This window comes from Kribbella sp. NPDC050820, from assembly GCF_040653975.1.
GTDB lineage: Bacteria > Actinomycetota > Actinomycetes > Propionibacteriales > Kribbellaceae > Kribbella.
The window spans coordinates 1-50224 of the sequence record NZ_JBFAHB010000068.1 but is presented as its reverse complement, the minus strand read 5'-3'; the positions used below and the strand labels follow the sequence as shown (position 1 = coordinate 50224).

Genomic DNA, 50224 nt, shown 5'->3' with positions numbered 1-50224 from the left:
GGACTTGTGATGCCCGGCGCCTTCCGCAAGCAGTCGCTACAGCACATGCAGGACTTCAAGGCGTTCGCCGAGCACGGAACGGACGTCCGCGAAGCGACGAACTGATCCGCCCTGACCGGTCAGGCGTCTGACGGCGTGGCGTGTCGATCTTGCCTCCGTTCGTAGATGACCGTTGGGGCAAGCTCCACCAGGGCTGTCTGGAGAAACCGTTGCAATCAAATAGGTTCAGTTGACTGGCAGTTTCACTGACGGTGAGCGCCTCGCGAGGACATCCACGTCGCGCAGTTGATCATCCCCCGCGGGATCGGCGGCGGCGAGCCTGACCACGAACCCACTGCCCTCTCCGATCGCATCTGGTCCATGCACCGCGACCGTGCCGCTTACCGGACCCCCGTAGGCGAAGACATTGCATGACCGTCCCGGCCCGCATCGTCAACGCCCGGCCGGAAGGGGCAGCCGTAGTCGCGCATTCCGATCATCGGGTCGACTGACGGCGTCGGCCGACGCTGATGGCCGCCGTCGCCTGGCGGTTGCCGGACGTGCTTTCGCATGCGGTCGATCCCGGCTGGGTGCCTACGAAGTTGGGCGGACTCTCCGCCAGCAGACCGAGAAGGCCCAAACCGCCGCGTACGGCCCCCGGTTCCGGGACGACCTGCTCGCATCTGTCCACCGCCACACGGCGTCTACCCGCCGGGCACCTGACCCGTCTGACCCTGATGACTCGAGACGAAGGAGCCACTCCGATGACCGTCACCAACGACTCACTGGGAAGACCGCATTCGTCACCGGCGGCAGTGCCGGCTCGCCGACGAGCTCATCGTTCAAGGACTCAAGGCGCTGGCCCTGCGACGTCTCCGACGAGGACCAGGTGATGTACGCCGTGACCCGCACCGTCGAGGAGTTCGGCAGCCTCGACATGGCGTTCAACAACGCCGGGATCATGCTACCGCCGGCCGACTCCGCCGACGAGACCGGAGAGGCGTTCGACCGGCTCGTCGCGGTCAACCTCCGCGGCGTGTGGGCGTCGATGAAGCACGAGTTGAAGCAGATACGCGAACAGGGTCCGGCGCGATCGTGAACTGCTCCTCGCTCGCCGGCCTCGGCACGATCCGTCTCAAGAAGTGCTGTCCGTGCTCTGTGCTGCTGCCGAAGAAGCGGTGTCGACGATCGACTGGTCGATCAACGCGGCCATCGCGGTGTGCGCGGCGCGGGGACGCTTGTTGCGGATGGCAAGCAGTACCTTGGCGTGGAGATCGACTGCTTTGTCGTCGAGGGTGCCGTGTGTGTAGCGGTCGCGTAGCCGCATGCCGGTCTCGATAACCGTCGCCATTCTGGTGAGCAGTTCGTTGTGCGCGGCGTCCAGGAGTGCGGCATGGAACGCGAAGTCCGCCTCGACCTGGGCGGTGGCGTCCGGGCCTATGGATGCGCGCAGGAGCTGCTGGATGGCTGTCGTCGACGTGGATCACAGGGGGCTTGATGCTTCGGGGTCTGGGTGGTGGTCGTGGTTATCTGCCGCTGTCCATCATGCGGATTTCCGGAGGAGCGATGCTTGTTCAGCGGGTGCTGTCGCCTGCCACGCGGTTGGAGTCATGGACGGTTCTGGGCGATGACGGCCCGGTGGTGTCGGTCGAGCGGTATCTGACCGACATCGACCGGTCCCCGAACACGGTGAAGGCCTCGAGTCCACCGACCGGGTCACGGCGTCCGCCCGGGCCTTCAACGAGACGGAGTTCGACTGGTGCGCCTCCTTCCCGCTCGATCTCTTCCCTGACGCCGAGGATGGCGACGACGCCGAGGACGTGGAGGACGAACCCGTGGGTGGCGAGACCTTGTCGGTCCTCGGGCGTTGCGACTTCCGAATCACCGACGAGGTCGCGGTGCTTGCGGCCAGACGCGCGGCGTACCTGCGCGCTTGGCCCGACGACACCAGGAAGACGCAGAGATCAGGGTTCAGCAGGTAGGTGACTCGGGCCGCCGAGTTGGAACACGCCGACGGTCTGACCGCATTGGACAACGCAGCGGGTCTGAAGTTCCAGCGAGACGTCATCGGCTTCGTTGTTCACGAGGCCGAGGATGAAGAGACCTTCGACAACGATCCGTTTGGGATCACTCGAGACTAGGCGACCCAAGCTGGGACTGGCGCACCGTCATAGCGGTTCGCGCAGAGCCGCACCGTCGAGCGAGCAGCCACCTGAGATGAACCCGCCTCGGTGGCGGCCGCGCAATCTGCTGGCGGCCCGGTGCGTGGATCTCTAGTCTCTGTTCATGGGCGACGGTCGGATTTTGCTGCGTGACATCGTCATCGATCTCGGTGATGGGTCGCGCTGGCGCGAAGAGCTTGAGGCGCTGGCTCCGCTGATTGCAACCGCCCTGGGGATGGGCGAACGGGAGACGCTGTCCTATGGATACAGCCTGGGCAATGACCGCGGCCAGCTTACAAGCGTGCGCTACCACCGCGCGTTCTCCGGAGTGCCGCTCCTATGGGGTGATGTGTTCATCGAGGTTGGCAAGGGCGGCCGGATCGTCGAGGCCAGGCCCGCATCCGCCACGCCGATCGAGCTACCCACGGCTGTCCCGACACTGTCAGGTGAAGCCGCCGAGCGCATCGTGCGCGAGCGGTTCGCGGCCGGCGACCTGGCCGCGCTGGAGGACCAACTGTTGCACCACCCGTGGGTAATGGACCGGACTGCTCTTGAGGTCCTTGCGCCAGACGATCGGGCCTGGCTGGTGTGGAACTGCAGCCTGACGGTGCCCGTTCCTGGACTCGGAGCCCACGTCTTGATCGACGCGCACACCGGGGACGTGGTCACGAGTTGGTGGTTCGGGTGTTTCCACCCAGGGCCTTCGTTCAACGAAATGGTGCTGCCACCCAGGCAAGGCATCCCCGCCGACACACCTCCCAGCTGAGCCGGCCGACGGCGCCGCTGGACCGGTTCAACTACGGTCCCGCAACTCACGGAGAACCTCGGCTGGTCGATCGAACGCCCCTCATCGACATGCGCGCACCTCAGCAGGTTCGGGCGTCCCGTGAGTGGATCCCCAGCAGCAGCAAGCCCGGCCCAGGCGTCGCTCTTCGATAACGATCCGCCTGCTGGCACCGCCAACATGAGACCACGAATGCCCGTGTCGGACACCGTCCGCGACGAGAACGCCCAGGTCACGGCAGCGCCCGCAGCCACAACTCCAGATATGATCGATTCTCAACAGTCGTATTTCGCAACAGGATCGGCCCGATCAGCCTCGACGTCCAACGCGAGTACGGTTCGGTCGTCGTGTTGTACACGGGGACTCCGAAGCTGAGCCCACCGCCGGCCAGAAAGTCGCCGGCGTTGAAGGACTCGATGATGTCGCGTTCCCCAAATCTGGTGAGGATCGCGAGCTGACGGCCGACAGTGTCCCACTCGAGATCTTCGATGGTCTTACCCTCAACGAAGCCGAGGTCGGCCAGCGTGGCCGTTCCGCCATCGGGCGACAGGAACGCGACCACTCCGCGTGTATTCGCGGGCACGTACGCCAGCACGTTCCCCGTCGGAGACAACACAGCTCGCGTAGCCCCCTCGGAACCGTCGATGGTGGCGATCCGTGCCCCTTGTCCCGCCGCCTCGACCCGGGTCAGCGGCGCCTCGGCGAGGCTGCTGTCCTCGACGATCAGAGAGTGGTTGTCGCTGTGCCAGATCGGATGATCCAGGTTGCAGCCCACTCTGACCACCGCCGAGTCGGACAAGGTCAGGATGTCCACACAGGTCGACGAATCGCCGTCCGCCGTGCTGAAGGCGATCCGGGTGCCGTCCGGCGACCACGCCGGATGCGCAAGGCCGGCTCCGGACCGGACAAGCCTGTCGGCGCCCTGCTGACGAACCCATAGACCGCCGTCAAGAACGTACGCGATGTCGACACCGTTCGGCCCGCTCGTTACCTCGGTGGCCCCCGTCGGTGCGTTCTCGATCGGCACGATCTGTGTGGCCTTGGGCACTGCGAGACTCCCGAGCGCGGCCAGCTCGTTCGGCCGTCGGACGAGGGCGGTGACCTGCTCCCTCGCCTTCGCCGGTGACACGCGAGGGCTTTCCGGGCTCGGCTCGAACTCGTTGACGGCCCACATCTGGTACGTCACCGGACGCGAGGCCGCGGTCCACGGTTCGGTCCAGTGCGTCTGGTCCGGCGCGACATTGAATGTGGTGTCGATGCCGTCGACGGTCCGCCGTACGACGAACCCGACCGGCGTGGCGTTGCCCCATGATCCCGGCGTCCACGAAAGATCCACGCCGCTGTACGTCGCATCCACCGTGACCTTGCCAGGCGTGTCGGGCCGGTCATAAACGCTGGCACTGAACTGAACATGACGCACACCTCGCGAGGTGCCGTCGAGGATCTCGACGTCCTGCGCATACTCTCCGGCGGTGGTGGCGGTGAGGCTCATGTCGACAACACAGCTCGCCCCAGGCCGGACGATGCCACCGCACCCGGCATTGCCCAGAAGCCAGCCGAAACCACCCTTCAGCGGCTGCACAGAAAGTCTCAGGTCAGTCGTCCCCACGTTGGTCAGGGTTGCATGCCTACCCGGCCGTTGCGTACCGGCGAAGACCTTGCCGAAATCGACCCGCGGCGTGTCGACAGCGATGGCCGCGTACGGCTGGGTGACTCGGCAGGGCTGGAATAGTTCTGTATGTAAGGCAATCGCCGAGCTCAGGTGCGGTGGAATCGCCTCAGGTCCGTCAGTCGCGAGGGAAGGCGGGTCGATCCACTGTCTGTCGTGACTGTGCGCAAGGCCTCCTGGCCACCCGCTCGACGCGGGTGGCCAGCTGCTTGGCCCGGCTCGAACGTGTTGATGCTCGGCTGTCGAGAACCGCCAGGAGTCCGGGACCGGGTCAGGCGGGCACGAACTTCACGGCGCTGGTGCGGAGCCAGTTGGTGCCGGCTGCGTTGGTCAGTGTGACGTGGGCTGTGGTGCCGGCGGTGAGGGTGTAGCGGCCGAGGAGGATCCAGCGCATGCCGCCTGTGGTCTGGTCGATGGTGGTCGCGTCGGATCCGCCCGAGTGGGTGACGGTGTAACGGGCGGCGGTGGTGCTGTTGGGGTGGTTCGGGACCCAGGCGTAGACGTCGTACTCGCCGGAGGTCTCCAGGGTCGGTCGCCAGTCGGCGTTCGCCGTGGCGGAGTTGCTGGTTCGGGTCGGGGTGCCCTGCCAGCCTGGCACGCTCGACGCCGTCCAGGCCCCGGTCTCGCTGTAGCCGGCGTCGTTGATTCCGACGATCGCCATCGGCTTCGGTGTCACCGAAACGGTCGTCGGCTTCGACTCGTTGCCGCTCTGATCGACAACGGTGACCGCGAGGTTCTGTGCGACGTTGTTGGTGAGATCGCCGACGGGGAAGCCGAGGCCGCGCGACTGGGCGTCCGCCGGGTTGCCGGTCGGTACGTCGGTGATCCGGCGGCCGTCGGCGTACACGTGGTATCCGTGCAGATCGACCTCGGTGCTCTGCGGCCAGTACAGCACCGCACCACCGTTGGTCGCCTCGGCGGAGAGTTCCGTCGAGGGCGCCGGGGGCACCTTGTCCACCGGAACGTGGAGGATGAACGGCGTGGACGGCGCGGACTCCTTGCCGGCCCGGTCGACCGAGGTCACCGTCACCCGGTGCGTCTGCCCGGCGAGCAGTTCGTACATCCGGAACGAGGTGCCGCGGACCGGCTGCCAGGTGACCCGATTCCCGTCGAGATACACGTGGTACCCCACTGCGGCCGTCGGCTGCCAGCGCACCTGGAGGACCTGGTCGCCGTTCGACAGGTTCGGCTGAACGTAGGCGAACACAGCACTGGGTGCTGATGGCAACGGTGCCGAGGCGGGCGCCGGCAGGAATTTGATCGCATCGGCACGCGCGACTCCACCGGCCGCCCGGTTCAGCTCGACCGAGCCGTTGCTGCCCGCATCGAATGCGAAGTTGCCCAGCTTGACCCACCGGTCCGCCCCGAGGCTCAGATCCGCCCCGACCGTACTGACTCCACCGGCATGCGTGACGGTGTACGTCGGCGGCGTGGCCTGGTCGGCGCCGACGCGAACGAACCTGACCACGTTGGTCCGCAGGTACCCGCGTCCCGCGGCGTTGGCGATCGTGACTCGTCCAGCGGTGCCGGCGGTGAACTCGTACGTGCCCAGCGAGATCCACCGTTTCCCGCCGGTCGTCTGATCGACATCGACCGATGCCTGACCACCGGGGTGCTCGACGGTGTAGCGCGCGGCGGTGGTGCTGATCGCATCGTTCGGCACCCAGGCGGACACCTCGTACTGCCCCGCGATCGGCAGGTCTGGCCGCCACGCCGCCGTCGCCTTCGTGTCGTTCGTCGTCCGGGTGGCGGTTCCGTCCCAACCGGTCAGACTCGAGGCAGCCCAGGCGCCGGACTCCGTGTAGCCGGGATCGGTGACTCCGACCCGGGTCTCGGTGTCCTGCCGGCCGTCCGGGATCCATGCATAGACGTCGTACGTCGTGCTCCCGGGCAGCGTCGGCGCCCAGCGCGCGGTCGCGGCCGGATCACCGGACCATCGAGTGTCCTGCCCGCGCCAGCCCGTCACGGTGTTCGAGGACTGCCAGGTTCCTTGTTCGCTGTAGCCGGCCTGATCGTTGTCCACGACAACTGCCGGGACGAACTTGACCGCGTCGGTGCGCAGAGTGCCGCTTCCTGCCGGGTCCGATGTGACGCGCACGCCTTGACCGCGGCCGGCCGTCATCTGGTAGGCCCCGAGGCTCACCCATTGCTGGCCTGCGCTGTCCTGGTTCACGACGGCCGAGGTCTGCCCGCCGTCATGGCTCACCGTGTAGCGGGCGGCCTTATGACCGGTGCGCAGGTAATTCGGGTTCCAGACGAACACCTCGTACGACTGCTTGGCCGGCAGTTGTGGTTGCCAGGTGGCCGATGCGGCGGGGTCGTCGGTACGGCGTACGTCTTTGCCCTGGAAGCCGAAGGTCTGGTGGTGCCCGTCGGTGATGTCGTCGCTCCAGGTGCCGGTTTCGGAGTACCCGGGGTCGCCGTTGTCGACCACGACGGTGTCGGCGGTCACGTCGGCGCCCGGCTGGACCGGGGCGTAGTACCGGAAGTAGTCCCAGGCCGTTTCCCCTGGCAGGTTGGACTCGTCGACCGGTGCGGTGAACCCGAGGGTCGTGAGCCAGATGTTCTGCAGACCGTGTGGCCCGGGCTTCGGCAGGACGCGTGTCAGCTGTCCGTCGATGAAGTACCGCACCTGCGTCGGCGTCCACTCGAAACCGTAGACGTGGTAGCCGTCCGAGGAATCCGGACCCTTGTACAGGCCGCCCGGGTTGCCGATGTGTTGCGGCACGAACCAGTGCGAGACCTGGCTGTACAGGTCCGGCGCGTGCGAGTCGACCTCGAAGCCGTCGATCTCGTTCACCCGGTTGTTCGGGCCCTTGTACAACGGAGTGTCGGGCACGTAGTCGGACAGGCCGGTCGTCCACAGCGCCGAGTGGAAGCCCTTGTATCCCCACAGTTTGGCGCGCGTCTCGTAGTACCCGTAACCGAAGGTCTTGCGGCTGATCACCCCACCGCACGTGTACGGCTTTCCGTTGCGGTCCTCGCGCTTGAGCGCGATGCGCATCGAGCCGTCGGAGACGGTGACGTTGCCGGGGTTGTTGGAGCAGATCGCCTTCTCGCCTTCGCGGTAGAACCACGAGCCGGTGTCGAGTCGCGTCCCGTCGAACTCGTCGGACCAGGCGAGCTGGTACCCCGGAACCGGCAGCGACGGTGTCGCGCCGGCGACGGAGGACGCAGGCGGCAGGGTCACCAGCCCCGCGGCGAGCAGAATGCCGGCGATGCCGGCGTGGACAGACTTGCGGACCTTCACGAACACAACCTCCTAGTTCGACCGGACGAGTTTGACCGAGTCGGCGCGGATGCAGCCCGCCCCGTCGCGATCGATACGCACGATGTACGGCGTACCGCCGGTCAGAGCGTGATTGCCGAGCGGAACCCAGCCGCTGGCCTGGGTCAGATCGATCCGGGACCGGATCAGTGCGGTACTGCCGTCCCAGACCGTCACAGGTGCGTCGACCTGTCCACCGGATCCGCCGACCCGGTAGAAGTAGATGTCGTACGACCCGGTGGCCGGGGGAGCAATCGTCCAGCGGCCCGCCGTTCCGCTGTCACACGAGTAGCGCGCCGTGAGGCCTGCGAAGCCGCGGACACCGGACGTCGCCCACCCCGTTCCGGTCTCGGTATAGGTGCCTCCGGTGGCGTCGTTGTCGGCGTACGCGTCGCGCTCGTAGTACCGGAAGTAGTCGAACTGCACCTTCCCTGGAAGCGCGCTCTCGTCCACCGGATTCTCGATCGGCTGGTAGGCGATCGCGGTCAGCCAGACGTTGAGGTAGTTGTGCACGTAGCTGTCGGCCGGGTACGTCGCCGGTACGGCACCGCGCGCGACGAGCGAGCCGTCGACGTAGAACTCGACCGTGTCTTCGAGCCATTCGAAGCCGTAGGTGTGAAAGGCCGCCGAGGTGTCGAAGCCGACGTCGTAGATGCCACTGGTCGGGGTGTAGCCCTGCCCCCAGGCGATCACGTTGTGCCGGATCCGTCCGGGCAGATTCGAGTCGACCTCGAAGCCGTCGATCTCGGTCTGCGGGCTGGCGCCGCCGTTCTCCGCCGCCCAAAAGGCCGAGTGCCACCCCGTGCCGACGTTCGTCCTGGCGCGAGTCTCGTAGTAGCCGTAGCGGGAGCTGCGTTTGCTGATCAGGCCGCCGCCGGTGTACCTGTCGTCGGAGTCCACCGCGAGCCCGCAGTTCTCACCGGCGGTGTTCTTCGGGCACAGGTAGATGGTCATCAGTCCATCGCCGACGACGACGTTCTCGGAGCGCTGCTGGCTGCCCTTGATGTCGGTCCGGAACGTCCACGCGGTGGTGTCGGTTGTGGTGCCGACGAATTCGTCGGCCCACTCCAGTTGGTATCCAGTCGGCGCTGCCTCCGCCGAAGTGGCCGGCGCGGGTGCCGTAGCGACGAGCAAGAGGGGTGCTGCGAGTACTGCGGTCAGTTTCATCTTGTTCCTCCAGAGCCGACGGACGGTGGCTCCTGCACAGGTGAAGATGACGGGACCGTAGCACTAGAGATCCACTATGTGAATATCTGATCCTATATATCGCTATCCAATCGCACACCGTGCCGGCGTGGTGGTTGCAGTAAGGGTTGTGGTGCCATCTACGATACGGATGACGGAACCAAACTTTTGCGGGTGAGAGGTGAGCTCGGTGGCGCGTGCGATGGGTCGTGAGGCCGGACCGGGGACGCAGAGCGTCGAGCGGGCGATGTCGCTGATGTCGGAGTTCACCGAGGCGCATCCGCAGCGTCGGGTGTCGGAGCTGGTGGAGGCGACGGGCCTCGGTCAATCGACGGTGTCGCGGCTGGTGGGGGCGTTGGTGGCGCTGGGATTCCTGGCGTACGACCAGCGCAGCGGGCTGTACGGCATCGGGCCGAAGGTGATCACCCTGGCAGGTATCGGGCTGAACGAGCTGCCGGTGCACCAGCAGTCCCGTCAGGTGGCGCAGAACCTGGCGGCAGACCTCAATCTGGGTGCGAACGTCGCCGAGCGCCGCGGGTCCGAGCTGTTTTACCTGTGCCACTTCGAAGGCCGCGCCGCGGGCCGGTCGTCCACCTTGGTCGGCAGGCGTGGCCCCCTGCATGCGACGGCGATGGGCAAGGCACTCATCAGCGAGCTCCCGAAGGCGGAGCTGAAGGCCCTGCTCGGCGACGATCTGGCGCGCTACACCCCGCACACCGTGACCGATCACGCCGCGCTGGACAAGCTCCTCCGCGGGGTGCGCGAGCGTGGGTACGCCCTCGAGGTGGAGGAGTTGGCGTTCGGTCGAGCCTGTCTCGCCGCGCCCATCCGGGACCGGACCGGCGTGATCGTCGCCGCTCTCTCGGTCTCCGGCCCGCTGTCGGCGATGGATCTCGGCACTCGGGAGGAGTCTCTCGCCCTGCTGGTCATCGAGCAGGCTGACCAAATCTCGTCGGGTCTGGGCTATCACGCGTCAGCCGCCGTGAGCTGACCAGCACAGCGGCTAGCGCCGCCGTCGCTGGACCGAACAGGAGCACGGCCGGTACGGCGTACCATGCGCCGACGCCGGCCGCGATCAGCCCGATGGCAGCGCCCGCGGGTACGGCGGGCCGGCGCCATACGACGTGGATCGTGAGCAGCCAGAGTTCCGTCGTACGCCGGGATTCGACGGCGGCCGCGACGGCCGGGAGCAGCCAGAGCGTGACCAGATAGCCCAGCAGAACCAGGGACAACGGCACGGCGATCACCGTCCCGCGTGCGACCACGAGATAGAACCCCAGCACCCACACCGTTGCCAAGGGCAACCCGAGCACGACCTGCCCGCGCACGATCCACGCACGCCACGCGGACCAGAACGTCGACCAGGCGTGCATCTCGGCCGAGTTCAGATACCCATGGATCACGCGGTGGACCGCCAGAGTCGAGGGCGCTACTCCCACCACGACAGCGCCCGCCGCGACGCCCAGGACCCATAGAACCGAGACGAGCGCCAGCCGAAGCGGCCAGTCGAGCCACCGGTAGAACGCCGCAGTCCGGCCCGTGAGCTCGACCTCCATCAGTCGGCCCGCAATCTGCCCTGGAGATCCGCCCGCCCGACCACGGCCGGCGACAAGACGGACAAGCCGCCGTCGACCGGCAGCACGACTCCGGTGATCGCGGACGCGCGCGGCCCGGCCAGGAACGCGACCGCATCCGCGACCTCCTCAGCCCGGATCGTCCGGCCGAGCGGATAGCCGGTCGATGCATCCGGCAACTTCTCACCGCCGACCATGCCCGGGGCGACCGCGTTCACGCGCACCCCGCGGTGCGCGTACTCGACGGCGAGCTGGCGAACGAGCGCGTCCACCCCACCCTTGGCTGCTGTGTACGCCGCAGCCCACGGTGCGGCCACCAGCGTGTTCACCGACGAGACCGCAACGATCGCGCCGGCACCGCTTGCCACCAGGTGCGGCAGCGCTGCCCGCACCGGGAAGAACACCGTGTCGAGCGTGTTCGACAATGCCTCGCGCCATTGCGAATCACTGGTCCGGTGCGCCGGGACCAACGGCATCCGCCCGGCGGCCGTCACCAGGACGTCGAGACCGCCGAACTCCGCTGCGACCCGATCGACCGCGGCGGTGGCCGCGGCGGGATCCGAGCAGTCCGCGCTCAGCCGGAGGTCGAGGCCTGCAACCCGATCGTCTTCCAGGGACACGCCCGCGACCCGGCAGCCGTCGGCCGCCAGTGCCGCGACGATCGCGGCCCCGATCGGTGTCGTCGCGCCGATCACGAGCCCCCGGCGAGTCACTTGATGCGCGCCGCGTGGACGGCGTCCTCGTCGACCTCCACGCCCAGCCCTGGCCCGGTCGGTACCGCGAACCCGAGATGACCCCGCTCGAGCGCAGTCGTCAGCACGACGTTCACCGGGTCGAAGAGCGTCGGATGGAACTCGTACGCGACCAGGTTCCCGATCGCCGCGGACGCGTGGATGCTCGCCGCCATGACCACCCCGAGCCCGGACGAGTGATGCGGCGCCAACGGCACGAACCACGTCTCGGCCACTGCCGCCAGGTCGACCGTCTCGGTGATCCCCGTCCGCCCGACATCGGGCTGCAGGATCGCCGCGGCCCGCTCTTCCAGCCACGGACGGAACTCCTGCCGGTGCCGCAAACTCTCCCCGACAGCGACCGGAGTGTCGATCCGGCGCGTGAGTTCGGCATGCCCGCGGACGTCTTCGAATCCGACAGGTGCCTCGAAGAACCATGCGCCCAGTCCGTCGAGTCCGCGGCCGAGGCGGATCGCCTGGGCCACGTCGTACACCCCGTGGACGTCGACGGCGATCTGCAGGTCGTCGTGTACCGCCCGCAGAGCCTCTACGGTGGCCAGATCCTCGCGGACGCCGTACCCGAGCCCGATCTTCACCCGCCGTACGCCCTGATCCACCCAGTCCTTGGCGTGGGCGATCCGCTCGCTGTCCTTGTTGCCCTGCAGCCCGGAGACGTACGTCGGCACGACGTCGCGCTGGGCGCCGCCGAGTAGTTGATGAACTGGTACGCCGGCGATCCGTCCGGCGAGATCCCACAACGCCACGTCGATCGCGGCGACCGCGTCGCCCTGATGCCCGCCCAGGTGACCGCGTTCGCGCATCAGGGCCCGAAGCGATGCCACCAGCGGTCGGACGCGGGTCGGATCGGCACCCAGCAGCGCGGGCTTGAGCAGGAGTTCGATGACCTTGGCGGGCACTTCCGGAGCGACTGGAGCCAGCGCCTCGCCCCAGCCGACCGACCCGTCGTCGGCGGTGAGCCGGACGAGCAACGCCTCGCGTGCGGAGCCGTAGATGCTCGGCCACGGCGGCTTGGTCCTGTAGGTGCGCGGTTGGGTCAGCGCCAGCGGAAAGACCTCAACATCGGTGATCGTAGGCATCAGTGGATCCCGGTCAACGAAGCGGATGCGGCAGGAAGGTCCAGCCGGTCGAGTATCGCGGTCAGACCCGCCTTCGCGCGAGCGTCCAGAGCGCGCGCCGGCACCCGGACCGTGGCGTCGTCGATCAGCCCGCGGCAGACCAGGACCTCTTTGTGCACGGCCCAGGCGATCCCGGACTGGAGACCGTACACAAGCAGCGGAAGCAGCAGGTCGAACCGGGTCCGAGCGTCGTCGTACCGGCCCGCGCGCCAGTCGTCGACCACCGGCGCCAGAAGATCCGGGATCTCGCACGCAGGCATCGTGCCGACCGCGCCGGCGGCGAGTTCGTCGAGCAGGAACTGCGCGTTCTGGCCGCCGAGGACCACGAAACCGGGCTCCTCGATCCGGTCGACGACCGCTGCGACCTTGGGTGCCGTCGGCGGCGCCTCGACCTTCACCGAGGTGACGCCCGGTACGGTGGAGAGTTCTGCGATCTGCGGCGGCGACATCGCCACACCAGTGACGCCCGGTGCGTCCTGCACCATCACCTCGATCCCGACCTCGGCCACCTCCGCATAGAACGCGGGCAACTGCGCCGGGCTCGGCGGCACCATGAACGGCGGTAGCACCATCACCGCGGACGCACCGGCAGCGGCCGCCTCGGCGGCCTGTTCGACAGCGGTCACGGTCGACGTCGCAGCTACGCCGACGACGAGCGGTGCCGCGTTGGCGACCACATCGACCACCTCGCGGGTGACAACGCGACGCTCGTCGGCGGTGAGCGCGAACGCCTCGCTGGCCATCCCGAGGACGGCAACGCCGTGCACTCCGCTCGCGAGCTGGAACTCGGTCAACCGGCGCAGACCGGGCAGATCCAGGCTGCCGTCGGGACCGAAGGGCGTGGCAAGAATCGGAACGAGTCCGGCGATGGTGGGTAGCTGCTCGGCGGTCAGCATTCGGCATCCGATAGGTGCTTGACGAGATCCATCATGTGCGTAAGGTTGCCACATGGTGGATGTCATCGTCCATCATTCGCCATCGAAACCCAGGAGAGCCTGTGGCGCCCGAGGCAGGGTCGAACCGAAGCGTCGAGCGCGCTGTGGCCGTACTGTGTGCCTTCGCGGTCACCGGGAGCCTGCGGGTCACGGAGGTCGCCAACCTCGCCGGCCTTCGCCAGTCCACCGCGTCGCGGCTGCTCAGCACCCTCGAGTCCGCCGCGTTCGTCGAGCGCGACGCCGACGGTCACTACCGTCTCGGCGCCGAGTTGATCACTCTGGCCGGCGTGGCCGTGAACGGTCATCCCGTGCACCACGCGGCCCGCCAGCCGGCCCAGTCCCTCGCCGCCACAACGGGCCTCGGCGCGAATGTCGCCGTTCGGCGCGGGCGCGAGGCGTACTACCTGTGCAATTTCGAGGGACGACTCGCGCCCCGGTCGTTCTCACTCACCGGGCGGCGGAACCCACTGCACGCCACGGCGCTCGGCAAATGCCTGCTGCTCGGCGTCGATGACCGTCGTGAGTTGCTGGGCGAGCTCGAGCGGTACACGCCACGCACCATCACCGACCACGCCTTGCTCGACGCGGCGATCGACTCGGTCGCGTGGCAGGGGCTACGCGACCGAGACCGAGGAGCTATCGCTCAGCCGGGCCTGCGTGGCCGCCCCGCTCCGCGACCGCTCCGGCGGAGTCGTCGGTGCGCTGTCCCTGTCCGGTCCGTCCAGCGCCGTCGACCTCGCCACCCGGGAGCACGAACTGTCCCGGCTGGTGGTCGAGACCGCTGACGCCATCAACTCGCACCTGGGCCATCACGGCCCCGCCGATCCACAGATCACGGCGCCTCCCGGGCGCCTCGACCAACGGAGCCGATCATGAAGATCCGCCCTGCCCTCACTGTGCTCACGTGCGCGGTGGCGCTTGCCCTGTCGGGCTGCAACCTCGTCGGCGGCAGCTCCGACTCGGGTGGCGCCGCGGACAAGGTCACCGTCACCGTGGCCCTCGTCCCGGACCCACCCGGCGCAAGCCAGTTCTACCGGCAGCAGTTCGACGAGTTCGAGAAAGCCAACCCCGGCATCGCGGTCAAGGTGGTGGAGAACCCGACCGACCAACAGCTGAACGCGGTCGAACTGATTTTCCAGCAGAACCGCGCACCAGATGTCTTCCGCGCCCAGGACGACGGCATGGACCGGATGGCGGCGCGCGGCTGGGTCGCGCCGCTGGACGAGTTCGTGACGCCCGAGTTCCTGAAGCGGTTCCCCGAGGGAAGCATGGATCCGGCCACCTCCGGCCTGCACCGCGACGGCAAACTGATGAGCCTGCCGCTGGTGTGGGGGCCGTGGTCGTCGCTGCGGGTCTTCCTCTACAACGAGGACCTGCTGAAGAAGTCCGGTTTCGACGGCCCGCCGAAGACCTGGACCGAGCTCGAGCAGATGGCCACCAAGATCACCGCCGACGGCCACGGCAAGTACTTCGGGTACGCGCCGACCGCCGCCAAGGCTCCCGCGGCCGAGATGCTGGCCGGCACCGCTGTTCCGTACTCCGTGGCCGCCGGCGGCATCGACTTCCGCACCGGGAAGCCGGCGACGTCGAGCCCCGGCCTCGTCGAGGCGGTCGAGCTGCATCGACGGATGCAGGCCGCCAAGGTGATGGTGCCGGGCTGGGAGAGCTGGGACGGCAGCCGCGCGTTCAAGGAGTTCGCGGCCGGCAAGTTCGCGATGTACCCGACCGCGCCCTGGCACGTCGCCGAAGTCCGGAAGCTGGCACCCGAGATCAAGCTCGGCGTCACCGGCCTGCCGGTGCCGGCCACGGGACGCGGCGCCTACCTGGCCCGGACCAAGTCGTTCAGCCCGCTGTGGTCGATGTCGTCACAATCGGCGCACAAGGCGGAGAGCTGGAAGGTGATGGACTTCCTCTCGTCGGAGTCCTTCCACCAGGCGTACTACCAGAAGTTCGGCACGCTGACCGCCCTCGAAGGGGCCTGGAAGGCCGAGGCGGAGAAGAACCCCGACCAGGCCGCGATCCTGAAGGTCGCCGAGGAGAGCCTGCGCCGGGCGCCGAACCCGGCGCTGGCGAGCAAGGGCGGCCAGGCGCTCATCCAGGCGCTCGCCGCTAAGCCCGACCTGAAGTACACCGACGCCGCGGTCAGTTCGATCGTGAAGAACCAGCCGTTCGCCCCGGCCGCCGCCCAGCTGGACAAGGACCTGCAGACCTTCCTGGACAAGACGACCGCCGACTTCGCCGCGAAGGGCCAGGAAGGGTCCGTCAAGGATCTGACCTTCGCGGGCTGGGACCCCCTGAAGGACTTCACGCCGGGAGGCTGACCGGATGACGACGACGATGGTGCGCGCCGTCCAGAAGGCCCCGGCCCGGGAACGCCCGGGCCGCGGGCCGGGGCGGCTGCGCAAGCACCTGTGGAGCTATGTGTTCCTGATTCCGCTGGTGCTGCTGTTCGGGGGTTTCACGATCTGGCCGATGATCGCGAGCTGGTGGTACGCGTTCTTCGACTGGGACGGCGTGGGCTCTCCGACGAACTGGGTCGGGCTGGACAACTTCCGCGAGGTACTCGCGTCAGACGCCTTCTGGCGGGCGTTCTGGCATTCGTTCGTGTTCTCGCTGGCCGCGATCTTCGTCGAGCTGCCGCTCGCGCTGGTCCTGGCGGTTCTGCTCAACAACACCTGGCTGCGGTTCCGGAACCTGTACCGGCTGGTGCTGTTCCTGCCGGTGGTGGCAACGACTGCCGTGATCGGCATCGTGATCGCGATCCTGCTGGACCCGGCTGGTGGTCTGGTCAACCGGATCCTGCTCGACGCCGGCCTGGTCGACGTGCCGGTCAACTTCCTCGGCAGTACGTCGATCGCGCTGCCGACCCTGCTGTCGATCGACGTGTGGAAAGGATTCGGGATCACCTTGATCTACTGGCTCGCCGCCCTGCAGACCGTCCCGAAGGACCTGCAGGAGGCGGCCGCGATCGACGGCGCCGGGTTCTGGCGGTCGCTGCGGTTCGTCACGCTGCCGGTCGTCACGCCGATCGCGATCGTGATCCTGCTGCTCGTGTTCCAGCGCAGCCTGAACACGTTCGACCTGGTCCGGGCTGTCACCGAAGGCGGGCCGGACTATGCGACGGACGTCGTACCGACGTACATCTACCGGTACGCGTTCGACCCGTCGTTGCAGGCGCCCCGGTATGGGTTCGCGTCGGCGGCGGGTGTGGTGTTCGGTCTGCTGACGCTGGTCGTGACGTTGCTGCAGGCACCTTTCCTGCGACGGCGGGTGGGCTCATGACCCGCTTCCTGCGCCGCAACGTGTGGCACCTGCTGCTCGTACCGCTGTGCCTGGTGTGGGTGTATCCGTTCGTGTGGATGATCTCGGCCGCGTTCAAGACGCCGAAGGAGATGCTGCTCGGCGGCCTCTCGCTCCTCCCGGACGACGCCACGCTGGACAACTTCCGGCGAGCCTGGACGACGGCGAAGTTCAGCACCTACACGGCCAACACCGTCACGTTCTCGATCGCGGTCGTCGTCCTGGTGCTGCTCGTCGCCTCGGCGGCCGGGTACGCGTTGTCGCGGCCTGGGCTGCCCGGGAAGAAGGTGCTGGTCGCGGTGCTCGTCGCGACGATGTTCATCCCGCACGGCTACACGATCATCCCGACGTTCGTGCTGGTGAACGGTCTCGGCCTCGGCAACGGGCTACTCGGTGCGGCGCTGGCCCAGGCCGGACCTGCGCTCGTCGTACCGGTGCTGCTGTTCATGGGCTTCTTCGGTGGCATCCCGAAGGAACTCGAGGAGGCCGCCCGGATGGATGGAGCCGGGTACCTGCGCACGTACTGGCGGGTGATGCTGCCGCTGGCCAAGCCCGTCATCGGCACCGTCGCGTTGATGAACTTCATCGGCGCCTGGAACGCGTTCTTCATCCCGCTCGTGTTCACGCTCGGCAACCCGGATCTGCGGACGCTCGGCGTCGGGATGTACGGGTTCTACGGCCAGGACACGACCGACTGGACCGGCCTGGCCGCGGCGGCCTGCATCAGCGTCATCCCGATCGTGGTGGTCTTCCTGTTCCTGCAACGCACCTTCGTCGAAGGGATCGCCGGTGCGGTCAAGAGCTGACCGGATCTCCTCGACCGCCTACATCCAAGGCGAATCACCCCGGCTCGATCCGCGGACCGGCGAGCTCATCTGGGTCGACATCCTGGCCGGCCGCGTTCACCGCGGCCGGCTCGTCGGGGGAGTGCTGACCGTACTCCGCGACTACGACATCGGCCGGCGCGTCGGTGTCGCCGTACCGCTGGCCGAGCCGGGTGGTGGCTGGGCACTGGCCGTGCGGGAAGGGTTCGCGCACCTGGCCGAGGACGGTACGGTCACGTCGCTGATGACCGGTCTGACCAGAGGGCAGGATCAGATGAACGACGGCGCCTGCCATCCGGACGGCAGCTTCTGGGCCGGTTCGCAGGCGCTCCCGCGAGCCCCGCGGGCGGCGCTGTTTCGTCTCGATCCGGACGGCTCGGTGAGTCGGATGCTGTCCGGCCTGACTGTTGCGAACGGCATCGACTTCGCTCCCGACGGCCGGACGTTGTACTTCATCGACACGCTGCCCTTTCGCCGGCTCGAGGCCATCGACCTGGTCGCGGGCCGCCCCGCGTCGCGCACGACGATCGTCGACGTCGGCGGCGGCAACCCGGACGGGCTGGTCCTGGACGACGAGGGCTGCGTCTGGGTGGCTGTCTGGGACGCGAGTGAGGTACGTCGCTACGCACCGACCGGCGAGCTGCTCGCCACTGTCGAGCTACCCGTCCCGCGACCCACCGCAGTCTGCTTCCAGGGCAGCACACTGGTGATCACCACGGCCTCGCTCGGCCTGGTTGACCCATCACGGGGAAGCGGCCACCTGTTCGCTGCCGACGTAGGCGTGACCGGTCCGCCGGCCCGAGTCTGGACCGGAGCAGCCCCGACAGCCTGACGCGCCGTCGGAGCTGCGCCTGTCAGACCGGTCGGAAAAGCGGACCGACCCCGCTCCGTTGCTCGTCGACACGTTCCTCGGTCCGAACGGCCGGGTCGCAGATCGCGCTGGAACCTGCATACCGACTTTGGAACCGGCGCCGGTAGACACAAGCGCAACGTTGGAGGGTTCGGCGGCCTGCCGTCGGTCGCGGACCTTAGGACGGTGCTCAGGCAGACAGGCTACCGCAACCTCCAGGTCATGCTCGAATCCCGGAGCGACGAGTTCCGTACCCCGGTCCCGTCCGGTAACCAGCTCCACAACGGCATGCACGGCTACATCGGCGGTGACATGGGCAATCCGATGATCTCGCCGTTCGACCCGATCTTCTACTTGCACCACTGCCACATCGACCGGCTATGGGCGAGGTGGCAGGCCGACGGCCACGCGACCCAGTACCCGTGCGCCTGCGCCAAGCCCGAACACGGTCCGGCCAGCCCGATGTATCCCTGCCTCGGACAGCGTGTGGCCGTCACCACTCGGTGATGAGTGGGGTGTCTGGCTCGTGTCGGCGCCAGGAGTTGGTGAGGCGGGTGAGGCGGGCCGGTGCCGCGATGCCGCGTACGGTCGCGATCTTTCCGTTGGTGAGGTCGAACGTGACGGCTCCGACGACCGTGTCGCCGACCACGAAGAGGATGGCGGGGCCGCCGTTGACGTCCGCGTAGTGCACCGCGGGTGTGCCGCCCGCGAAGCGCCGTTTCCACGTCGATGACCCTAGAAGCGGTCAGGCGATCTCAGCCGGTGTGTCCGGCGTGCGTACGGCGGTCAGCGCGCGGGGCTCGGCGGTGACTCGGTTCTTGCGCTTGGGCATGCCGAAGGTCGGGTGCGAGGTGGCCCACAGCGATGTCTTGACGACGCCGGTCTTGATCAACGCGGCGGTGCGGCCGCCGGTGTGCTTCGGTTTCGCGGCTCCTTCGTCGTCGACCATCTGTACGATTCCGTCCCGCCGTCCGAGGCTGATGTGGTTGCCGTAGTACAGCAGTTTGGTCCGGCGTACTTCGCGGCCGGTGAGCCGCGCGATGATCGCTTCGACGGCCTGCGTGCCGGTGTAACCGGCCGACGCGCAGGACATCGGCAGCGGTCGGCCGTTGTCGCCGATGGCGTAGGCGGCGTCGCCGATCGCGTAGATGCCTGGATGGGACACCGATTGCATGGTGCGGTCGACGACGATCCGGCCGTCGTCGGTGACGTCCACCCCGGCCTCGGCCGCGATCGGATCGACCGCGAACCCAGCCGTCCACACGGTGGCGTCGGAGGCCAGGACGGTTCCGTCGGTGCAGAGCACTCGTTCGGCTTCGACGGTTTCCACGCTGGTGTTTTCGAGCACGGCGACTTCCAGCCGGTCACAGACCCGGCGCAGGTGCTTGCGCGCGCCGGCGGAGAGTCTGGCGCCGAGTTCGCCGCGGGCGATCAGTGTCACCGACAGCCCGGGCCGGGACTCGGCGATCTCGGTGGCGCTCTCGATGCCGGTCAGCCCGTCGCCGATGATCAGGACGGTCCCGCCTCCGGTTCGCTGGTCCAGCTTCTCCAGGCGCTCGCGCAGGCGCAGTGCCGCGGGGCGGCTGGCGATGTCGAAGGCGTGCTCGGCGGCGCCGGGAAGGCCGCTGGTGTCGCCGTGGCTGCCGAGTGCGTAGACCAGCGTGTCGTATTCGAGTTCGCCGCCACCGTCGGCGTCGGCGACAGTGACGATCCGGCGCTCGGCGTCGACGGCGGTGACGCGGGCCGGCCGCAGTTGGATGCCGGTGCCGGCGAAGACGTCGGTGAGCTGCGGATTCTCGATCGCCTGCCCGGCCGCGAGTTGGTGGAGCCGCAGCCGCTGGACGAAGTCCGGCACAGCGTTGACGACGGTGATCTCGGTGTCTGTCCGAGACAGCCGGCGAGCCAACGTCCCGGCCACGAAGGCTCCTGCGTAGCCGGCGCCGAGGACGACGATTCGGTGCTTCATGTGTGTTGCTCCTGTCGGTTCGGTTGCTCTCGTGGGGTTGAGCGAGACAGCGCCCCGATTGCTGACAGGAACGGGTTATGGCCTGAGTCACAGCGCCGGCCGGGTGATCTGCTTCACACGTTGTCAGGATTTCCGAGGCTGTGACGTCTTGTGCTCGAGAACGCCCGGAGCGAAGGAGACGTCATGGTCGGGAAGAAGATCGCCGTCGTCGTGGTCGGTGGAGGGTACGCCGGTGTGATGGCGGCCAATCGTTTGACGCAGCGAGACGACGTGGCGGTGACGGTCGTCAATCCCCGTCCGGTCTTCGTACCGCGCCTGCGTCTGCACCAGCTGGTTGCGGGGACTCATGACGCGGTCGTCGACTACAAGGAAGTACTGGCCGACGATGTCCGGCTCGTTGTCGACACCGTGACTTGGATCGATGCGACCGGGCGCAGTGTGGCGCTGGCACAGGGCGGCAGCATCGACTACGACTACCTGGTGTACGCGGTGGGCAGCGAGAGCGCCGGTCTGCGGGTACCGGGCGTTGCCGAGTTCGCCTACCCGGTCGCGACCCTGGAGGCGGCGCAGCGGTTGCGTTCGGTGCTCCACGACGTACCCCAGTCCGCTGAGGTGACGGTCGTCGGTGGCGGCCCGACCGGCATCGAAACCGCGGCCGAGTTGGCCGAACAAAGACGTACGGTCACGCTGGTCTGCGGCGGTGTGCTCGGCCCCTATCTGCACTCGCGAGCGCGACGCACCGCGAGTAGATACCTCGCCAGGCTCGGGGTCCGCCTCATCGAGGGCTCGGGTACGACGGTCACCGCGGTGACGCGGGACACCGTGCAACTCACCGACGGCCGCACGGTGCCGAGCCGGGTCACGATCTGGACCGTGGGCTTCGACGTTCCCGATCTGGCCGAGCGCAGCAAACTGAGCGTCGATGCCGCCGGGCGGCTGCTGACCGACGAGACGTTGGCCAGTGTCGACAGTGACCGGATTGTCGCCGCGGGCGACTCGTCGGCGCCGTCGGATCTGCCCTTCCGGATGAGCGCCTACGCGGCAGGATGCCTCGGCGCCCATGCTGCCGACACCGTGCTGGACAGGATCGCGGGTGAACAGCCGAAGCCGATCGATCTGTCCTTCCCGGCCATGTGCGTCAGCTTCGGCCGGCGTACGGGGATCTTCCAGCTCGCCCGCAAGGACGACACAGCAGTTCCGCTCTACTTCACTGGGCTCGCGGGAAAGACGCTGAAGGAACTGTCCTGCGAGTCGAGTGTCAAGCACCTGGTGACCGAAGCGCACAAGCCCGGCTCGCACCACTGGCCGAAGGACGGCAAGCACCGGCCGGCTCTGCTCGCGGCTCGCGGTGACGACGCGCCGGCACCGGTTGCGTAGGGCACGGACGCGCGGTCCGCCGCACCGAACCGGACAACGGCACAGGACGACACGGGAGCAGAAACCATGGACGACACCACAGGTGAACCCGACGGCCGGCTGCGCCAGGGTTCTGCGGATCGCGACGGCGGCGACACCGCCGTCGTCGAGGCGACCGCGACCTTCATTGCCCATGGCAACCTGCTGTTCACGGTCGCGTACGAGATGCTCGGTTCGGCTGCCGATGCCGACGATGTCCTGCAGGAGACCTGGCTGCGCTGGGTGAACGTCGACGCGGCTCAGGTCGTCCACCCCCGTGCGTACCTGGTCCGGATCACCACGCGTCAGGCGCTGAACCGGCTGCGGTCGGTGCAGCGTCGCCGCGAGGCGTACTTCGGCGCCTGGCTGCCGGAGCCCCTCCTCACGGCTCCGGACGTTGCCGCCGACATCGAGCTCGCCGAGAGCGTGTCGATGGGACTGATGCTCGTGCTCGAGACGCTGACTCCGACGGAGCGGGCCGTCTTCGTGCTGCGGGAGGCTTTCGGGTTCGGGTACGACGAGATCGCGGTTGCGGTGGACAAGTCGCCGAGGGCCGTATACCAGATCGCCCACCGTGCCCGCCGTCACGTCGAGGCCCGCCGCCCGCGGCGCACGGTCACGCCCCGACAGGCCGAGGCGGCGGTCGCGGCGTTCCGGCGGGCGCTGGAGACACGGGACCTGCAAGGCCTGCTCGACGTGCTGGCGCCCGACGTCGTGGCGATCAGCGACGGCGGAGGCGTCAAGCAGGCGACGCCACGCCCGATTATGGGGGCCGACAAGGTGGCCCGGTTCATGGTCGGTGGCCTCACCAAACGAGACGTCGCGCTCACGGTCGAGGTGACCGCGGTCAACGGCGGGCCCGCGCTGGCCCTGTACGTCGACGCGGAACTCGACGGCGTACTCGCGATGCATGTCGACGACACCCGGATCACCGGCCTCTACTACGTCCGCAACCCGCAGAAGCTGACCTACATCGACTCCGAAATCCCGCTCACACTGCGGTGAGCACCGTTCAGGACCACACAGTTCGAGGAGCAGACATGACCCCGCGGACACCGCTCGCCAGCACTTCGCGTCCGTCACCATGGCCGAAGGTGGCCGGCACAGTAGTCCTTCTCACGGCGATCACCAGCATGTTGCTGATCGCGTTCGCCTGGCCGTCGGTCCGGTCCTCGCTGCACGATGTGCCGATCGCGATCGCCGGACCGGCCAGTGCTGCCGGACAGGTTCGGGCCGCGCTGGATCTGCGTGTGCCAGGTGGTTTCGACGTCACCGAGGTCGCCGATACCGCGGCCGCAGAGCAACTCATTCGCGATCGGGAGGTGTACGGCGCCATCGACCTGAGCGCCGGCACTCCGCAAGTGATCGTTTCCTCCGCCGGCAGCACGGCCGTGGCCCAGAGCCTGCAGAGCATGGCGGCCGGCCTGTCTCAGGCGGGGAAGCCCGCGGCGTCGTCCGGTGTGCGTGACATCGCCGCGCTGCCGGCAGACGACCCTCGCGGCGCCGGCCTGTCAGCAGGCGCGATGCCGTTGGTGATGGGCGGTCTGCTGGGCGCAGTACTGCTGACCAGGCTCGTTCGCGGAAGCGGCCGTCGCGTCACCGGAGCGCTCGGCTACGCGGTCTGCGGTGGTCTCGCGGTGGCAGCGATCCTGCAATTCTGGTTCGGGTCGCTGAGCGGGGACTATCTGGCCAACGCCGGCGCCGTCGCATTCACCATCGCGGCCACGTCTCTGACCATTCTCGGGCTGGAATCGCTGCTCGGCCTCGCCGGAATCGGCGTCGGTGCTGTCGTGATGATGCTCGTCGGCAATCCGCTGTCGGGTACGTCGACCGCACCCGAGATGCTGCCAGGCTGGTCCGGCGCGCTCGGGCAGCTCATGCCTCCGGGCGCCGGCGGCCGGCTGCTGCGCTCCACCGCCTTCTTCGAGGGTCGTGGCATCGCCCAAGCCGTCACCGTGCTGGCCGCCTGGGTCGCGCTCGGGGCAGCCCTGTGCCTGATCGGCGGCCTTCGCGCCCGCAGCACTCGCAGTACCGCGGAACTCACCTCAACCTCAAAGGAAGCAGTCGCAGCGTGACAGCGAAGCGGTGGAGGAGCAGGATGACGCATCCCTGCTCGTCTGGGCAGGCACCGCCTGCGCGTAGCTCGGAGGCTTCGCCGGCGAGCGATCTTATGGCGTGCGGGCGATGGCGCATGCCTGCGAGGTTGGCGCCGTCGGTACCCTTGACCCAAGCGCCGGAACTGTTGTCCATCGGAGAACCCATGGTCGCGCCGCTGATCGCCGAGGCGGATGCCGTCATGCGAGCCCGGACAGAGTTGCTGTACGGGGAGTTCATGAGGCGCGAACGACGCCGCGCCGAAGCCCGCCCGCACCTGCGATCGGCGTTGGCGACGTTCGAGAGCTTCAAGGCGCGGCCGTGGGCCGACCAGACGCGGGCGGAGCTGAGGGCGAGTGGAGAAACGGTTCGTCGCGGCGGCACGGCTCATGGACGATACCTGCCGCCACGGGAGCTCCAGATCGCCAGAATGGTCTCGACCGGCGCGTCATCCAAGGACTGGCGGCGAACTTGTTCCTTGTTCCCGCAGCTCGACTACCGCTTGCGCAAGATCTTCACCAAGGCCGGCATCACGTCACGGAACCAGTTGCGTGCGTTGGAGGTTGGGTGAGCCTCCGAGTCCGAATCGTCAACGCCTGCCAGCGTGCTGGGCAGGGCGGAAGCCCGACTGCGGTCGTCGACGAGGCGGTCCTGAGTGATGCCGAGCGCCGTGCGGTGCCGGTCGCAGCAGGCACATCGCATGTCGTGTTCGTCTCGACCGACGGATCCGCGCCCGGCAGCCCGGCCGTGTCACTGCGCTTCTTCACCGCCGCGGGAGAACTGCCCGCCTGCGGACACGGCACGGTGGCTGCACTCGCGGTACTCGCCGAGCTTGCCGGGGTGCCGGAGTACGAGGCTGTTCTGCGGTCCGGGGGCCGGACCTTCGCCGGTTGGGCCACGGGCGGTGGTGACCGGTACGAGGCTGTCTTCGATCCCGGACCCGTGGAGTTGCGCGCCCCAGCGGGGGGGCCGACCGGTCCTCGCCGCCTTGGGGGTCGATCCGGAGGCGGGGCTGGCTCGGTGTCGTATCGCCTCGGTCGGCCGACCCCGGATGCTGGTGGAGGTCTCGGACCACGTGGCCCTCATGAATCTCTCGCCCGACATGATCCGGCTTCGGGACGCCTGCGACGGGCTGGGATTGCTGGGTTGCTACGTCTACAGCGAGCCGTCTGAGCACGGGCGCGCCACCGCCCGCATGTTCGCTCCCTCGATCGGTGTTCCCGAGGACATCGCCAATGCCAACAGCACGGCCTGCCTGGCTGCCCACCTTGTCGATCGGGGCTTCCGCGCACTCAGCGTCGACATGGGTCACTCGCTCGGCGAACCCTCCACCATCATCGCCACCACCCGACCCGGTCCCCGAGGCCCGCTGGTCCGAGTCGGCGGCACCGCGACGATCTCCAAGGACGTCTACGTCAGCTGACCCTCCAAGGCCCGATCGCCCGTCCCCGGAGCCAACTCAGGAGAAGAACCTTGGCGTTCGGGACTGGCGACCTCACGGATGCGGCCAGCGATGCTCGTCGCGCATTCTGCAAGGTGTGCCGGACAAGACATCCTCTCGGTCCTCTCCTACTGTCGACTGCGGCAGCAGACGCGTGATCGCCGTGGCCGGTGCAACGGGCGCCGTCGGAGTGTTCGTAGTACGTGCGCTCGAAACGCGAGGTCTCGGCGTCGTGCCGATCTCCCGGGCGAACGGTGTCGACCTGCTGAACGTGCGCGGCCTGACCGAGGCGCTCAAAGAGGCTGACGCGGTGATCGACGTCAGCAGCGTGGTCACGGCCCGCCGCGGAGAGTCGGTCGAGTTCTTCAGCCACGCTACTCAGAACATCTTGACCGCCGAGCAGTTTGCAGGTGTCCGGCACCACGTGGCGCTTTCCATCGTGGGAGTCGACAGAGTCCGGTACGGATACTACGAGGGCAAGCATGTCCAGGAAGAGCTGGTCCGTTCATCTGCCATACCTCACACCGTGTTGCGGGCGACACAGTTCCACGAGTTCGCCGGTCAGATGCTGGACAGGATGCGGTTCGGACCGGTGTCCGCCATCCCGTCAATGCTGTGCCGGCCGGTAGCCGCCGCTGAGGTCGCGGACCTGCTGGTGGACATCGCCGACACCGGGCCGGATTGGTCCGACGGATCGTCGATGGCAGAGATGGCCGGACCGGAGGTCCTCACGCTGTACGCCATGGTGAGAAAGCTGCGGCGCGCCCGCGGCGACCACCATCCGGCGGTCCCGGTGACTGTTCCGGGGCGTGCGGGGAAAGTGATGCGTAACGGTGGGCTGCTCCCCATCGGGCCGTACCACCGAGGCGTTGTCACCTTCGATGCCTGGCTCTCGGATCCGCTGTCGGCCGCGGGCGGGTACGCGCGGCAATCTACCCGAACGCGGTCGGCCAAGGTCGGCGGGCGGCACTGAACCGTCGTACAAGATCTCATCACGGGACCCGCAGGCATTCCGCATCCGGATCACACGGCTCGGCATTGCGAAGCGGCGCTCCGCAGATCCATTTTCCTCTAAAGGACACAGCTCAGTTGGACCACAGCAACAGCAGCGTTCATCGGAGCGAGTGGAACAAGACAGGCGAAATCACCGATGCGACCGTCGCTCCAGCGCTGGAATTCTGATGCTGTGTCAACGATGGTGTCCTCCCTCTGAGGTGCGCGTCTCCTGGCGCCTGGACCACCTGGCGCGAACCGCACTGAAACCAGAAAGATCACAATCGCCTGCGCAGCACGCGTCGCGGGCCGGCCTAGCGGCACAGAGACGGGCTCGACACGCGCCCCCCAGGGCTCCGGTGGAGGAAGGATGTCCGGTGTGGCCAGTACAACTGCCACGATCAAGAGACCCGGCAGTACGAGACCGATCGCGATACTCACAGCGATGACGGCGGTTTGATCCGGAGCCTCCCAGAACCAATCCGGCTGCGCCATCATCCAACCCGCTGCCACCGGGCCGACGATGCCGTAGGCAAGAAGTCCACTGGTCGCAACCCTGAACGACCAGTGGCCGGTCGGAGTGGACCGAGTGTCGCGCCCTGTCTGCTGCCGATACCGTCGACCGTCGGTCAACAGATAGGCCAGCACGATGACGACGGCCGGCACTGTCCAGGCCTCGCTGCTGCAGTGTCGCACGTAAGGCTGCTCCCCGATCTTGTCCTCTCGTTAGACATGTGCTGTTATGACGTCTTATGGGAAGACAAGTGAGGATCACCTGCCGGGCTCGCCGGCGCACGACGGTGCGGGGCGGTGCTGGTGATCACGACCGACGACGGTGTGCCCGCCCTCAAGTCAGGCGACAACACGAACACCCTCACCACCAGCGGTTCATGGACGGTCTACGACGCGATCGGCGTCCGGCAACTCCCGTGAGTTGACCGCCAAACAAGTGATGTAGCTCCGACTAATCGCCTCATTCGCCCGCTCACGTTGAGGAAACACGATGAAGCTTCTACGGTCACTGTCCCGCGGCGTGCTCGCTGTGGTTGTCGGGCTGGCTGCCACCATGGTGGCGTCGAGCCCGGCGGCCGGACAGAGCATGTCGAATCCCAAGCCACTGACCATTCCGGCGCTGCAGGAGTGGTCCGGCGGCACCGGCTCGTTTACGTTCACTGGCGCCACCAGGATCGTTTGGTCCAGGACGTACGCGCCGACGTTGGCGTCGACGAGCCAGGTCTTCGCCGACGACTTGCTGGCGCTGACCGGTCGCCCGGTCACGCGGTTCGCCGGTACCGTGGCCGACCTGCGGCCCGGTGACATCTTCTTGACGCTCGGCTCGACCGACAGCGGACTCGGCGCCGAGGGGTACGCACTCTCGATCACCGACAAGATCACCATCACCGCCCGCGACGAGCGCGGCGCCTTCTACGGCACCCGTACCGTCCTGCAGTTGCTCAAGCAGAGCACTCGATCCCGCAGGGCGCCGCGCGGGACTGGCCGCTCAAGCCCGAGCGCGGACTGATGGTGGACAACGGCCGCAAGTACTTCACGCCGCAATGGCTGCGGGACCACGTGAAGGAACTGGCCTATCTCAAGATGAACTACTTCCACCTGCATCTGTCGGACAACAAAGGCTTCCGGATCGAGAGCACGTCGCACCCGGAGATCGTCTCGCCGGAGCACCTGACCAAACAGGAGGTCAGGGACCTCATCGCGCTCGCCGCGAAGTACAAGGTCACGATCGTGCCGGAGATCGACGCGCCGGGCCACATGACGCCCATCCTGGCCGCCCACCCCGAGCTGAAACTGATCAGCAACACCGGCGCGGTGCAGGGCTCGTACATCGACCTCAGCAAGCCCGCGGCCTACGCGCTGATCAAGGATCTGTACGACGAGTATCTGCCGCTGTTCCCCGGCCCGTACTTCCATATCGGCGCCGACGAGTACCACGTCGCCTACAACTCCTACCCACAGCTCGAGCAGTACGCCAAGGCGACGTACGGCGCCAACGCCATCGGCAAGGACGCCTACCTCGGCTTCATCAACTGGGCCAACGACATCATTCGCGCGGCCGGTAAGACCACCCGGGCCTGGAACGACGGCATCGGCGGCGGCAGTGCGGTCACGGTCGACACCAACGTCATCCTGGAGTTCTGGTACAACTACGGCAAATCGCCGCAGACGCACATCGACAACGGCCATCTGATCTCCAACGAAAGCTGGACGCCGACCTACTACGTGCTGCACGCCGGCGGTCCGGCTGGCCCGTCCAGTCAGTGGGGATACGACACCTGGAACCCCGACCTGTTCCAGGGCGGCCAGGCGATTACGGAAGCGTCGAAATCGAAGAACCTCGGCTCGAAGCTCCATGTGTGGTGCGACAACCCCGACGTGGCCACCGAGGCGCGGATCGCCTCCGACATCAAACAAGGGCTGCGGATGCTGGCCCAGCAGACCTGGGGCTCGCCGAAGCTGGTGACACCTTGGTCGAATTTCGTCTCGGCGATCAACACGATCGGCCGCAACCCGGCCTGGACGTCCAACGTCCAGCCAGGCAACCTCGCCGCGGACAAGCCGGTGACCGTCTCCAGCACCGAGACAGCGAGCTTCCCCGGCATGAACGCCGTGGACAGCGACTACTGGACCCGCTGGTCCAGCGGCTACACCAACAACGAGTGGATCACTGTCGACCTCGGATCAACGCAGCGGATCGGCCGGGTCAAGCTCCACTGGGAGAACGCATACGGCACGGGCTACCAGGTCCAGGTCTCCAACGATGCCACTACCTGGACCACGATCCACGCCACGACCACGGGTGATGGCGGCATTGACGACCTGGCAGGCCTGTTCGGCTCAGGCCGCTACGTCCGCATGCAGGGCACAGCGCGGGCGACGAAATGGGGCTTCTCGCTGTACGAGTTCGAGGTTTACGCGCCCACGATCCAGTAGCGGCCCACCCACCAAGGAGTTTGATCGTGAGACACAGAAGAATTGCCTGTCTACTAGCTGTCGCGGCGATGATCGGAACGTCATTGCTGCTCGGCCCACCCAGGACGAAGGCCTACGCACAGCAGGTGCCGGGAAGCGCTCCGTTCATCAACTCGTGGCTGGTGTCGGGTCCGTTCGACTCGCCGGTGGCCGACAAGGCCTACGAGTGTGAGGCCGGAGAGGCCGTGAACTACGCCGCGCGGGCGTCCGGAATCACGGCTTCGTCGTCGACTCTTGCGGTGAACCCCGTGTCCTATCTGGTCGACGGGACCACCAGCAAGCAGTGGGTCACCCAGAACGACTCCAGCCCGTGGGTGAAGTTCACCTGGAGCACTCCTATCCCCTTGAATGAGGTGCGCATCGCGCAGTGGGGCGACTCGCGGCATGTGAACAGCTGGTATCACATCACCTTCACCCTCGCCGACGGGAGTTCCGTGGAGTCGGGCAGGGTCGACAGCACGTCCGCCAGCCCAGCCGCGCCGACCGTGTACTCCGCGCAGCCCGGGCTGAAGAACGTCGTCGAGATGAGAATCGAGATCGACAAGGGACGAGCGCCGTACCCTTCGATCACTGGACTGTCCGAGGTCGAGGTGTACGACCGGCCGGAACCGGTCGACGGGAAGGTCAAGATCGCGCCGAAGCTCGGCGAGTCGCTCGGCTTCGGTGCCGAAAGCCGTGCCTGGGAGTACTTCGACGACCGGATCTACAACCGAAATTACGACGACTACCAGGACCTGTACGGGTACTACGCCGTCAAGAAGGGTGTCGACACCAGGAACAAGTACGTATACGCGAACACGTACGTCTACAGTCCGGTCGCCCAGGACGCCTACTTCAATGTCGGAGCGAGCGGGTCGTACCGAATCTACGTCAACGACCGCTGTATGACGCCCCCGAGCACGCCCGTGGAAGTGCAGAAGGATCTGACCAAGCAAGCGATTCACCTGCAGCAAGGGTGGAACAAGCTGATGCTCCAGATCAAGCACACCTTCACCGCGGACGTCAACTCGAACGGCGTTCCGATCGGCAAGGACCACAACGTCGCCTTCCTCGGGTTCTACGGACGAGTTGCAGACCAGTACGGCAACCAGCTCGGCGGCCTCGCGAATTCCGTCACCGGGCCGGCCTCGTCCTTGGAGATCGTTTCCCAGGGACTGTCGACGAACGACCCGCTCAAGGCGCCCTTCCCGAAGAACGACATGCCGACCGGATACAAGGAATGGCCGTACGTCTGGAACAAATCGATCACCACGGCGAAGCACGGCGTGGCGGCGTCCGCCTTCCAGTTCATGGCCGCCGGAGGCGAACCCGGCTACACCTGGAAGATCATCGACGGCCGGCTGCCCGACGGACTGGAACTCAACGCCGACGGCACGATCGCGGACGGCCTGGTCGGCGGGAACGCCGACCTGAACAGCACCAAGGGCATCATCAGCCGCGCCGCCGCAACCGGTGACTACCACTTCACCGTTCAGGTGACCGACCGCGCGGGACAGACCGCCACAAAGCCGTTCACCACCACGGTGAAGGAGCGCCCGAACAAGTGGTTCGAGGAAGGCCGGGTCGGTGCGCTGACGCACGCCACCCCGACGTACAACTACTTCGTGGATCCGAACTACTCGGTCGACCGATGGGCAGCGCGAGCCAAGCGTCAAGGGCACTCGCTCGTCTCGATCGAGTCCCTGCAGCAGAACTACTTCTGGCCCTCCAAGTTCGCCGATCCACAACACATCAGGCAGCTCTACCTCCCCAAGGACAGCAGCGGCAAGGTAGTCGACGGGCTGAAGCAGTACGAGCAGGCCGTCAAGCGCCACGGGATGAAATTCGGTCTGTACTACGCCACCGAGGGCGGTGGCCTGCAGCACTTCTCCACCGACGTCTTCGTGCAGAACGTGGAAGACCTCATCCGGCGATACGACCCGACGTACCTCTACTTCGATGGTCCACAGGCGATGCCCAACGCCAACTACGACGTGATGTACAGCGCCGTGCGCGACCACAGCCCCGACATCATCATCGACTCGAACGCCTGGGGCGCAGAGTACGGCGACCCAGACCTGCGGACCGGCGAAGCCTCCGGCATCTTCGCGAACGCGGGCAAGAACCACCTGGTCAAGCGCGCGCCGATGGAACCCTGGAAGATGATTCACACGAAGTATCAGGCATCTCCGTACTACGGTCAGCGCGACGATTTCCGGCTGGTAACCCAGGAGATGGTCATGAACGCGGGCCGTGGCTATGTCGACAACAACGACCAGTCGGTCATCGACAGCCGCGGACCCAACTGGAACTCACCCACCGAAATCGCCACCCGGTACCCGAAGGGCGTCCAGGAATTCATCGACGTCAGAGAGAACCTGGCCGACTGGTTCGCTCCGACGGGCAGGCCTGAGAGGCACGAGTCCACCACCGGCACGACGCCGTACTTCCTGTCAGGCTACGGCTACGAGGACGACGGGCGGGGGAACTACGAGAAGTTCGCGTTCCCGAACACCACGACCGGACCGCAGTGGGGTTACGCGACTGCCAGGGACAACAACATCTATCTGCACATCATCAAAGGCCCCGACGGCAAGAAGGGGTTCGACGCGATCAAGGGAAGATCTCTGACGATTCGCCCGGTCAACGATCGGGTGACCTCGGTGAGTTGGCTGAACAGCGACGTCCCGGTCACGTCGTTCAGCCAGCAGGGCGACAGCCTCACTGTCAACCTTGCCAACGTCGCGGAAGATCCGATCGACACGATCATCAAGATCGTGACCGACAACCCGATGCGGCACTACCGACTGACCAACGTCGTCGCGAGCGGCGAGCGGCTGGCACCCGGAGTGCTGCGAGTCAAGGCCGAGGGATACATGACGTTCCCTGCCCTCAAGGCCAACCTTTCTGCGGTCACCTACAGCAGCACCGATCCTGGGGTGGCGCAGGTCAGTCCTTCGGGAATCGTGACTCCGGTGTCGGACGGCACAACCACGATCACGGTGTCCGGCACCCATGAGGGCGTGACGAAGCGCGGTGCGTTGAAGGTCAGGGTCAAGGGTCAGGTTGTCTACGTCGGCGAGGACCTGATCGGCGCATCCCTGCTGGTCGGTGGAAAAGAGACGTATGGCGAGTTCGGCCTGACCGACGGGCTTCGGTACGAGCTCGAAGGCACGTCGGCCAAAGGTGGAGCGATCGGATTGGACGCGGCCCAGATCAGATGGCACGGCGGTATCGTCGATCTCGCCGGCGGCAGCAACTACACGCCGGTCGCCATCAAGGAAGTGGACACCTTCAAGTTCGAGAAGAACAAGATCGTCACTCCGCAGGTCGAAAAGCTCACAAGAGGCGTCGTCTGGGCAGACATCACTCTCGACGGCAAGATGTTCACGACCAACCGCGTCTTCCTGGACCTCCAGCCGTATCGCAACCTGGCCAAGACGGCCGAAGCCTCCGCCAGCCACGACCCGGAGGCTCTGAGGAACCTGACCGACGGAAAGGCCATCGACGCAGGGAACTTCGACAGCTCGAAGTGGTCCGTTGCGGGGGGTGAACCGGCCTGGATCCAGTACAAGCTGCCGGCACCGGCCGATATCGCGAACATCAACGTGAACTTCAACTCGCTGAACCAGCGGTATCTGAACACGCCCAAGACGCTCAAGATTCAGACCAGCCTCGACGGAGCGAGCTGGAGCGATGTCAGTACCGTCAACGGCCCGACCGGCACGGCGTACTTCGGCTACTACAACCAGTACCCGGTGAATGCGCACGGCCAGTACGTCAGGTTGGTCTTCGACGGCGGATCGAACGGCTCGACGGCGGACCTCCTCGAGGTGGCCATCAACGGGAGGTAAGGCGGCCGCGGAACTGTGACGACCGCGACGGTCAGCGCCTCGCCCCAGCCAGAGCCTGGCGGGGCGCTGACCCGACCGAGCAACGCGGCCTCAGGTTTCGCCCGGTGCTGCGGCGCCGGTCGTGGAGTGCTGTGTGCGGGAAAGAGGCGGCTGTTGATCTCCTGCTTGAACTGCTCGAGTGTGGTGTCGATGTGTTCCGCCATCAGGGCCGCGGCGCAGCTCGTCACCTGCCGCGATCGCCACCGCGACATCCAGATGCTGCTGTGCACAGGAACATGCTGGACGACGCCCTGCCGATCGCGCCCTGGAACTTCTCGTCGGCACAGTTGAAGGACTCGAGGTCCCCGGCTTGCGCGGCGTCGGCAGTCAGTTGCGCGGCTTCGCGGAGCGACTTCACGTGCGGCGGGGTGGCCCGGCTGCGCTGCCAGCTGCGTCGTAGTGGTCTCGACGAAGCGACGGCACTCGAGGATTTCCTCCACCTGGCGAAGGTCGGTCGGCAGGAAGTGGGACAGCGACTGCCGGAGAAGCTTCCGGCTCCGCCACATAAGTCCTCGGCCAATCTGAACCGAGATCCGGCCCAGGGCTTGCCGACACGTTCCCGCCCGCCCTCGCCTGAAAGCCCCAGCATCCCCGCGCCGCCGCCGGGTCCCGCGGTACGTCGATCTCGACCGCGCCGGAGTTCTCGGTCAGCACGGTCTTGGAACGGGCCCCGTTGCGGACGTAGCCCGCGACCGGCTGGCCATGTCTCATGGCCGAGGTGCTCGGTCATCTCCTCGTTCCTCGCCGACTCCAGCACCACCTTGTTCAGCTGCCCGAGCTCGCCCGGTGTCGCTTGCTTCCTGCAGCCGCATCGACCAGACCAAGGCCGGTGCGGAGAGCACGGGAATCGCCGCGACCTCTTCGAAGCGCTCGACGAAAACTGCCATCTCCGCCTGCCAGCGATCATTGACCGGGTCACCGGCCAACCTCTGCTCCAAAAGGGCGAAGTCATCCACGTCGACAAGATGGAGGAGCGTCCGTCCGTCGCGCCAAATCGCCCAGTCCCTTACGCCGGCTCCGGTGAGGGACGCGTGGAGATCCGCTGGGATTCGTTGGTGAGCGGCCTCGTAGGCATCCTCCTGACCCTCGCGCAAGACGCTCACCAGGACCACCGGACGGAACCTGCTCATCGGTGACGTCCTTCCATGGCCCAATTCCTCCGAGGACCAGTACGGCTACGAGGTCTGGCTCGGCCGGGCATCGGGGGAGTTGGTCTTGATGCGCCAGGCTTCGAGGATGTGTGTGCGCATTGCGGTGCGCGCTGCCTCGGGATCGCCGGCCTCGATCGCTGCTGCGATCGCGGTGTGGCCGGTCTGTGCGTGTCGCAGTTGTTTGTCGGTGGGCGTGGTTCCTGAGTACCGCCTGCTGTCTCGGGCGTGGCCGTGGAAGCTTGCGGCGATGGCCTGCCCGATGTCGTTGCCGGACAGTGCCATGACGGCGTCGTGGAACTGTAGATCGAGGTCGAGATAGCGGGCGGGGTCGTTGAGAGCGTTGCTCAGTTGCTCGATCAGGTGTCGCAGTTCGGCTGCCTGCGCGTCGGAGCGGCGGCTGGCCGCCGCGGCGGCCATCTCAGACTCCAGTGCGACGCGAACGTGTACCAGGTTGTCCAGCACGGTGAGTGAGTTGTCGTGGCGGATTCGCGCGTCGAGGACGTCATCGTCCAGCGGGTTCCACTGTGTCATCGGCGCGACGACTGTGCCATGGCCCTGCCGGATGGTCACCATGCCTCGCTGCTGCAGGGACTGAAGCGCCTCCCGGATGACGATCCTGCTCACGCCGAACTCGTCGCAGAGCGCCTGCTCGCCGGGCAGCGCCTCGCCCGCCGTGAGGCGACCGCTCACCACGGCGTCGATGAGGTCCTCTACAACCGTCGTGGCCAGACGTAGCGATCGCCGCGACACGCGTTCGCCCTTGCGGAGTCCGGAATTGGTGCTCATTGGCAACCCGCTCACCTTCCAGTCGAAGTCTCAGGCAAGTCTACTCCACATCTTGTCCTGTCGTTAGACATGTGCTGTTATGACGTCTTATGGGAAGACAAGTGAGGATAGCGAGCGTGGACGTGCGTCCGGTTGTGATCCCGGCCGCGCGTCCGGCGTTTCGATGGCGGGAGGGTCTGCCGGGCTCGCCGGCGGGCGACAGCACGGGTGCGGTGCTGGTGATCACGACCGACGACGGTGCGCAGGGTCGGGCGTTCGACCCGCACGGGGCGATCGTCGGTGACATCACTCGCCGATTGCTGGCCGAAGCGCTGCTCGGTCGAGACGCGGCTGACCGTGAGCTGTTGTGGCATGCAGTCTGGGAGCTGGACCGCATCGAGGAGTTTCCGATCTATGCGCTGGGCCTGGTCGACGTGGCGCTGTGGGACATGGCCGGCCGGCGGGCGGGCATGCCGGTGCACGAATTGATGGGTACGTTCCGGCGCAGCATCCCGGCGTACGCGTCGACGACCACCTTTGCGACGGTCGGGGAGTTCCTCGAGGTGGCCGACCAGTGCCTGGAGCGGGGATTCACCGCGATCAAGTTGCACGCTTGGGGCGACGCGCGGCGTGACGCGGAGCTCGCTTGCGCGCTGCGCGAGCATGTCGGCGACAAGGTCGAGTTGATGTACGACGGCTCGGCCGGGTTCGATCTCGCGGACGCCGTCTACCTGGGCCGTGCCCTCGGCGACGCGGGGTACCGCTGGTACGAGGAGCCGATGCGTGAGTTCAGCATCACGGCGTACCGGTGGCTGAGCGAGCGCGTGTCCATTCCGTTGCTGGTCGGGGAAACCTCGGACGGCGCCCACTACAACATGGGCGACTTCGTCGCGAGTGGCTGCGCGACCTACGTTCGCACGAGTGCCCGCTACAAGGGCGGCCTGACCGGTGCGCTGCGGATCGCGCACCTTGCGGACGCCTTCAGGCTCAGGGCCGAGGTGCACGGCGGCGGCCCGGAAAGCCGCCACTTGTGCATGGCGATCGCAAACACCAGCTACTACGAGTCGCTGGTGACCAGCAACCCCATCGTGACCGAGGACTGCATCGGACCCGACGGCACCGTCGCGGCACCGACCGAACCCGGCGTCGGACTGCCGGACGTCATCGAGGAACAACTCGACAGGGCCGCTTGAATTTGGCGACCGACATTAGCAGCACCCAGACGGTGCATTACAGGGAATCTGGATAACCGCGCGACGCTGACGCCTCAGTTGGCACACGCGCGCCAAAACACCACGAAAGAGACAAAATGCGTACACGACGGCGTACCAAGCAGTCCGTGTTGATGGCCACTGTTGCCGCGTGGGCTCTAGCCCTCACCGGGTGCACAGCTAGCGGCTCGGAGCCCTCCAGTTCCGGCGACAAGGTCACACTGACCTTCCTCGTTTCCGAAACGCCGAACCTCACTGCGAAGTACTGGGATGACGCGATCGCTCGCGCCTCCGAGAAGGTGCCGGGCGTCACGATCAAGAAGGTCGTCGGCGAGAATACCCCGGCCTACGCGCAGCAGCTGTTCGCGTCTGGACAGGCACCTGACATCTTCGCGACGGGGATCGCGAACGGCCTTGCGCAGAAGGGCATGCTCGCTGAGTACACCCGCGACGAGATGGAAAAGGCCGGAGTCACCGACTTCACGTCGGGCACGATCAACGGCAAGTTCTACGGCATCGCCGTCGGCGCGCAGGCGATTCCGCTGGTGTACTACAACAAGGACCTTTTCGCGAAGGCCGGCATCAGCGAGGCGCCGAAAACCTACTCGGAGCTGCTCGATGACTGCGCGAAGTTGAAGGCGGCCGGCATCGCCCCGTTCGAAATCGGTGGCGGCGGCAAAGACACCTGGGCGACCACCTTCGCGCTGGTGTCTGCGGTTGCCGCCGACGTCCTCACCGTTGACCCGGGCTGGTTCCTCAAACGCACGAAGGGCGAGGTGAAGTTCACTGACCCTGTGTTTGTCGCCGCGGCCAAGAAGGTGCAGAACCTCGCCCAGAACGGGTATGGCGACAAAGACGCGATGACGCGCTCCTACGCTGACCTCGAGCAGGCGTTCCTCGCCGGCAAGGCTGCGATGTACCCGATGGGTTCGTGGTTTGCGGCCGCCGCTGACAAGGCAAAGCTGACCAACATTGGTGTCTTCGGCTGGCCGAGCGATGCCGGCAAGGCGGCCTTCCCGACCGTCAGCGGCGCGGGAATGAACGTGAATGCGAAGTCGAAGGACGTGGAGCTCGCCAAGAAGTGGTCGTTGGCATTCGCTACCGACAGGCAAAACCGTGACTTGGGAGTCATCACCGACGGGGATATCGTGACGATCAAGGACTATAAGTTCCCCGACAATGTCGGTGCGGTCTACAAGGAAACGGTGAAGGCCTACGACGCGGCTGTTGCAGCCGATGCGACGGTTCCCGCCTGGGCCAACATCACTGGTGATGGTGCACTGCCGCCGGGATTCTCGGACCTGATGACTGCGGCGAATGTCGACCTGCTGACAGGCAAGAAAACGCCTGAGCAGTTCGCGCAGTACCTCGACGAGCAATACGCTGCGGCGCAAAAGTAGCCGTACCACCTCAACCCGAGTGAGGGGATGGTGCCGGCACGGCCCATCCCCTCGTCGCGAAAAGGCCTCACGTATGCAAACGCAGAAAAAGCACCAGTCGGCTCCGCGCAATCCTCTTCACTTCCTCTTGTTTGCGCTCCCCGGCGCCGTGCTCTACGCGGTGTTCGTCCTCTGGCCACTGCTGGTCGCGCTCTGGTCGAGCTTCACCAACGAGGACGCCTACAGACCCACCACATCGTTCGTGTGGTTCGACAACTATGGTCGGTTGTTCACCGATCCGGCCTATTTGCAGACGCTCCAGAACACGGTGATCCTTGCCCTGATCTGCATCGTCGTGCCGAACGCGCTTGGCCTCGGGATTGCCGTTCTGCTCGACCGCGTGGGGTGGGCGTTCAACGTGATGCGTGCGGTGTTCTTCATTCCCGTCATCTTGTCGTCGGTGGTCGTCGCGGTGATCTGGCAACAGATGCTGAAAGACGACGGGTTGGTCAACGCATCGCTGCGGTCGTTCGGGGTGACCAACCCGCCCGGATGGCTTTCTGATCCGTCGCTCGCGCTGTACAGCGTTGGATGGATCACCGCATGGCAGGCCGTTGGCACGTGCGTCGTCCTGTACCTCGCCGGGCTGCAGAGCATTCCGAAGGAACTGCTCGAGGCCGCCTCGATCGACGGTGCTGGGCCCCTCAGGAGGTTCCGCACCATCACTTGGCCACTGCTTGCCCCGTCGGTCACCATCATGACCGTCCTGTCGATGATCGGCGGATTCAAGATTTACGACCAGGTCAAAGTCATGACGAACGGCGGGCCGGGCGTCGGCACGACCTCGACGCTCGCATTCGACGTCGTGCGAACCGGTATCGACGCCGGTGCGGTGGGCTACGGCGCCGCAAAGGCCGCTGTCATGTTCCTCATCATCGCTGCGATCTCGTTGCTCTCTATTCGAATTATGCGCCGCAGGGAGGTGGACCTGTGACCGTGGACACCGGCATAGGTAGCCGCACGAGCGCCGGCACCGGCCGCACCAGCGGCGGCGGAGGCGCCGCCGGCACCGGCCCTACTCCCCGGGGCCGTCGGCAGATCAACAGCCAGATCGAAGCCGGTCGCGCTGGGCTGACGCGCACGCTGATCGCGCTGGTCGTGACTGCTCTGTTCATCTACCCGATCTACCTCATGGTCCTGAACGCGTTCAAGACGCAGGACGCCATCTACCGGTACCCGGGCCTACCGACCATGCCGTTGACCTGGCGAAACTTCGTCGATGTCCTCACCCGCCCGGACGGGTTGTTCTGGACCGGCCTGATCAACAGTGTTCAAATCACCGTCGTCGGCACCCTGCTCTCGACCATGATCGCTGCGATGATGGCGCACTACATGGTGCGGTCAACCGGATGGTTCGCCAAGATGCTGTGGGTCATCATTCCACTAGGCCTCATGATCCCGCCCGCCACGACGTTGCTCCCGTTGCTGCGCATGATGCGAGATTTTGGGTTGATTGGCTCGGTGTTCGGGCTGATCGTGCTCTACGTGGCCGGTAGCCTGCCGTTCGGCGTGCTGGTGTTCACGGGGTTCATGCGAACCATCCCGAAAGAGCTCGAAGAGGCCGCGGCGATGGATGGTGCTGGACCGGTCCGTACGTTCTGGTCGATCGTGTTCCCATTGCTGAGCCCCGCCGGCGCGAGCGTCATCATTTTCGTTGCGGTCGGCCTGTGGAATGACTTCATTACCCCGCTGATCATTCTTGGCCCGGCCAACGGAAGCACCATCACCGTCGGCATGTACCGCCAAATCAGCGAACACGTCTCGAACTACGGCGCGGTGTTCGCGTACATGGTGCTCGCCACGATTCCGATTCTCATCTTGTTCATCTTCTTGCAGAAATACTTTGTGAAGGGATTGCTCGGTGGGGCAACAAAGGGATAACCGTGTCCGCGCCTCGGCGCGAGGCATCCGTCTTGCCGTGGCTGGAGCCGGAATGCGCGGGCAGGCGTACGCGACGGCCGCAGCCGCGATCCCCGGCGTCGAAATCGTGGCAATTGCCGAGCCGAACCCGACGACGACGGCCCGCGTCATCAGCCAATTTCCGACTGCGCAGGTCTTCTCGGACTGGCGCGAACTCCTCACGCAACCGCGCATCGCTGACGCCGTCATCGTGAGCCTGCTCGATCGAGATCACCGCGAGGCGAGCGTGGCGTTGGCCGAGGCGGGCTACGACATCTTGCTCGAGAAGCCGATCGCGACGAGTCAGGCCGATTGCGACGACATCGAGGCCGCTGCCGCCGAGAACGGTGTCAGCATCACCGTGTGCCACGTGATGCGGTACACGTCGTACACGCGGAAACTTCGTGAACTTATCGACAGCGGCGCCATCGGCGACATCATGCAGATCGAGCACCTCGAGCCGATCGGGCACCTGCACTTCGCGCACTCGTTTGTGCGGGGCAACTGGCGTCGGTCGGCCGACACCAACAGCCTGTTGCTGGCGAAGTCTTGTCACGACATCGACTGGTTGCTCTACATCATGGGTCGGCCGGTTCAGCGGGTGACGTCATTCGGATCGCTCGGGCATTTTCGGTCAGAGTCGCGTCCGACCGGGGCGTCCGACCGCTGTGTGAGCTGTGCGGTCGAACCGGATTGTGCCTACTCGGCGGTGCGGTTCTATCGCAGCGGGCTGAACAACCCGGGCTCGCCCGAGGAGTACAACGCGCTCGTCATGGCGGGGGAGGTGGCGCCGGAGGCGATCGACCGGGCGCTCGAAACCGGGCCGTGGGGGCGGTGCGCGTATCTCTGCGACAACGACGTCGTCGACCACCAGACCGTGCAACTCGAGTTCACTGACGGGCGGCTCGCGAGCTTCACGCTCTCGGCGTTCTGTGAGGCCGCGAACCGCAAGACTCGCATTTTCGGCACCGCCGGGCACATCACCGGCGACGGGCAGATGATCAGCGTGTACGACTTCAGGACGCTAAAAACCACCGAGTACGACACTGACGCGCTCGGCTTTGCGGCGGCGAGTGGGCACGGCGGCGGCGACGCCGGGCTGGTCGAGGAGTTCATTTCGGCGCTTCGAAATGCCACGCCCGAGGCGCTCTCGACGAGCATTGCTCAGAGCATGGCGAGCCACCGGGTGGTGTTCGCAGCCGAGGAGGCGCGGCGCACCGGCACCGTGGTTTCGCTGACGTCGTGAGGCGGTTGGGTCTTGCAGTTGACCGCTGCCATCAATAGGCGGCGCACCGCTCAAGAAGAATCCCGAGAGTCGACCGTCGGGATGGGCTGGTGAGGTCCCCGGCGGTCGGGCATCGATTATCTCGACAAACAAGGAGGTAGCGTGAGGAGACGACGAAAGATCCTGCCCGGCGTCGTGGCAGCTGCGATTGTGCTCGCACTTGCGGCCGCCGGCAGCGTTCTGTCTGGGCCGCAGGCCCGTGCGGCTCAGACGACTGGAAACGCGCCGTACCTGAACCAGTGGGCGGTGTCGGGTCCTTACACCGATCCGGTGGTGGAGCAGTCTGCTGCTCCCGTCGTTCCCGCCCTGGGCACGTCCCTGGTTGGTCCGAACGGCAGCGAAACATCCACCTGGCAGTACTTCGACGACCGCATCTTCAACCGGAACTACGACGACTACAACGACCTGATGGGCTATTTCGACGTCAAGCAGGGCCGGCCGACCGTCGACAAGTGGGTTCTGGCCGCAAGCTACGTCTACAGTCCTGTCGCGCAAACAGTTCAGTGGCAGGTCGGTGGATCGGGTCTGTACCGGCTCTTCGCCAACGACGCCGCGGTCGGGCAACAGGACCGCGTCCCAAGCCGGGTCGGCAAGGGCGGTACGAGATACCCGGTGCAGCTGCACCAGGGCTGGAACAAGCTGCTGATCGAGATGCAGCACAAGAACCCTGGTACCAGAAAGAATTTCCTTGGTTTCTATACGAGGCTCAGCGACGGTTCCGGCAACACTGTTTCCGGGCTCACGTACTCGGTCACCGGACCGAACGTGGCCAACGATCAGCTGACCATCGTCACCGAGGGGCTGAGCGTTGACCGGAGCGCGTTCGACGCGCGCAACGCGGACGTCCCGGCGAACGACTACCCGTCCAACACGCTGCCGTACGCCTACGACGAGAACCCGTATGTCGGGATGGTGGCAACCATCGACGGCAACCGGAACACGTCGAGCATCGCGCCGCAGGCGTCTCCCTTCGCCTTCCAGGCGGCCGGCGGGAGTCCCGGCTACACCTGGACGCTTGCCGGTGGCCAGTTGCCGCCCGGCCTGACGCTCGCATCCGACGGTCACATCGACGGCACCGTCTCGGACGGCGCCCACGGCGCATCACAGAAGGACTACACGTTCACCGTCAAGGCGACCGACGGCCACGGCGCCACGACGACGAAGCCGTACACCATCACGGTCAAGAAGAACCCGGTCGACTGGTTCATCGACGGCAAGATGTCGGCCCTGTCCCACACGACCGGCACGATGCCGAACCTGTACGACCCGAACTTCAACTACGACGACTGGGCACAGACAGCCAAAGAGATGGGCATGACCCTGCTGTCGACCGAGAGCCTGCAGAACACCATCTACTACTGGCCATCGCCGAACGCCAACCTGACCCCGGACAACAGCAACAAGCTGTACAAGTACAACGCTCTGTTCCAGGCCGCCGACGGCAGTTGGCACGTGCGGGACCGGGTGATGCAGGCCAAGCAGGCTGCAGAGCGTTACGGGTTGAAGTTCGGCGTGTACGTGTCGTCGCTGTACGAAGGATCCGAGATCCTCGAGAGCGACATCCAGGGTCTGGTCGCCCGATACGACCCGTGGTACGTGTTCGCCGACGGGGGACCGGAGAGCTATTCCAACCCCGACGTCGCGTGGAGTTCCGCCCGCAACTACAACGACCGGGTGCTCATCGACTCGAACCCCAACGCGCAGACCGGCGATCAGGACATCACCCTGTACGAGCGTCCGTTCTGGAACAGCGAGCCGTACAACGATGGCGGTTGGCGTACCGGGATCCTCCGGCAAGGCCGCAAGGTTGCCCACGAGGAATGGAACGACCCGTACACGACGGCGCTGGACGTCTGGACGCAGTACGCCAAGGGCAACGAACGTGACAACTGGATCGAAGCCACCAAGGAACTCATCAACCAGTACGGTCACGGTTATGTCATGAATTACGACTCGTCCATCACCGTGACCCGGGGCATGGACAATCTGAGCAGCAACCTGGACAACACGAACATCTTCTCGATGGTGCCGATCTCCTCGCAGCAACTGTCGGACATGCGGACTTCGATCGTGAGGTGGATGGACAACGAGCGCGGACCTGATCTGCGCGAGTCGATGTACGGCACCACGCCGTACACCATGGACTACACCCTCAAGCCCGGCTGGTACACCGACCCGCAAAAGGCGATCGCGCACGGCCAAGGGCCGGACTGGGGCTACGCCATGGCCCGCGACCAGTACGTCTACATGCACATGATCAAGAACCAGATCGCCGGCGTCGCGAAGACGGGATTCACCGGTCAGGCCGAGCTGCGCCAGATCGGGCCGTTCGACTATCCGGTCGACAAGGTCGAGTGGCTGAACAAGGGTGTGGCGCTGCCCTTCACCACGGCCAAGGTGAACGAGAAGTACTACATTTCCATCGACACAAGCGACCTGGTCGCCGATCCCGTTGACACCGTCCTCAAGGTTTCGACGCAGAACCCGGTCAGAAACTACAAGCTGACGAGCGTCAAGCTCTTCAGCAGCCAGACCTCGCCGGAGACCCTGCAGCTTCGCGCCGAGAGCTACATGAACAACTACACGAACGTGTTCGCGCCGGCCCGGCTCAAATTCACGAGCGACAACCAGCAGGTCGCGACTGTCAGCGCGGCAACCGGCCTGGTCACGGCCGTTGGTGACGGCGCCGCGACCATCACCGCAACGGCAACCTACGACGACGGCGTGAATCCGCCGCAGGTCCGGACCGACACCTATCCGGTCAAGGTGCACAACCGTGCGATCTCGACCACCCTTCCCGTTGTCGGCGTGAACATGTTCACCAACGGTGCGCAGTTCTGGGGAGAGTTCCCGACCAACAAGGACATTCCGGTCACGTTCAAGGGCTTCACCCAGAAGGGCGGCGAGATCGACATCCTCGACGCCTCGAACGTCAAGTACCACTATGCGACGGTCGACGGCAAGCGTGACAACCCCACAGGGAAGGTCGTGGTCACCGAGGTGCCCGCCGACCGAACTCCGTTCGTTGTCAACGGCAACACGATGCGGTTCACCGGCACTGTTTCCAGCCCGACGATGTACAGCTACTGGGCCGACGTCACGGTGAACGGGAAGACCTACACGTCGACCCGGAACTACATCACGCTGCTTCCGGCCGCCAATTCCGCCGCCGGAATTACGCCAAAGGTGAGCACCGACACCGGCCATGCGAGGCTGCTGTCCGACGGAACGATCAACGACACGACCGGCGGCAACCTCGCCAAGTGGCGGGCGCCGGCAGGCGATGAGAATCCGAGCATCACCTACGACCTGCGCACGATGCAGGACCTCTCGCGGGTCAACATCTTCTTCAACCACCACATACCGAACGCCGACAACGTCACGTACTACAACGTGCCGAAGAAGGTGAAGATCGAGTACAGCGCCGACGGCTCCCACTGGACCACCGGCAACGAAACGACCACATTGTCCGGCGCCGGGCTGCCGACCTCGAGGAACACACTGGCTGTTCCGCGCAGCAACACAACCTTGTATGCGTGGGAACAGGAAGGCCTGTACTACAACTATCCGGTCGATCCCGCGAAGCCCAGCGTGCACGCCCGGTACGTCCGAATCTCCTTCCCGGGTGGCGGCCAGGACGGCAGTCCGATCGACGTACTCGAAGTCCGACTGCAGTCGTTGCGAGACCTGACGGCCCTGGGCACTCTCGAGCTTCACCCACAAGCCGCCGCGGACGGCCAGACGGCAACGATCGACGTGAAGGGCTCCTCCTTTCTCGGTGCACCTGTTGACCTGAAAGACGCCGAGCTCACGATCACCAGCGACACCTCGTCCGTCGTGACCGTCGGTGCGGACAAGGTGTTGTCGTCGGCCGGGGCGGGCAGGGCACGGATCAACGTCACCGCGGAGCTGGGCGGCTACCGCGCCAGCGACTACGTCTACGTCGACGTGGATGCGGACGGACGGATGTCCTTCCCGGTGTTCCTGAAAGGCGTGAAGCTCGCGTTGAGCAGCAGTTCCATCAAGGTGAACGAACCAATCGTCGGATCGATCGAGGGAACTCTGAGCACCGGCGAAAAGGCCAACCTGTCGAAGGCAAAGCCGAGTACGTGCTCAGCGACAGCAGACTGCAAGCCGTACCGGGCAGCAACACCATCGTGTTGAAGGAACCTGTCGCCACCGCGTTCCAGGCGACCGCCAAAGCGGTCGTGACGCTGGACGGAGTGGCAGTGGAATCCAGCCCGGCGACGATCGTGGCCCAAAGCAGCAATATCGCGGCCACGGCCACGGTCACGGTTTCCTCCGTCCGCGACCGAAACGGTGTCCCGGACGGCAACAACCAGGACGACCGCTACCTGGGGACGAAGGCGACGGACGGCAACAAAGCTACGTCCTGGGCCGCGAAGCAGACCGACCGGACCCCGTGGATCAAGCTCCAGTTCCCGTCACCCGTGGAGATCGACCGCGTCAACCTGGTCGACCGCGGCCATGACGTCAACCAGATCGTCGAAGGCGTGCTGGAGTGGGAAGGCGGCAGCAAGAAGATCACCGGACTCAAATGGGACGGCCAGCCGGACAACATCGTGACACTCGACACTCCCGTCAAGACAAGCTGGGTGAAATTCACCATCGATCCGGACAACACCTACAACAACCCGAGCGGTGCAGAGTGCGGGTTGGCCGAGTTCGGCGTGTTCGAGGTACAGAAGCCAAAGGCAATCGTCGATTTCAAGTCGGTTGCCGTCGATACCAAGGTCGGCGACCTTCCATCGCTGCCTGCCCAGACCGAGGCCGTCTACAGTGACGGCACGACCGGATCGGTCGATGTGACCTGGGAACCAGTTACCTCAGACATGGTCGGCAAGGAGGGCTGGTTCATCGTGCTCGGAACCGTTGCTGGAACCTCGGTCAAGGCGACCGCGGTTGTCAACGTCCTGAATCGGTAGCCGCCACTGACGCTGAAGAAGGGCTCAACTCTGTGGCCCCGAGGCATCGGATGCCTCGGGGCCACGACCTGATGTTCAACGAGTGCCGACCTGGCGAGGCCATCGAGCGGTACGTCGGCGACACCTACGTCCAGAACAATCCGCATGTCGGCGACGGCAAGCAGGCGTTCGTCGACTACTTCGAGCGCATCGCGGCCGAGTGCCCCGGCAAGCACGTCACCTACAAGCGCGCCTTCGCCGAAGGCGACCACGTCGTCGTGCACTGCCACCAGACCTGGCCCGACGAAGACTATGCGGGCATCGACATCTTCCGCTTCGACCAGAACGGAAAGATCGTCGAACACTGGGACGTCCTCCAGGTCGTACCACCGACCTCCCAGAACGACAACACCATGTTCTGACCACTTCCTAAGCGGCGCGTTCAGTGGCTACTGACGTAGCGGGCGATCAGTGCGTAGCTCTGGCAGGCCTTGTCGGCGTCGTTCATGTCATATCCGTGATGGGCTTGTGGGACGTCGACATGCTCGACCAACGCGCCTGCTTCGCGCAGCCGTCGTGCGTACCGCTTGCCCTCGGCGTGCAACCGGTCGAGCTCGGGCGTGATGACCACCGCGGGAGCGATCCCGGTGAGGTCGGTGGTGTCGCCCGGGTGAGCGGGGGGGGAACGAGCCGGTCGGCTCGCATCGACCGATCCGGTACGTACGCGTTGTCGAAGGTGATTGCGGCCCAACTTGGCGGCGCCGGAACCGTCCAGCCAGGACCCCATAGCTTGCGAGCGGCATCTTCTGCTGCCCTCCCGCGATGGTCCGCCCGCCTTCACCCAGCCGATACTTGGGGTATGTCGGAGATGGACCTGCCTGAGCTCGATCGTGCGGAACTTCGGGCGGTTGAGGTACTGCGTGGTGGTGTGGCTGTTGTGGTGACCAGGCCCAGTCCGATGACGTACGGCGTGGTGGCTCGTGATGCCCGTGCGATCAATCGTCTGAAGGATCGCCCAGTCGACCAGCCGGTCGGAATCTCGGTCCACTCGGAAGCCGCGCACGATCAGCTGTTCCGGTACCTCGACGTCGGGACCGACACTCTCGCCGCGATCGACTTCGCTCTCGCCGAGCGAATCTCCGTGCTGGCGCCGATTCGGTCGGACCCGACGATGCCCGAGTGGCTGGCGCCGGCCATCCAGGACGGCTGGATGCTGTTCTTCGACGGCTCCTGGGGGCGACTGGCGTTTCTGTGGACGAGCTTCCCCTTCCTGTATGGAAGTAGCGCCAACCGGACCGGCGAAGCTCCGGCCGCCTCCGCCGCCGAAGCCCGTGCGCAGTTCCCGGCCGAAACCGTGATCATCGACGCCGACCACCTCCGCGAGCAGGTCCCCACATACGGAGCCAGCACGATGATCCGCGTCGAACCGGACGGCCGGTTCTCCCTACACCGGTCAGGTATCCAGGACCAGGCGGCCGGCGGGGCCGGCGTACTCCTGGACCGACTGCGCGAGTTCCGATCCGCGATCGGGCGACTGGACGGATCGGCCAGTACGCCGATGGGCAAGGCGTATCTGTCCACCGCAGTCACTGAGGATGGCGAACCCAAGCAGCTGGTGCCGAAGACGCGTATCCGGCTCCAGTTCGCGCGAGTGCCCAACAAGAACGCGGACGGGCCACGGGTGTACGACGTCGTGCGAGCGCACGTCGGTTGCAACCGCATGGGCACAGCCGTCGCAGCCGGCGAACTGCTGGCCGACGGGAGCCTGTGGATCGACGGACTCGGCGGCACCCAGGTCGGCTGCCAACCGCCGCTACGGGATCAGGAGGAATGGTTGAAGACATTCCTGACGAGCAAACCCTCCTGGCGGCTGAACGGTGACGAGCTCACCCTGACCTCAGGCGGTACGACGATCACGCTGCTGGACCGGAAGGTCGCCGAACCCGACTTCCCGCTCGACGGGATCAGGTGGGAGGTCGTCACCACCATCACCAACGCCGACGTGCGCCACCACCGCTATCACGCGGAGCAGGCCTGGATCACCCTCGACGGCGAGCGCCTGACCGGCTGGACGGGATGCAACGAACTCTCCGGCACCATCACCCGCAACAACACAGAACTGAGCTTCAGCGACGTCGCCACCACCGCCCACACCTGCACATCCGAAACCGCCGAGGTCCAGGCCGCAATGCTGGCCACCCTCGGGCCCGCGGTCTCCTACACCATCGACTACAACCAGCTGACCCTACTGGCCCCGTCCGGCATCGGCCTCGACCTGAAGGCGGGGTAGAGCGGCCGCCCATTGTCGTCGGGCCCTAGACAGGAGGTACACGTCCTGGGATGCATCCTGGTCCGTGTTGCCTCAACAGTCACGAGCTGTGACGCCAACGCAGGCCACTTCGGTACACCGCCATGACTCGCACTCGCCTGCAACCGGCACTTCGCAGCGCTGGACCCGTGCAGACGGTTTCGGACATCGACATCAGCCGGGTTGTCGGGTCGGGGTGTTAAGAAACGATCGCTTCTCAACACCCGCGTAAGCCCAGCGGCCGTCTCTTTCTGCGCACCTTGCGCATCGACCCACGAAGAGTGCGAGCCCGAGGAGGCCACCATCAGTGCTACGACCATGCTGGGGATTGGAGGATCTTTGGAGAACGCGGTGCCGTCAAGGTGTCGAGCCATCCGGCAGGTGAGCACGACGGGACTTCAACCGCTCGAAGGTGCTCTCAGCAACAGTCTGCGGAGAGCCGAGCTTGGCCGGCGCACAGCCGTCCGGCCCCCGCCTGCTCGCACCCGGCGAGGACCTGCGCGCATGTCTCCGCGGCCATCCGCTGCGGTTGACGGATCAGCCGGCGGCCTTGAGGAGATCGTGCTGGAGTTTCGAAATGGTGGCGGCGAGTTGGGTGTCGGGGCGGAGGCCTTCGCTGGTCTCGCTTGACTCGGTCACCGACACCTGGGCGAGGACGTTGCCGACGACAAAGTTCGCGTTCGCAGTTGCCGTGAAGCGGGTGGGAGACGACTTCTTGAAGAGTCCTGAATCCGTCCAGGTGCGGGAGATTCCCCGAACCGTGAACGTATCGCCGTGCTCGTACTGGTCCCAGAAGCGGTCCTGGAGGGTTACCGCGCCCTCATGAGAACGGAACCGGTACAAGTACACAACCAGTCGTCGGTCGTCGGACGACATGCGGATACTGACGTAGCCGCGGACGAATCCGGTCCGGGCGAGCAGCTTTCGATCCTCCTCCGGCGTCCCGGACAGCTTGCTGACGAACCGCTCGGCGTCGAACGGACCGACCCGTTCCCGATCCCAGTCCCGAGAGGATCGTCTGGTGAAGGTGGCGGATCGGACGACCAGCCGCGCGAGATCGTCCTGCCGCGGCGTGGCAGTCGGCCGCGGCGATGCGGCTCGTGACGGCGTCGCCGCAGGAGTTGGCGCCGGTGATGCGGGAGCCGCCGAGACTATCGGCGATGCCGTCGGTGGCGCGACGCTCTGCTCAGCGGAGCTGCCGCAGCTGACCAGCAGTGGTACGGCGAGCAGGGCAAACCCGGCACGCAACATCTGGTGTTCCTTCCTCCCCGCCGGACTCGCTCGTCCGGCCGAGAGCAGACCCTACCCGGCGTCGGGGTGCATGTGCCCGCTCGCGCGCTGCGATGAGCGCTGATGACGCCCCGCGCCGCGGGTTGCGGGCCCCGCGCCTGGTCTGTCGATCGACGTCTCGGACCGGATCTGCCCGGCGCACCACTGCATCATGGTTCCTCCGATGTTTCACCATCCGATCGTCGCGGCGCACGAGCTCGAGCTGCACGCCAGCAGTGACGTCTTCCGCCCTGTCCCGCTCGGCGCAGACCACTCATCCCAGAACGACCCACGGAACCAGAGCATGCCACCGCGGAGGCGGCCGCCGGGGCAGGTGGTGGCGTAGTCCTCGGCGGCTTTGACGACGGCGACGGTGAGCGCGGTGACGAGCGGCCCGGCGTTGCCAGCGCCTTCCCGGGAGAGCCTGTAGAGGGTGCCGCCGCGTCGTACGAGCTGGTGCGGGTTGAACTCCGGCCGCGGGGTCGGGCCGGGGTTGACCCAGGGCGCGACGCGGCTGGAGCCGAGGCAGGTCGCCATCTGCTGGGCGATACCGAACACGCCGCCGCGCTGCTTCTCAGGAGCGGACGGCCTCGACGGACTCGGCCATCGCGATGGCGCCCTGGCCGCGCAGCAGCTTCTCCGGCTGGGTGTGGTCCATGTCGGGAAGCCCGGCCAGGCACCGCTGCCATGTGGTCACGAGCTCAGGGCCGAGTCGTCGGAATTTGCTCTGTCGCTGCTCCGTGGACTGCTGCCAAACCATGGTCATTGTCGCGAGTCGATGGGTATGGATCGGTCGGTTCTGTCGCGGCTTGGGCTGTGCCCAAGC

Annotated in this window: 45 protein-coding genes and 3 pseudogenes; 31 read left to right on the top strand and 17 right to left on the bottom strand. The window is 66.2% G+C overall.

Features of this window, described 5'->3' with window-relative positions; translation table 11 throughout:
• The first annotated feature begins 406 nt into the window (after positions 1-406).
• Entirely contained in the window at positions 407-1078 is a 672-nt protein-coding gene (locus tag AB0H36_RS38020) for an SDR family oxidoreductase (RefSeq protein WP_360535069.1), read from the top strand.
• Positions 1079-1114: 36 nt separating this feature from the next.
• On the opposite strand, the gene AB0H36_RS38015 is transcribed toward AB0H36_RS38020, so the two are convergent.
• A complete protein-coding gene (locus tag AB0H36_RS38015; RefSeq protein WP_360535073.1) occupies positions 1115-1444 on the bottom strand; it encodes an FCD domain-containing protein in 330 nt (109 codons plus the stop codon).
• A gap of 517 nt (positions 1445-1961) precedes the next feature.
• Between AB0H36_RS38015 and AB0H36_RS38010 the strand changes: the two genes are divergently transcribed.
• Both AB0H36_RS38010 and AB0H36_RS38005 read left to right on the top strand, forming a co-directional pair.
• A complete protein-coding gene (locus tag AB0H36_RS38010) occupies positions 1962-2120 on the top strand; it encodes a hypothetical protein (protein ID WP_360535067.1) in 159 nt (52 codons plus the stop codon).
• Positions 2121-2265: 145 nt separating this feature from the next.
• A complete protein-coding gene (locus AB0H36_RS38005; RefSeq protein ID WP_360535065.1) occupies positions 2266-2907 on the top strand; it encodes a hypothetical protein in 642 nt (213 codons plus the stop codon).
• A 250-nt stretch (positions 2908-3157) separates the two neighbouring features.
• On the opposite strand, the gene AB0H36_RS38000 is transcribed toward AB0H36_RS38005, so the two are convergent.
• From AB0H36_RS38000 to AB0H36_RS37990, 3 genes are all read right to left on the bottom strand, one after another.
• Positions 3158-4417 carry a hypothetical protein gene (locus AB0H36_RS38000; protein ID WP_360535063.1) on the bottom strand — a complete coding sequence of 420 codons (1260 nt, stop codon included), beginning with the start codon at positions 4415-4417 and terminating at the stop codon, positions 3158-3160.
• Positions 4418-4865: 448 nt separating this feature from the next.
• On the bottom strand, positions 4866-7844 hold the full coding sequence (locus AB0H36_RS37995) for a glycoside hydrolase family 16 protein (RefSeq protein ID WP_360535061.1): 2979 nt from the start codon (positions 7842-7844) through the stop codon (positions 4866-4868).
• Between the two features lie 12 nt (positions 7845-7856).
• Entirely contained in the window at positions 7857-9029 is a 1173-nt protein-coding gene (locus AB0H36_RS37990) for a family 16 glycosylhydrolase (RefSeq protein WP_360535059.1), read from the bottom strand.
• A gap of 208 nt (positions 9030-9237) precedes the next feature.
• Between AB0H36_RS37990 and AB0H36_RS37985 the strand changes: the two genes are divergently transcribed.
• Positions 9238-10038 (top strand): IclR family transcriptional regulator, encoded by an 801-nt coding sequence (locus tag AB0H36_RS37985; RefSeq protein WP_360535057.1) that lies wholly within the window; start codon positions 9238-9240, stop codon positions 10036-10038.
• Here AB0H36_RS37985 and AB0H36_RS37980 read toward each other — a convergent pair.
• The 4 genes from AB0H36_RS37980 to AB0H36_RS37965 are packed head-to-tail and all read right to left on the bottom strand — an operon-like array spanning position 9974 to position 13384.
• A complete protein-coding gene (locus tag AB0H36_RS37980; RefSeq protein ID WP_360535055.1) occupies positions 9974-10603 on the bottom strand; it encodes a DUF624 domain-containing protein in 630 nt (209 codons plus the stop codon). The genes AB0H36_RS37985 and AB0H36_RS37980 overlap by 65 nt on opposite strands.
• Positions 10603-11334, bottom strand: coding sequence for an SDR family oxidoreductase (locus AB0H36_RS37975; protein ID WP_360535053.1), 732 nt, complete (start codon positions 11332-11334; stop codon positions 10603-10605). Before AB0H36_RS37975 ends, AB0H36_RS37980 begins: the two co-directional genes overlap by 1 nt.
• A complete protein-coding gene (locus AB0H36_RS37970) occupies positions 11331-12449 on the bottom strand; it encodes a mandelate racemase/muconate lactonizing enzyme family protein (protein ID WP_360535051.1) in 1119 nt (372 codons plus the stop codon). The genes AB0H36_RS37975 and AB0H36_RS37970 overlap by 4 nt, the downstream gene beginning before the upstream one ends.
• On the bottom strand, positions 12449-13384 hold the full coding sequence (locus AB0H36_RS37965) for a dihydrodipicolinate synthase family protein (protein WP_360535049.1): 936 nt from the start codon (positions 13382-13384) through the stop codon (positions 12449-12451). The genes AB0H36_RS37970 and AB0H36_RS37965 overlap by 1 nt, the downstream gene beginning before the upstream one ends.
• Positions 13385-13443: 59 nt before the next feature.
• Here AB0H36_RS37965 and AB0H36_RS37960 point away from each other — a divergent pair.
• The 7 genes and pseudogenes from AB0H36_RS37960 to AB0H36_RS37930 all read left to right on the top strand — a co-directional run.
• Positions 13444-13977, top strand: a pseudogene (locus tag AB0H36_RS37960) (helix-turn-helix domain-containing protein); the annotation flags it as partial.
• Complete coding sequence (locus AB0H36_RS37955; RefSeq protein ID WP_360535071.1) at positions 13934-14299, top strand: IclR family transcriptional regulator C-terminal domain-containing protein; 366 nt, start codon at positions 13934-13936, stop codon at positions 14297-14299. The pseudogene AB0H36_RS37960 and the gene AB0H36_RS37955, both read left to right, overlap by 44 nt.
• Positions 14296-15744 carry a sugar ABC transporter substrate-binding protein gene (locus AB0H36_RS37950; RefSeq protein ID WP_360535047.1) on the top strand — a complete coding sequence of 483 codons (1449 nt, stop codon included), beginning with the start codon at positions 14296-14298 and terminating at the stop codon, positions 15742-15744. The genes AB0H36_RS37955 and AB0H36_RS37950 overlap by 4 nt, the downstream gene beginning before the upstream one ends.
• Positions 15745-15748: 4 nt before the next feature.
• Positions 15749-16705: a sugar ABC transporter permease gene (locus AB0H36_RS37945; RefSeq protein ID WP_360535045.1), complete on the top strand. Its 957-nt coding sequence runs from the start codon at positions 15749-15751 to the stop codon at positions 16703-16705.
• On the top strand, positions 16702-17529 hold the full coding sequence (locus tag AB0H36_RS37940; protein ID WP_360535043.1) for a carbohydrate ABC transporter permease: 828 nt from the start codon (positions 16702-16704) through the stop codon (positions 17527-17529). The genes AB0H36_RS37945 and AB0H36_RS37940 overlap by 4 nt, the downstream gene beginning before the upstream one ends.
• Entirely contained in the window at positions 17513-18379 is an 867-nt protein-coding gene (locus AB0H36_RS37935; protein WP_360535041.1) for an SMP-30/gluconolactonase/LRE family protein, read from the top strand. The genes AB0H36_RS37940 and AB0H36_RS37935 overlap by 17 nt, the downstream gene beginning before the upstream one ends.
• A 204-nt stretch (positions 18380-18583) precedes the next feature.
• Complete coding sequence (locus tag AB0H36_RS37930; protein WP_360535039.1) at positions 18584-18904, top strand: tyrosinase family protein; 321 nt, start codon at positions 18584-18586, stop codon at positions 18902-18904.
• Here AB0H36_RS37930 and AB0H36_RS37925 read toward each other — a convergent pair.
• Together AB0H36_RS37925 and AB0H36_RS37920 are read right to left on the bottom strand one after the other, a co-directional pair.
• On the bottom strand, positions 18891-19088 hold the full coding sequence (locus AB0H36_RS37925) for a hypothetical protein (protein WP_360535037.1): 198 nt from the start codon (positions 19086-19088) through the stop codon (positions 18891-18893). The two genes, AB0H36_RS37930 and AB0H36_RS37925, sit on opposite strands and share 14 nt — an antisense overlap.
• A gap of 54 nt (positions 19089-19142) precedes the next feature.
• Positions 19143-20363, bottom strand: coding sequence for an FAD-dependent oxidoreductase (locus AB0H36_RS37920; protein ID WP_360535035.1), 1221 nt, complete (start codon positions 20361-20363; stop codon positions 19143-19145).
• 183 nt (positions 20364-20546) lie between these two features.
• Here AB0H36_RS37920 and AB0H36_RS37915 point away from each other — a divergent pair, with 183 nt between their 5' ends.
• The 11 genes and pseudogenes from AB0H36_RS37915 to AB0H36_RS37865 all read left to right on the top strand — a co-directional run bounded on the left by AB0H36_RS37915 (position 20547) and on the right by AB0H36_RS37865 (position 33107).
• Positions 20547-21740: an FAD-dependent oxidoreductase gene (locus AB0H36_RS37915; RefSeq protein WP_360535033.1), complete on the top strand. Its 1194-nt coding sequence runs from the start codon at positions 20547-20549 to the stop codon at positions 21738-21740.
• A 66-nt stretch (positions 21741-21806) separates the two neighbouring features.
• On the top strand, positions 21807-22763 hold the full coding sequence (locus AB0H36_RS37910) for an RNA polymerase sigma-70 factor (protein ID WP_360535031.1): 957 nt from the start codon (positions 21807-21809) through the stop codon (positions 22761-22763).
• A 35-nt stretch (positions 22764-22798) separates the two neighbouring features.
• On the top strand, positions 22799-23833 hold the full coding sequence (locus AB0H36_RS37905) for a hypothetical protein (protein ID WP_360535029.1): 1035 nt from the start codon (positions 22799-22801) through the stop codon (positions 23831-23833).
• A 185-nt stretch (positions 23834-24018) separates the two neighbouring features.
• Complete coding sequence (locus tag AB0H36_RS37900) at positions 24019-24423, top strand: hypothetical protein (protein ID WP_360535027.1); 405 nt, start codon at positions 24019-24021, stop codon at positions 24421-24423.
• Positions 24420-24686 (top strand): annotated as a pseudogene (locus tag AB0H36_RS37895) (PhzF family phenazine biosynthesis protein); the annotation flags it as partial. The gene AB0H36_RS37900 and the pseudogene AB0H36_RS37895, both read left to right, overlap by 4 nt.
• A 70-nt stretch (positions 24687-24756) precedes the next feature.
• Positions 24757-25275 (top strand): PhzF family phenazine biosynthesis protein, encoded by a 519-nt coding sequence (locus AB0H36_RS37890; protein ID WP_360535025.1) that lies wholly within the window; start codon positions 24757-24759, stop codon positions 25273-25275.
• A gap of 250 nt (positions 25276-25525) precedes the next feature.
• Positions 25526-26266, top strand: a complete 741-nt coding sequence (locus tag AB0H36_RS37885) for an NAD(P)H-binding protein (RefSeq protein ID WP_360535023.1) — start codon at positions 25526-25528, stop codon at positions 26264-26266.
• An 830-nt stretch (positions 26267-27096) separates the two neighbouring features.
• Positions 27097-27219 (top strand): hypothetical protein, encoded by a 123-nt coding sequence (locus tag AB0H36_RS37880; protein ID WP_360535021.1) that lies wholly within the window; start codon positions 27097-27099, stop codon positions 27217-27219.
• Positions 27220-27289: 70 nt separating this feature from the next.
• Complete coding sequence (locus tag AB0H36_RS37875; protein ID WP_360535019.1) at positions 27290-27808, top strand: glycoside hydrolase family 20 zincin-like fold domain-containing protein; 519 nt, start codon at positions 27290-27292, stop codon at positions 27806-27808.
• The gene (locus tag AB0H36_RS37870; RefSeq protein ID WP_360535017.1) at positions 27808-29235 is read left to right on the top strand and encodes a family 20 glycosylhydrolase; all 1428 of its coding nucleotides are present in this window, start codon (positions 27808-27810) and stop codon (positions 29233-29235) included. Before AB0H36_RS37875 ends, AB0H36_RS37870 begins: the two co-directional genes overlap by 1 nt.
• Positions 29236-29261: 26 nt before the next feature.
• On the top strand, positions 29262-33107 hold the full coding sequence (locus AB0H36_RS37865) for a discoidin domain-containing protein (RefSeq protein ID WP_360535015.1): 3846 nt from the start codon (positions 29262-29264) through the stop codon (positions 33105-33107).
• A 639-nt stretch (positions 33108-33746) separates the two neighbouring features.
• On the opposite strand, the pseudogene AB0H36_RS37860 reads toward AB0H36_RS37865, so the two are convergent.
• From AB0H36_RS37860 to AB0H36_RS37850, 3 genes and pseudogenes are all read right to left on the bottom strand, one after another.
• Positions 33747-33930 (bottom strand): annotated as a pseudogene (locus AB0H36_RS37860) (transposase); the annotation flags it as partial.
• Positions 33854-34276 (bottom strand): L-rhamnose mutarotase, encoded by a 423-nt coding sequence (locus tag AB0H36_RS37855; RefSeq protein ID WP_360535013.1) that lies wholly within the window; start codon positions 34274-34276, stop codon positions 33854-33856. The gene AB0H36_RS37855 and the pseudogene AB0H36_RS37860, both read right to left, overlap by 77 nt.
• Positions 34277-34321: 45 nt before the next feature.
• Positions 34322-35083: a FadR/GntR family transcriptional regulator gene (locus AB0H36_RS37850; RefSeq protein ID WP_360535011.1), complete on the bottom strand. Its 762-nt coding sequence runs from the start codon at positions 35081-35083 to the stop codon at positions 34322-34324.
• Positions 35084-35199: 116 nt separating this feature from the next.
• Here AB0H36_RS37850 and AB0H36_RS37845 point away from each other — a divergent pair, with 116 nt between their 5' ends.
• The 8 genes from AB0H36_RS37845 (at position 35200) to AB0H36_RS37810 (ending at position 46243) form a co-directional block, all read left to right on the top strand.
• A complete protein-coding gene (locus AB0H36_RS37845) occupies positions 35200-36255 on the top strand; it encodes an enolase C-terminal domain-like protein (protein WP_360535009.1) in 1056 nt (351 codons plus the stop codon).
• 152 nt (positions 36256-36407) lie between these two features.
• Positions 36408-37673 (top strand): extracellular solute-binding protein, encoded by a 1266-nt coding sequence (locus AB0H36_RS37840; RefSeq protein ID WP_360535007.1) that lies wholly within the window; start codon positions 36408-36410, stop codon positions 37671-37673.
• A gap of 73 nt (positions 37674-37746) precedes the next feature.
• Positions 37747-38646 (top strand): sugar ABC transporter permease, encoded by a 900-nt coding sequence (locus AB0H36_RS37835; RefSeq protein ID WP_360535005.1) that lies wholly within the window; start codon positions 37747-37749, stop codon positions 38644-38646.
• Positions 38643-39593 carry a carbohydrate ABC transporter permease gene (locus AB0H36_RS37830; protein WP_360535003.1) on the top strand — a complete coding sequence of 317 codons (951 nt, stop codon included), beginning with the start codon at positions 38643-38645 and terminating at the stop codon, positions 39591-39593. The genes AB0H36_RS37835 and AB0H36_RS37830 overlap by 4 nt, the downstream gene beginning before the upstream one ends.
• Positions 39574-40857: a Gfo/Idh/MocA family oxidoreductase gene (locus tag AB0H36_RS37825; RefSeq protein WP_360535001.1), complete on the top strand. Its 1284-nt coding sequence runs from the start codon at positions 39574-39576 to the stop codon at positions 40855-40857. The genes AB0H36_RS37830 and AB0H36_RS37825 overlap by 20 nt, the downstream gene beginning before the upstream one ends.
• Positions 40858-40998: 141 nt before the next feature.
• Positions 40999-45060: a putative Ig domain-containing protein gene (locus tag AB0H36_RS37820; protein ID WP_360534999.1), complete on the top strand. Its 4062-nt coding sequence runs from the start codon at positions 40999-41001 to the stop codon at positions 45058-45060.
• Positions 45006-45842 (top strand): Ig-like domain-containing protein, encoded by an 837-nt coding sequence (locus AB0H36_RS37815; RefSeq protein WP_360534997.1) that lies wholly within the window; start codon positions 45006-45008, stop codon positions 45840-45842. Before AB0H36_RS37820 ends, AB0H36_RS37815 begins: the two co-directional genes overlap by 55 nt.
• A 50-nt stretch (positions 45843-45892) precedes the next feature.
• The gene (locus AB0H36_RS37810) at positions 45893-46243 is read left to right on the top strand and encodes a nuclear transport factor 2 family protein (protein ID WP_360534995.1); all 351 of its coding nucleotides are present in this window, start codon (positions 45893-45895) and stop codon (positions 46241-46243) included.
• Between the two features lie 20 nt (positions 46244-46263).
• Here the strand turns inward: AB0H36_RS37810 and AB0H36_RS37805 are convergent, their stop codons facing one another.
• The gene (locus AB0H36_RS37805) at positions 46264-46608 is read right to left on the bottom strand and encodes an alpha/beta hydrolase (RefSeq protein WP_360534993.1); all 345 of its coding nucleotides are present in this window, start codon (positions 46606-46608) and stop codon (positions 46264-46266) included.
• Between the two features lie 72 nt (positions 46609-46680).
• On the opposite strand from AB0H36_RS37805, the gene AB0H36_RS37800 reads away from it, so the two are divergent.
• Positions 46681-48111 (top strand): META domain-containing protein, encoded by a 1431-nt coding sequence (locus tag AB0H36_RS37800; protein WP_360534991.1) that lies wholly within the window; start codon positions 46681-46683, stop codon positions 48109-48111.
• Positions 48112-48666: 555 nt separating this feature from the next.
• On the opposite strand, the gene AB0H36_RS37795 is transcribed toward AB0H36_RS37800, so the two are convergent.
• The 3 genes from AB0H36_RS37795 to AB0H36_RS37785 form a co-directional block, all read right to left on the bottom strand.
• The gene (locus tag AB0H36_RS37795) at positions 48667-49380 is read right to left on the bottom strand and encodes a hypothetical protein (RefSeq protein WP_360534989.1); all 714 of its coding nucleotides are present in this window, start codon (positions 49378-49380) and stop codon (positions 48667-48669) included.
• Positions 49381-49587: 207 nt separating this feature from the next.
• Positions 49588-49956, bottom strand: coding sequence for a hypothetical protein (locus tag AB0H36_RS37790; RefSeq protein ID WP_360534987.1), 369 nt, complete (start codon positions 49954-49956; stop codon positions 49588-49590).
• Positions 49957-49972: 16 nt separating this feature from the next.
• Positions 49973-50095 (bottom strand): hypothetical protein, encoded by a 123-nt coding sequence (locus tag AB0H36_RS37785; protein WP_360534985.1) that lies wholly within the window; start codon positions 50093-50095, stop codon positions 49973-49975.
• Positions 50096-50224 lie beyond the last annotated feature (129 nt).

Coding starts and splice junctions, on each gene's coding strand:
- AB0H36_RS38005 (WP_360535065.1), top strand. CDS start 2,266: ATGGGCGACGGTCGGATTTTGCTGCGTGACATCGTCATCGATCTCGGT.
- AB0H36_RS38000 (WP_360535063.1), bottom strand. CDS start 4,417: ATGAGCCTCACCGCCACCACCGCCGGAGAGTATGCGCAGGACGTCGAG.
- AB0H36_RS37990 (WP_360535059.1), bottom strand. CDS start 9,029: ATGAAACTGACCGCAGTACTCGCAGCACCCCTCTTGCTCGTCGCTACG.
- AB0H36_RS37980 (WP_360535055.1), bottom strand. CDS start 10,603: ATGGAGGTCGAGCTCACGGGCCGGACTGCGGCGTTCTACCGGTGGCTC.
- AB0H36_RS37970 (WP_360535051.1), bottom strand. CDS start 12,449: ATGCCTACGATCACCGATGTTGAGGTCTTTCCGCTGGCGCTGACCCAA.
- AB0H36_RS37965 (WP_360535049.1), bottom strand. CDS start 13,384: ATGCTGACCGCCGAGCAGCTACCCACCATCGCCGGACTCGTTCCGATT.
- AB0H36_RS37955 (WP_360535071.1), top strand. CDS start 13,934: ATGACCGTCGTGAGTTGCTGGGCGAGCTCGAGCGGTACACGCCACGCA.
- AB0H36_RS37950 (WP_360535047.1), top strand. CDS start 14,296: ATGAAGATCCGCCCTGCCCTCACTGTGCTCACGTGCGCGGTGGCGCTT.
- AB0H36_RS37945 (WP_360535045.1), top strand. CDS start 15,749: ATGACGACGACGATGGTGCGCGCCGTCCAGAAGGCCCCGGCCCGGGAA.
- AB0H36_RS37940 (WP_360535043.1), top strand. CDS start 16,702: ATGACCCGCTTCCTGCGCCGCAACGTGTGGCACCTGCTGCTCGTACCG.
- AB0H36_RS37920 (WP_360535035.1), bottom strand. CDS start 20,363: ATGAAGCACCGAATCGTCGTCCTCGGCGCCGGCTACGCAGGAGCCTTC.
- AB0H36_RS37915 (WP_360535033.1), top strand. CDS start 20,547: ATGGTCGGGAAGAAGATCGCCGTCGTCGTGGTCGGTGGAGGGTACGCC.
- AB0H36_RS37910 (WP_360535031.1), top strand. CDS start 21,807: ATGGACGACACCACAGGTGAACCCGACGGCCGGCTGCGCCAGGGTTCT.
- AB0H36_RS37905 (WP_360535029.1), top strand. CDS start 22,799: ATGACCCCGCGGACACCGCTCGCCAGCACTTCGCGTCCGTCACCATGG.
- AB0H36_RS37900 (WP_360535027.1), top strand. CDS start 24,019: ATGGTCGCGCCGCTGATCGCCGAGGCGGATGCCGTCATGCGAGCCCGG.
- AB0H36_RS37875 (WP_360535019.1), top strand. CDS start 27,290: ATGAAGCTTCTACGGTCACTGTCCCGCGGCGTGCTCGCTGTGGTTGTC.
- AB0H36_RS37870 (WP_360535017.1), top strand. CDS start 27,808: ATGGTGGACAACGGCCGCAAGTACTTCACGCCGCAATGGCTGCGGGAC.
- AB0H36_RS37855 (WP_360535013.1), bottom strand. CDS start 34,276: ATGAGCAGGTTCCGTCCGGTGGTCCTGGTGAGCGTCTTGCGCGAGGGT.
- AB0H36_RS37850 (WP_360535011.1), bottom strand. CDS start 35,083: ATGAGCACCAATTCCGGACTCCGCAAGGGCGAACGCGTGTCGCGGCGA.
- AB0H36_RS37840 (WP_360535007.1), top strand. CDS start 36,408: ATGGCCACTGTTGCCGCGTGGGCTCTAGCCCTCACCGGGTGCACAGCT.
- AB0H36_RS37835 (WP_360535005.1), top strand. CDS start 37,747: ATGCAAACGCAGAAAAAGCACCAGTCGGCTCCGCGCAATCCTCTTCAC.
- AB0H36_RS37810 (WP_360534995.1), top strand. CDS start 45,893: ATGCCTCGGGGCCACGACCTGATGTTCAACGAGTGCCGACCTGGCGAG.
- AB0H36_RS37805 (WP_360534993.1), bottom strand. CDS start 46,608: ATGGGGTCCTGGCTGGACGGTTCCGGCGCCGCCAAGTTGGGCCGCAAT.
- AB0H36_RS37800 (WP_360534991.1), top strand. CDS start 46,681: ATGTCGGAGATGGACCTGCCTGAGCTCGATCGTGCGGAACTTCGGGCG.
- AB0H36_RS37795 (WP_360534989.1), bottom strand. CDS start 49,380: ATGTTGCGTGCCGGGTTTGCCCTGCTCGCCGTACCACTGCTGGTCAGC.